39 protein-coding genes (1 of these 39 running past the window's edge) are annotated in these 57,671 nt (G+C 54.6%); 22 read left to right on the top strand and 17 right to left on the bottom strand.

Annotated features, from left to right (window positions below):
• Positions 1-1,859: the 3' portion of a serine/threonine protein kinase gene (locus tag OEV49_11210; GenBank protein MDH3891642.1), read on the top strand. It extends 715 nt beyond the left edge of the window; only the last 1,859 of its 2,574 coding nucleotides appear in the window; the start codon falls outside the window, past its left edge; its stop codon occupies positions 1,857-1,859.
• A 307-nt stretch (positions 1,860-2,166) separates the two neighbouring features.
• Here the strand turns inward: OEV49_11210 and OEV49_11205 are convergent, their stop codons facing one another.
• From OEV49_11205 to OEV49_11190, 4 genes are all read right to left on the bottom strand, one after another.
• Positions 2,167-3,294 carry an N-acetyltransferase gene (locus OEV49_11205; protein MDH3891641.1) on the bottom strand — a complete coding sequence of 376 codons (1,128 nt, stop codon included), beginning with the start codon at positions 3,292-3,294 and terminating at the stop codon, positions 2,167-2,169.
• A 5-nt stretch (positions 3,295-3,299) separates the two neighbouring features.
• Positions 3,300-4,487: a pyridoxal phosphate-dependent aminotransferase family protein gene (locus tag OEV49_11200; GenBank protein ID MDH3891640.1), complete on the bottom strand. Its 1,188-nt coding sequence runs from the start codon at positions 4,485-4,487 to the stop codon at positions 3,300-3,302.
• Positions 4,488-4,728: 241 nt separating this feature from the next.
• Positions 4,729-8,787, bottom strand: coding sequence for a T9SS type A sorting domain-containing protein (locus OEV49_11195; GenBank protein MDH3891639.1), 4,059 nt, complete (start codon positions 8,785-8,787; stop codon positions 4,729-4,731).
• Between the two features lie 755 nt (positions 8,788-9,542).
• On the bottom strand, positions 9,543-10,346 hold the full coding sequence (locus OEV49_11190; protein MDH3891638.1) for a hypothetical protein: 804 nt from the start codon (positions 10,344-10,346) through the stop codon (positions 9,543-9,545).
• A 167-nt stretch (positions 10,347-10,513) separates the two neighbouring features.
• Here OEV49_11190 and OEV49_11185 point away from each other — a divergent pair, with 167 nt between their 5' ends.
• A complete protein-coding gene (locus OEV49_11185) occupies positions 10,514-12,820 on the top strand; it encodes a HAMP domain-containing histidine kinase (protein ID MDH3891637.1) in 2,307 nt (768 codons plus the stop codon).
• Positions 12,821-13,138: 318 nt separating this feature from the next.
• Here the strand turns inward: OEV49_11185 and OEV49_11180 are convergent, their stop codons facing one another.
• The 3 genes from OEV49_11180 to OEV49_11170 all read right to left on the bottom strand — a co-directional run bounded on the left by OEV49_11180 (position 13,139) and on the right by OEV49_11170 (position 18,763).
• Positions 13,139-15,727: a T9SS type A sorting domain-containing protein gene (locus tag OEV49_11180; GenBank protein MDH3891636.1), complete on the bottom strand. Its 2,589-nt coding sequence runs from the start codon at positions 15,725-15,727 to the stop codon at positions 13,139-13,141.
• A 416-nt stretch (positions 15,728-16,143) separates the two neighbouring features.
• Entirely contained in the window at positions 16,144-18,015 is a 1,872-nt protein-coding gene (locus OEV49_11175; GenBank protein MDH3891635.1) for a YCF48-related protein, read from the bottom strand.
• Between the two features lie 433 nt (positions 18,016-18,448).
• Positions 18,449-18,763, bottom strand: a complete 315-nt coding sequence (locus tag OEV49_11170) for an RNA-binding protein (protein MDH3891634.1) — start codon at positions 18,761-18,763, stop codon at positions 18,449-18,451.
• A gap of 805 nt (positions 18,764-19,568) precedes the next feature.
• Here OEV49_11170 and serS point away from each other — a divergent pair.
• From serS to OEV49_11070, 20 genes are all read left to right on the top strand, one after another.
• Entirely contained in the window at positions 19,569-20,834 is a 1,266-nt protein-coding gene (gene serS / locus OEV49_11165) for a serine--tRNA ligase (GenBank protein ID MDH3891633.1), read from the top strand.
• A complete protein-coding gene (locus OEV49_11160) occupies positions 20,834-22,093 on the top strand; it encodes a HAMP domain-containing histidine kinase (GenBank protein MDH3891632.1) in 1,260 nt (419 codons plus the stop codon). The genes serS and OEV49_11160 overlap by 1 nt, the downstream gene beginning before the upstream one ends.
• A gap of 17 nt (positions 22,094-22,110) precedes the next feature.
• A complete protein-coding gene (locus OEV49_11155; protein ID MDH3891631.1) occupies positions 22,111-23,670 on the top strand; it encodes a bifunctional response regulator/alkaline phosphatase family protein in 1,560 nt (519 codons plus the stop codon).
• Between the two features lie 4 nt (positions 23,671-23,674).
• Positions 23,675-24,109, top strand: coding sequence for a tRNA (adenosine(37)-N6)-threonylcarbamoyltransferase complex ATPase subunit type 1 TsaE (tsaE, locus tag OEV49_11150; protein MDH3891630.1), 435 nt, complete (start codon positions 23,675-23,677; stop codon positions 24,107-24,109).
• The gene (tsaB, locus tag OEV49_11145; GenBank protein ID MDH3891629.1) at positions 24,109-24,792 is read left to right on the top strand and encodes a tRNA (adenosine(37)-N6)-threonylcarbamoyltransferase complex dimerization subunit type 1 TsaB; all 684 of its coding nucleotides are present in this window, start codon (positions 24,109-24,111) and stop codon (positions 24,790-24,792) included. Before tsaE ends, tsaB begins: the two co-directional genes overlap by 1 nt.
• A complete protein-coding gene (gene rimI, locus OEV49_11140; GenBank protein ID MDH3891628.1) occupies positions 24,770-25,258 on the top strand; it encodes a ribosomal protein S18-alanine N-acetyltransferase in 489 nt (162 codons plus the stop codon). The genes tsaB and rimI overlap by 23 nt, the downstream gene beginning before the upstream one ends.
• Before the next feature lie 22 nt (positions 25,259-25,280).
• Positions 25,281-26,123, top strand: coding sequence for an acetyl-CoA carboxylase, carboxyltransferase subunit beta (accD, locus tag OEV49_11135; GenBank protein ID MDH3891627.1), 843 nt, complete (start codon positions 25,281-25,283; stop codon positions 26,121-26,123).
• Positions 26,124-26,125: 2 nt separating this feature from the next.
• On the top strand, positions 26,126-27,394 hold the full coding sequence (locus OEV49_11130) for a bifunctional folylpolyglutamate synthase/dihydrofolate synthase (GenBank protein MDH3891626.1): 1,269 nt from the start codon (positions 26,126-26,128) through the stop codon (positions 27,392-27,394).
• 65 nt (positions 27,395-27,459) lie between these two features.
• A complete protein-coding gene (locus OEV49_11125; protein ID MDH3891625.1) occupies positions 27,460-28,809 on the top strand; it encodes an ATP-binding protein in 1,350 nt (449 codons plus the stop codon).
• Positions 28,793-30,931 (top strand): GAF domain-containing protein, encoded by a 2,139-nt coding sequence (locus OEV49_11120; GenBank protein MDH3891624.1) that lies wholly within the window; start codon positions 28,793-28,795, stop codon positions 30,929-30,931. The genes OEV49_11125 and OEV49_11120 overlap by 17 nt, the downstream gene beginning before the upstream one ends.
• 560 nt (positions 30,932-31,491) lie before the next feature.
• The gene (locus OEV49_11115) at positions 31,492-32,964 is read left to right on the top strand and encodes a tetratricopeptide repeat protein (protein MDH3891623.1); all 1,473 of its coding nucleotides are present in this window, start codon (positions 31,492-31,494) and stop codon (positions 32,962-32,964) included.
• A gap of 396 nt (positions 32,965-33,360) precedes the next feature.
• Positions 33,361-34,800, top strand: a complete 1,440-nt coding sequence (locus tag OEV49_11110) for a sigma-54 dependent transcriptional regulator (GenBank protein ID MDH3891622.1) — start codon at positions 33,361-33,363, stop codon at positions 34,798-34,800.
• A gap of 331 nt (positions 34,801-35,131) precedes the next feature.
• The gene (locus tag OEV49_11105; GenBank protein MDH3891621.1) at positions 35,132-35,572 is read left to right on the top strand and encodes a hypothetical protein; all 441 of its coding nucleotides are present in this window, start codon (positions 35,132-35,134) and stop codon (positions 35,570-35,572) included.
• A gap of 241 nt (positions 35,573-35,813) precedes the next feature.
• Positions 35,814-37,925: a M6 family metalloprotease domain-containing protein gene (locus tag OEV49_11100; protein MDH3891620.1), complete on the top strand. Its 2,112-nt coding sequence runs from the start codon at positions 35,814-35,816 to the stop codon at positions 37,923-37,925.
• Between the two features lie 303 nt (positions 37,926-38,228).
• Positions 38,229-38,669, top strand: a complete 441-nt coding sequence (locus tag OEV49_11095; GenBank protein MDH3891619.1) for a transposase — start codon at positions 38,229-38,231, stop codon at positions 38,667-38,669.
• 362 nt (positions 38,670-39,031) lie between these two features.
• Entirely contained in the window at positions 39,032-41,356 is a 2,325-nt protein-coding gene (locus OEV49_11090) for a hypothetical protein (GenBank protein ID MDH3891618.1), read from the top strand.
• 728 nt (positions 41,357-42,084) lie between these two features.
• Positions 42,085-44,667 carry a T9SS type A sorting domain-containing protein gene (locus OEV49_11085; GenBank protein MDH3891617.1) on the top strand — a complete coding sequence of 861 codons (2,583 nt, stop codon included), beginning with the start codon at positions 42,085-42,087 and terminating at the stop codon, positions 44,665-44,667.
• Positions 44,668-45,265: 598 nt separating this feature from the next.
• Positions 45,266-46,027, top strand: coding sequence for an ABC transporter ATP-binding protein (locus OEV49_11080; GenBank protein MDH3891616.1), 762 nt, complete (start codon positions 45,266-45,268; stop codon positions 46,025-46,027).
• Positions 46,024-48,678 (top strand): Gldg family protein, encoded by a 2,655-nt coding sequence (locus OEV49_11075; protein ID MDH3891615.1) that lies wholly within the window; start codon positions 46,024-46,026, stop codon positions 48,676-48,678. Before OEV49_11080 ends, OEV49_11075 begins: the two co-directional genes overlap by 4 nt.
• 3 nt (positions 48,679-48,681) lie before the next feature.
• A complete protein-coding gene (locus OEV49_11070; protein ID MDH3891614.1) occupies positions 48,682-50,046 on the top strand; it encodes a DUF4340 domain-containing protein in 1,365 nt (454 codons plus the stop codon).
• A gap of 450 nt (positions 50,047-50,496) precedes the next feature.
• Here the strand turns inward: OEV49_11070 and OEV49_11065 are convergent, their stop codons facing one another.
• The 10 genes from OEV49_11065 to pth form a co-directional block, all read right to left on the bottom strand.
• Complete coding sequence (locus tag OEV49_11065; protein MDH3891613.1) at positions 50,497-50,961, bottom strand: hypothetical protein; 465 nt, start codon at positions 50,959-50,961, stop codon at positions 50,497-50,499.
• Positions 50,958-51,479 carry a divalent metal cation transporter gene (locus OEV49_11060; GenBank protein MDH3891612.1) on the bottom strand — a complete coding sequence of 174 codons (522 nt, stop codon included), beginning with the start codon at positions 51,477-51,479 and terminating at the stop codon, positions 50,958-50,960. Before OEV49_11060 ends, OEV49_11065 begins: the two co-directional genes overlap by 4 nt.
• 7 nt (positions 51,480-51,486) lie before the next feature.
• The gene (locus OEV49_11055) at positions 51,487-51,687 is read right to left on the bottom strand and encodes a hypothetical protein (GenBank protein MDH3891611.1); all 201 of its coding nucleotides are present in this window, start codon (positions 51,685-51,687) and stop codon (positions 51,487-51,489) included.
• Positions 51,688-51,771: 84 nt separating this feature from the next.
• Positions 51,772-53,571 carry a penicillin-binding protein activator gene (locus OEV49_11050; GenBank protein MDH3891610.1) on the bottom strand — a complete coding sequence of 600 codons (1,800 nt, stop codon included), beginning with the start codon at positions 53,569-53,571 and terminating at the stop codon, positions 51,772-51,774.
• A complete protein-coding gene (locus tag OEV49_11045) occupies positions 53,571-54,068 on the bottom strand; it encodes a bifunctional nuclease family protein (GenBank protein ID MDH3891609.1) in 498 nt (165 codons plus the stop codon). Before OEV49_11045 ends, OEV49_11050 begins: the two co-directional genes overlap by 1 nt.
• A gap of 2 nt (positions 54,069-54,070) precedes the next feature.
• The gene (rplI, locus tag OEV49_11040) at positions 54,071-54,517 is read right to left on the bottom strand and encodes a 50S ribosomal protein L9 (GenBank protein MDH3891608.1); all 447 of its coding nucleotides are present in this window, start codon (positions 54,515-54,517) and stop codon (positions 54,071-54,073) included.
• A gap of 38 nt (positions 54,518-54,555) precedes the next feature.
• On the bottom strand, positions 54,556-55,611 hold the full coding sequence (locus OEV49_11035; GenBank protein MDH3891607.1) for a YybS family protein: 1,056 nt from the start codon (positions 55,609-55,611) through the stop codon (positions 54,556-54,558).
• Entirely contained in the window at positions 55,595-55,828 is a 234-nt protein-coding gene (gene rpsR, locus OEV49_11030; protein MDH3891606.1) for a 30S ribosomal protein S18, read from the bottom strand. The genes OEV49_11035 and rpsR overlap by 17 nt, the downstream gene beginning before the upstream one ends.
• 198 nt (positions 55,829-56,026) lie before the next feature.
• Positions 56,027-56,824: a 30S ribosomal protein S6 gene (gene rpsF, locus OEV49_11025; protein ID MDH3891605.1), complete on the bottom strand. Its 798-nt coding sequence runs from the start codon at positions 56,822-56,824 to the stop codon at positions 56,027-56,029.
• 66 nt (positions 56,825-56,890) lie between these two features.
• Positions 56,891-57,478, bottom strand: a complete 588-nt coding sequence (pth, locus tag OEV49_11020) for an aminoacyl-tRNA hydrolase (protein ID MDH3891604.1) — start codon at positions 57,476-57,478, stop codon at positions 56,891-56,893.
• Between the last annotated feature and the right edge of the window lie 193 nt (positions 57,479-57,671).

Below are 57,671 nucleotides of genomic sequence, written 5' to 3'. Positions count from 1 at the left end.
ATGCACCAGCGGCTCTCGACGAACACCTCACCGACGTACCGTTTGAGCTCTGGCATCTGTTATCCAAATGTCTGGAGAAAAATCCCGATTTGCGGTATCAGCAGGCCGACGAACTCCTCGCTGATATCGGTAGACTTGACCGGGAGTTAAAGGGGGGAAGCCCTGACTTGCAGACCACCCAGGTATCGACCCAGGCCGCGGGGGGGACAGACTCATTATCAGAACCTGCCGCAAATGTCCCTTCGCTTCCTATGCTACCTTCGCGAAAGGTGCTATATGTGGCTGTTGCAATTGCCGTCGGCGTGGTCGCCGCTTTGAGTTTCTGGCCCAGTCCTCAAACTGTGGCCCTGGACCGCGTACAGATATCGAGCGAGGATGCCGAGCAACTGGCCCAACAGTTCCTGGACGGCCTCGATATCAGTCTCTACGGATATCGCCTTCACACCCAGCCGAGGGTCAATCAGTATCGTCAGCGAATAATACGACAGTCGGACTTGTCGCGATCCGAATGGCTGGATCAGGAAACATGGGAGCCGACCTTCAGGTATCGAACGATCGCGGCCAGTGCCGATCATCAGGATCGCTTCTATATAGTGATCGACGCAACCGGCCGGATCGACTCGGTGTTCCATGTGATGCGACCGGATTTTGTCCCTGACTCGATATCGTCCGACTCGGCGTCAGTTCTGGCTTTGGGTCTGGCCAATCAACTGTTCGGAGCGGAACTGTCCGGACTGACGCTGCTGCCGATTATCGAATCTGATGCCCAGGGGCGACCGAAAAGGGAGTTCCGATGGCGCGCATCAGACACTCTTGCCGGCGGCCTCACTCCGGTAGCATCACTCACTCTGGCCGGTGCCACCTTAGTCAAAGCTGCCAGTTCACTTGAGATTCCACCGATGCTGTCGCGAAGTATGGCTGACGAACAGGAGATTGGAATACTGTTCGCGGTGGGCATCTGTGTTATCGGCTTGTTCTTTACCATTTTCATAGCTGTGCGCAAAAAGTGGTTCAGGGTACCACCTTTACACCTGTATGTCGCCCTGGCGGCCTTGCTTTTGGTAGATCCGCTGGCCGAAACAGGCTTCTTTCGTTATCCGTACTTTGAGAGTGGGATTGGCGAAATGTTGGAGCAGATGGTGGTGGCGTTGCTACTCAGCGCAACCATTGTCGGGCTGGCGGCGTTTCTCTTGATCGGAGTCGCCTACAGTGTCTTGAGGAATACGCGGCCTGACACTTTGTCGGGCGTGATGGAAGCGATGACCCTGAGATTTCCCGGACAAGTCTGGGCGCGATGTGGCGCCATAGGATTAACCATTGGTGCCCTGGCCATCTTTCCACTTTTGCTAAAAGGAATCGTACTGCGACTTTACCAAGTTGATATCTATCCCTTCTATGGAGAAGACCTGCTGGTTACGCTCCTGCCGCGGATTGGGAATCTGGCCTCCCAGGTGGTGGCAATTACTACCGTTATACTCGTCGGGCTCGCTGTAATCGTAGTGCTGAAGCAGTATTTGAAGCTGGGCAACTGGATCTGGGTCGTGTGGATTGTTTTGTGCCTGGCCGCAATTTGGGATCAAGGCTCGGGTCCGCCGGAGGCCGCAAATCTTGTCGGCGTGATCTCGCTCTTGAGCGTGGGAATCATTCTCTGGTGTTTGTTCAGGTACGGAATTCTCGCCGGACTTGTCGCTGATCTTACGGCGGAGACCCTGGAAAGCGGCTACAGGTTGTTGTACACACAAGACAATTACTACCAAATTATGGGCGGTGGGATTCTGGTTTTGTGGCTGGGGCTTCTGATAACCACTCTCTACTTTGTCGATTTCAAACTCCCACGACAAGCGACGGCGGTTGACTGACCCACAACAACTCCATCCTGAGTCACCCAAACCTCATGCTGAGCGGAGTCGAAGCATGAGCGGAATCGAAGCATGCCGTCGGGCATCATTGGTGGTGTTGGGCGACTCCGCCCGACACCTGCTGCACAACCTAAATGTTGCGCTGGGTCCTTCGCGCCGCAGGCGGGTGAGACCCGGCGCTACGCTTAGTAGCCCCAGTAGGTCGGGACCCTTGTGGTCCTGACACGATCAAGCCGTGTTTTTCTTGATTTGGCGGGTCCCGAAGACGGACCCACCCTACTTCTTGCTTTGGTGATTGAGCGTGGGCCTACAAAGGCATCTCAACGATGCGGTAACGTTTGTACAAGTCAGCCCCCATCTGTTCGATAGCGCTACGCATCAACTCGTTGGTCTCGAGTATCCAGGACAGTTCCCCCCAGCGATAGCCACGCTCGATACCACGGTTGAACACGTCCACATAAAGGATCGAATCCAGACCACGCTTGCGGAAATCCGGCACCACACCCATGGTCATCACGCGAACGCCGTCGATTTTATTGCTGATCTTGGTGTGCCAGAGAAGTTTGAAAACACCGCTCGGCATCAACTTCCCCTTTAGATGGATCAACGCCTGGTTGACATCGGGCACGGCCATCAAAAAGGCCACCGGTCGATCCTCGTGCTCGGCGATGAACAACAGTTCCGGTTCGACAATCTGCTTGAGCCCTTTGGCCAGATAGGTGAACTCGTCTTCGTTCATGGGCACAAAACCCCAGTTGTGCTCCCAGGCTTCGTTGTAGATGCGCCGGATGCGCTGCACCTCGTTGGCGAAGTCGTTCATCCTGATATTGCGAAAGGTCACGCCCGAACGTTTCCTGAGTTTTTCGACAATCTTCTGGACGCGGTCGGGAATAGGGTTCTCTTTGGTCAGCTTGTAAGCCAGGAGGTCCATCCCTTTCTTGAGCCCGAATTTCTCCGCCAACCGAGGCAAGTACGGTTTGTTGTAGGTCATCATGATCACCGGCGGCGAGTCGAAGCCTTCGATGAGGAAACCGCACTCATGATTGGTGGAGAAACTGACCGGTCCCCGCATCCTTTCCATTCCTTCGCGCTTCAATTCGATCATGGCTGTCTTCAGCAGGGCCGAGGCAACCTCGAAATCGTCCACGCACTCAAAAAAACCAAAGAACCCGGTTTGCTCTTCATGAACTTCGTTGTGGGTGAAATTAACACAAATGGCGATCCGTCCGGCAAGCTCACCGTCGCGTTCGGCCAGAAACAGTTTGGTTTTGGCAGTTTTATAGAATGGGTTTTTGTCGCGGTCGAAGAATTCGAGTCGTTCCGACTTGAGCGGCGTTACGTAGTTGGGATCACCTTTGTATAGTCGATTTGGCAGGTCGATAAAATCGTTCAGATGGGCCGACGATTCTACTTCTAAGATGTTGACGGTAGCCATGGAGTTTAGGAGATTAGTCCCTTTTCGCGACCGACTTGGGCCACGATTTCAACGACCCGGTCAAGATGCTCGTCGGTGTGCGTGGCTGTGTACGAAGTGCGTATCATCGCCTGCCCCGGCGGCACCGCGGGCGAGACAACCGGGTTGGTGAATACACCGCGATCAAACAGCGCTTTCCAGAACTCGAACGCCTCGATGTCACCGCCGATCACGATTGGCACAATCGGGGTCTCGGTACGACCGACATCAAACCCGAGACCTGCGAACTCCCGCTTCATCCGATGGGCGTTCTTCCAGAGATGTTCGCGCCGCTCCGGTTCGGTTTCGATAATGTCCAGGGCCGCCAGCACGGCCGCTGCGTTGGACGGCGGAATCGAGGCTGAAAATATCAGCGCCCGCGCGGTATGTTTGACCCACTCGATCACGGCCGCATCGGCCACAATGAAACCACCCAGCGAGGCGAACGACTTGGAGAATGTGCCCATGGTGATATCAACTTTGTCAAGCAAACCGAAATGCTCGGCCGTACCGGCGCCGGTCTCACCGAGTACGCCGACCGAATGGGCATCGTCGACCATCACGCGCACATCATAGCGCTGAGATACCTCGACCAGGCGCGGTAGGTCTATGATGTCGCCCTCCATCGAGAAGACACCGTCGACCACCACCAACATACCGCCGCGATGGCCGTTATTGACCACGTTTTTGACGACCCGTTCATAGTCATCGATATCGTTATGGGCGAACTTATATATCTTGCCGTAGGAAAGACGAGTACCATCGACAATACAGGCGTGATCCTGCCGATCAATGAAGACCGCATCACTCTTGCCGACCAGCGTGGAGATAGTACCCAGATTGGTCTGGAATCCGGTTGAGAAGACCAGGGCCGCCTCACGTTGCATGAATTTCGCCAGCCGGTGTTCAAGCTCAATATGCAAATCCAGAGTGCCGTTGAGAAACCGTGAACCGGTGCATCCGGAGCCATACTTGAGAGCGGCGGCGGCGGCGGCTTCTTTTACTTTGGGATGGTTGACCAATCCGAGGTAATTGTTGGATCCGATCATGATGCACTCTTTACCATCGATCACGACCTCATTACCGGGCGCCGATTGGACGGGACGGAAATAGGGGTAGATGCCCAGGTTGCGAATATCCTGTGGCGTTGTGTACTGGAAGCACTTTTCGAACAGGTCGGGGCACTTGACCCCGGTCTTTTCTTCGGGCGGCAAATCGGCTCCTTTCTCCGGGTTCTGCGGACAGCCGATTAAAGCACTTTTGAGTACAATTGTCAAGATTTTAGCCGCCTGCCCGCGGGCCAAAACCAAGTAGTTAAAAGTAACCCGGCGCATCGCGTAACACGCCGGGCTTTGTTAGTACCGACATCGGGCGCAGACACGAACGTCTGCCGCCCACGGAACAGAGTGGTTTAGGTCATTTCAATAACACCATCTTCCTGGTGTCGGTGAAGTCACCGGCGGTCAGTCGATAGAAGTAGACACCGCTGGCGAAGCCTGAGGCATTCCAGTCAAGGCGTTCGAAGCCGGGACCGGAGTGGCCGCTAAACGTCTTCACCATCTGACCCAGGCTGTTGTAGATCACCAGTTCATAGTCCACCGGCTGAGCCAGGGCGAACGATATCGTAGCGACCGGGTTGAACGGATTCGGGTAACTGGGATACAGCGCGAACTCATCCGGCACCAATTTGGTCGTCACCGGAGTGCCGTCATAAGTAGCCATCTCCAAAATCATCACGTTGCCCTCGACACCGCCAAGGAAGTCACCTGAGAAGCGTCGATCTTTCTCCAGACTAAAGACCAGTATGCGAGTAAGATTATTATCCACGTCGTACTGGTACTTCATCTCCATCGACTCAGCCAGCAGTCGCGGCGTGATAGAGTTTTCGACCACGACGTATGCCGCACCCATATCGGTATTCACAGACAACACGCCGTTGACAAGATCGGCGTCGGCTGTTACCGGTGAGAGTTTCGGATAGGGCAGAGCATCGCCGGTGATGATGCGAACGAGGTAAACGAAATCAGCTACTGACAGCGTGATACCGTCGGCGTTGACATCGGTCGCCGCGATATAGGCCTCCACTGGTGGCCCTATAGGCCAGCATCCGCCGCCGATCACGAACCACCTGCCGAACAGCACGGCGTCGGCGACTTCGTTGGGCACACCGTTGAGGTTGATATCGCCGCGAGCATCGATCGAGTCGGCGCAGACGATGTCAACACCGCCGTTGACAAAGCAGGTCAGGCGGAATGGAGACGGTTTATTCGGGTCCGGGTTCAAACAGTAATCCGGAGCACCCACATACGGTATTCTCTCATCTTCCGGGAATTGATCGTCATCGTCTTCATCCCAGATCAATCTGCCGTCGTAGTCGTGAATGAGGCGGTCCAGATACAACACGCCGCCATCCTGGCTTGAAATGGTGTTGTCACCACAATCACCCCAGAAGAACCAGATCGGCACATACTGGCACTCGAAAGTCCGGTCGTTGGTGACCAGGAATGTCATCGTGGCCAATTCGTGCGGATCACTGTCGGGCACACCATAACATGACGGGTGATTGGGTCCGTTGTTGGTCTCGGCCAAACCGAAAATACGGACCATCCCTGATGGACAGGCGTCGCCGCAATTACCGAAGGGTCCGAAGCGATAGGTGAAGTACTCCCATCCGCAGCCGTCCGGCGCGGGATCATAAAAGGGCGGTCCGGGCGTGGCCGATTGCAGACCCAGGGCTGAAGCGTCGTAGGCCACCAGGACATCGAAACCACCCATGGGGAGGTTTAAGCCCACAATCGTAATGGAGACATCTACGAACTGTCCCTGAAACGTGTTGTGTGTCTTCTCGATGGCGAGTTGGGCCATCCAAATAGTCACGGAGAATTCCGCATCGCAGGAATTGCCGCTTGAGTCGGTGCAACGCATCGTCACGTCGTAGGTTCCGTTGCCGGGCGGGGTGTAGCACCACGACTGATTGCCAACGATTTCTCCGGGGCCACCAACGACAGTTATGGTCGAATTGGGATCGCAGTTGTCCGTGCAGGCTACCGGCAGGCAGATTTCCGTGGGGGTGCACAGGAAGATCGTGGCGTCATCGGGCGGGATACAGACCGGAGAGGTAGTGTCAACCACCGTCACCGTGGCCTGGCAGGAACTGGATAACAAGAAATTGTCGCTGACCGTCAGGGTGACCAGGGTTTGACCCAGTGGGTACGGACCGGTGGGGACCTGCACGATCATGATGGGGTCGCCGTCCGGATCGTAGGAGCCGTTGTCAATCGAAGCCCAGGCGAGACAGTCGGCATCGGCGTAGACCGTGACGTCTTGGCAGCTTGCGATAGGCGGCTGATTGACATCCGACACGAATTGGAACTCGCCTCCGGAGGCTTCGGCCAGGTAGCGGAAGAACTTCAGGCCTTCGCTGTCCCGACCGGTGCCACCGTCAAGACCACTCGCGTCGGTGGCAAGTGCGTCCATCGGTGTGCGGCTCTCATCTTCTGGGTCGGTTCCGCTCTTCAGAATCGGCAGGCCGAAGTAACGTGCATAGATAATTCCTTCAGCGATGAGTTCATCGGCCACACACTCCTGATAGTCTCCACAGTTCGAGCCGGGATCACCCGGATCGCATCCATAGTCCCAGTCAATACCGGTTCCTGTACCTGCTATCACGTCAGCCGGGTCATCCGGGAAGTTGATCAGATCGCTGTAACAGGGGCCGGTAACGGTATATTCTGAGCTCCCGATTTCCGAATAATTCTCGTTTCCATCGGTGTAGATATAGAGATTTCCGAATCCCGGCGTGGAGGCGCCGGCCAGAACATCAGCCGCTTCGGAAATGGCATCGGCTAACGGCGTCATATTGCCGGTCCCCAGAGCCTCAACAGCAGTGATATCAGCCAACACGTTGGTCAAATCCGTCCGCCAGGGTTGCCCAGCCACGATCACGTTATCGGTTTCGAAATGACCTACCAGTACCGATACCCCCGGATGATTCTCGTAGATTTCCTCGGCGTCTTGTCGGGCATATTCGATCGCCACTTCAAACCTAGTGCGACCGTCAGCCGTGAGGAGTGACATCGAGCCGGTTCTGTCGATCAGCAGGACCGCTGCCTCAAGGTCATAGCCGTCTCGGCCGTCAAGCAGGTCCGTGCCGGTGGCATCCGGGTCGAGCCACTCTCGCAGACGATTCGCCGAACTGGTGCCGAAGTCCATTGATTGGCTGAATTTCCCATAGTAATCGGGCTGGCTCATTTGTGTACAGGATGCCCAGCCTCCATGAAGCTGACCAACAATCCGACGATTAGGATCAAAGAGCGGTGAACCGGACGACCCGCCCTCCGTGGTACCGTCAGTCCATACTATTCGCCAATGACTGGTTCCTGAACCGGAGGACCCGAGGTAATCGGCGGTAGTGGTGCCGCTGGTGGAAAACGATATCTTCTTAATATCACCTCTGGGGTGATGGATACCGGTGGCCGAGGTCTGGGTTTGGTTGAGAGCATTCCAACCGGCGTAGTACACTCTGTACAAGGGCGGGATCGCCTCGTCGATCTCAACCAATCTGACGTCAGAATTAGCATTGACGGCTCTATTGGTAGAGCCCGACACCGTCATGTAGGTAGGCCCATCCTCGTTGATACAGGTGGGGCTCTGGTAGTTAAACATGAAAATCCAGGTTCCGAAGCCGGTACCACAGTGCTCCGCGGTCAAGAAATACTGTCTGTCGGCGCCAGGTTCATTATTGACCAGCGAACCCGAACACCACCTGGTCCCGCCGGCCAGTTGAATCATTGCTACCGAGCGTTTTTCATTATGCCAAGGGTCACCTTCCGGGCAGTTTACATTGTTGTTGCAGGTGCCCGCATCTCCGTAGTTTCTTAAGAAATCTTTGACCGTGCTCCAATGGAAAATATCCTTGTAGCCGTGTACAACACGCTGGATACTGATAATCCCGGGTTGCTCGACGTCGGCCGGTTCATGGTATTCCAGGATGGTCACGTCCCCTTTGACCGGCCTGGTGGCGAATTGGCGGTATTCTTTGTTGTTTTCCTCAGTAAAGGCGCCTATCACCATACTGCGGTCTTCGTTGTAAACGAACAACCGGGCGCCTTTGGGCAGCCAGAAATCATCGTAGATGAGGTTAATCGAGAAGGCGCCGGGGCATTCGATGCGAAAGCGCCATAATCTGCTGCCGTCGGACAAGTCTTCCCAACTGCCCGAATTATCGAGGTCATAGTGTACATCGTACCCGTAACCGAATCGGAACGGGTAGCCCTGCTCCTCTTGTATGCTATCCTCCACTAAGAGGGCCGGGATATCAATCGGCGGCATTGATACAGGCTGAAGTACAGCCCTGGTGGTAATGCCAAAACTCACGGGAACACCCTTTTCTTCTATCTGAGCGAACGCACTGGGTATCACCCAGATCGCCAGCAGCGATACCGTGAGGATGGTTGAGAGTTTACCGAATCGCATGGTAACCTCCAATGGTTAGTGTTACTGCCCGCGCCGTCGATCCGCTCAGCAAAGAAGTACCTGCGACTGGAGGATCGCGGTCCGACTGTGAGCACGTGCATCTATTCTGTAGAGTTTGTCCGTTGATTTTGGCGAACCATGCCGGTCCCCCGAATCTACCCGTATCCGAGCGTAAGCTCCCGTCGATTTCAGTCGAATACGTCGACGAAGCCCACGCCTCATCAATCGATAGCTCTCTCGTTTGCCTCCTTTGGGTTGGTAGTTCGCTTATCATTTGGAGATTGAACTCCTTTGTTCTGTTCCTCACACGACAGCCGGTGATCGACGATTGACCGCTACGGTCCGACTCGCCCCCCGACCATGCCCGCAACGCGACGGAGTCTGACCAGGACATAGCCGTCGGTTCTGGAACCTCGGCCGATCCGGTCTTTTCTCTGGTGTCCACTGTGCCCTTCATGTCTTAGCCCAATACTCGACCAGTACCGACGCTGCTGTGATTCCGGCACGACAACGTCTATCTCGACTGGTCACCTACAGGTCTGGATTCAGGGATGCCGTTTGATGGCCTGGCGAGTTGTGCTGACGAGATGTCCTGGCGTGATGTTTAAGCGAAGATGGATTCCCAGTTCCGTCCGCACACAGCTTAAGGAACTGGGAGCTGCTTGTCAAGGACTATTTTGTCTTTTTTAGCCGCTTGGAGCGCCTTTACAGGCTATCGGTCAGGCGGCTCGCGGGGGGCCGAACGGCCCCGAAGCTTACTGGCTGGGGATGGTCCAGGTCACAGCCGTGAACGGATCGAATGCGAAGTGATGATACTTGAGACTTCCGTCATCGTTGTAACTCTCAGCCTCAGACCACGATCCGAATTCGATGGTCGTGCCCAAGGGGAAATAGGACCCTAAACCTGAAATCTTGTACCGGACTACTACATGGTCGTAACCCTGTCCGCCAAGTCCTGCTTCACCGTAGAGCTGTTGGTTGTGCAGGTGGACATCGTGGTTCGAAAAATCCCAGTTAGCGTAGACCATACTGTGTTGGCCATAGGTGAAGCCAACAGCAAAGAAAATATCGACTCCCCAGACACCCTCACCATTGGCACCGGTGTCCAGATCGTTGTCGGAGTTGAGTGCGATATTCATCCCCTGGTTGGTGACGTTCTGGTGCTCGATCTCGCCCGATGAATCGATAACCACCGTTTCACTTGGAATGACGCCTGCAAAATCGACGCGCATGTACAAGAAGCCGTTGTCGACGCCGAGGATTATCTGTGTCACGTCAACCGAGGGAAACGGTACCGGTTCCGAATAGGGTGGTCCGTCCTGCCAGGTCGGCAACCCCACTTGATCGTCGGTGCTGTCGGCAAAAGTGTCGGTCAGGATGGCATCGAGATTGGCCGGCCATTCTTCGTCGTAGCTGAAATCGATCGGGCCGCTGCCTGTGCCCGTGTCTTTTTCACAGCCCCAGACAAACATGAGGCTGAGGGCAAAGATAAGAGAAAAAGCACGAATTGCCATTTCCGAATTGGTGTGGGGAATTGTCTTTTGGTAGATCGTCCGCACAGGTGATACTCCCTTTTTTGTAGTTATCGGGAGTTTTACCCAGAGATTGACTGGTGAGCAATGCCCGCTCCTGCAGTTCCCTTCACAGGAGTATTCAGTCCATGATTTCACTTTCCCTGATCCGGCAGGACAACTATATTCGGTCAGACTTTTGGAGGAGGCAGTTGGTGAAACTGGTTGCTTTGGTAATTGTGTCCCTGGTTCTCTCGGCTCCGGCGATCTTCGCGGTGCGGACCGTTGAAAGCGCTCAAGAGGCGTCCCTTCTTCCGTACCAATTCAAAACTCACGGTGTAATCAAGCTCCAATCCGGTACTGGGTCCATAACTCCGATGGCGGTACCCGGCCAGGACCGTCCGGGAGCCTGGGAAGTAGCCAATCATTGGCGCGAGGATACACTCAGTTTCATAGTCTTCTGGCGCGACCTTTTGGCAGGTGGCGCAATCAATCAGGTGAATCGAAGGGTGTGGCACCTTATGGTTCCCATGGGTGGAGATTTTGACGGTGACGGAGAGTATGAAGTCGCGTTTACATATCAACTGGGGGACGGAGTTTGGGTGGAGATGGTTGAAGTCGGTGGTGAGACCGAGTACAAGCATCATCTCTTCACTTTCGTTGATAGCAACTCCAACGGACGCTGGGACGGTGGCTGCAAAATCTCAAAGACTGAGGACTTCAACGACGACGGCGTGGATGAATTCCTGGTGACCGCCTTCTCAGGCTTCGATCTGCTTCCCCGGACATACTACTGTCTGGACTGGCGTGGCGATTCGGTGCTGTGGAAGTATGACATCACCGGTTTGCCGATGGGGCCATTTGTTACCAGGGACGCTTCCGGTCGGATCACGGGAGCGGCGATTGCCGTAATGTCGATGGGGAATGCTGTGTCGACCGATGCCATGGATGATCGACATTCCTATCTTATCGGGCTTGACAAAAACGGGAATGAACGCTGGCACATCGTGCTGGGTGGGATATTCAGTCAGATCGGTCTAATGCCAATGGATATGGACGGGGACGGCGACGAGGAACTACTCACCTACACCTGTTTTGGTGAATCCGACACCGTTGGCCAGGCGGGAAGCCTAATACGACTCTTTTCAACCGACGGGCTTCTGCTGGATTCCCTGAGGTTGCCTGAGGGCCCGGTCGTGCGCCAACTGATCGGTGGCGATCTGGACGCCGACGGCAGTGACGAGATTCTGCTGACCACGACAGGCGGCCAAATCATAGTGTACGATAAGATGCTGACCGAAATAGGTCGATACCAATTTGAGACCGAACCGAGTGTTTGGAAAGTCGGGGGTTTTCTTGACAACGGCAGGAATCAACTGATTGTTTCCACGGCTGACGGCATGACCTTTCTGCTGGATGGGGATTTCCGCCTGCTTGCACAGTACGAGGGTCTGTTTAATTATGATTATTCGCACAGGCTGGACTTCGACCCGGAGTTGGCTGTATCACCTCTGTTGCTGAGAGACCTGATCGAACCTCAATCGTTGGTCGTATACTTTGAGGAGCAACCATTCCTGGCCAGGTTGACGACCTTTATGGTTCGACATCGTTGGACTTTTCTCGCCGTTCTTGGTCTGCTGGCTATAGCCTTGGTGGCGACCAACTATCATCGCAGAAAAGTACGGCGAAACCTGGAGTTGATCTCGCTCCAACGTGATGAACTTGAACAGGCGCGCAATGAGTTGCAGAAGGCCATGGTCGATCTTGTCACCGCTCAGACCCGATTGGTCCAGTCGGAGAAAATGGCCTCGCTGGGAATGTTGGTTGCTGGTATTGCGCATGAAATCAACAATACCCTGGGCGCCATGGCAAGTAACAACAACACGGCCTACCGCGCTGTCGGACGACTGCGTCAACTTCTGGCCGGCGCCGAGGTCGATCCGAAGCGAATGACCGATCTGGACAAGACCTTCGACGTGGCCGAGGCATCCAGCCGAAATGTCGGGGATGGAGCAGACTCGATTGCCGGCATTGTAAAACGACTCAGAAGCTTCGCCCGTTTGGACGAAGCTGAGTTGCAGCGAGTGGATGTACACGACTGTCTGGATGAGACTATCGGTCTGCTGCACGGACAACTGGCGCAGAATATTATCGTCAACAGAGAATATGGTGACCTGCCCCGGATCGCCTGCTATCCCAGTCAACTTAACCAGGTATTCCTCAATCTATTGGCCAATGCCAAAGAAGCCATCAGCGGTCGTGGAGAGATCACGATCCAAACTGCGGTGCGCGATGGAATGGGTGTCATTACGGTTTCCGATACCGGCGAAGGGATTCCCCCCGACCGGCTGGACAAAGTTTTTGATCCCGGCTACACGACCAAAGGTGTCGGGGTGGGAACAGGTCTTGGGCTGGCTATCTGTTATCAGATCATGCGCGACCATCAGGGCGACATTACGGTAGCAAGCGAACCGGGCCAGGGGACGACGTTCACGGTAAGTCTACCCTTGGACCCGGGGTAAACGTTCTACTAACATGCATCGACTGCGCTCATACTTCGACTCCGCTCGTGCCTCGACTCCGCTCGGCATGACAGGGTGGGCAGTCATTGCGAGGAGGGAAGGCAGTGACCGACGCGGCAATCTCCTTCCTCTGTCATGCCGGACTTGATCCGGCATCCATCTTTTCTTGCAGCATTTCGCGCGCCGTCACCTCGTGCTGAGCGGAGTCGAAGGGTGACCGAACGAGCCTGCCTAGCAGGTGCAGTCAGGCGACTCGCCTGACTGCACCGGACGTGGAGATTTCGTGTTGGGCTACCTCGCCCAACCGCCCCACAGAAGTTATTTCAACAACACCATCTTCCTGGTGTCGGTGAAATCACCGGCTGTCAATCGATAGAAGTAGACACCGCTGGCGTAGCCAGAGGCGTTCCAGTCGATGCGTTCAAGACCGGGACCGGAGTGGCCGCTGAACGTCTTCACCGTCTGACCAAGAGAGTTGTAGATCACAAGGTCATAGTCAACCGAAGTCGCCAAGGCGAACGGTATCGTCGTGACCGGGTTGAACGGGTTCGGGTAACTGGGATACAGTGCGAACTCATCCGGCACCAGTTTGGATGTCACCGGACTGCCTTCGTAGGTGGTCATCTCCAGAGTCATCACGCTGCCGTCGATACCGCCGAGGAAGTCACCTGCGAATCGTCGATCTTTCTCCATGCTGTAGACAAGGATGCGAGTCAGATCATGGTCGGCGTCGTAATGGTATTTCATCTCCATCGACTCAGCCAGCAACACAGGCGTCACAGAGTTGTCCACCACGACATAAGCAGCACCCATGTCAGCATCCACCGACAGGACACCGTTGACAAGATCGGCCGTGGCCGTTATCGGGGTGAGTTTAGGATACGGCAGGGCATCACCGGTGATTATACGAATCTGGTAGACCAGATCGGCCACCGACAGAGCGATCCCATCGGCGTTGACGTCGGAGGCCGCGATCTGACCTTCGACGTTGACGTTAAAGACCGAAATACCGTGTACGAAGTAATTGCTGAACAGCACGGCGTCGGCAACTTCGTTGACCACACCGTTGAGGTTGACATCACCGCGATCATCGATCGAGTCGGCACAGACGATATCGATCCCGCCGTTATAGAAGTCAATCAATGGCAGCGGCGTCGGTTTATCGGGATCTCCACCTTCGAAGCACTCCGACTGAACACCGAAATAGGTCGGAAAACCAAAGCTGGGATCGGTGATATCCGTGCCCTCGAATTCGTAGACATGATCGGAAACGAACATCAGTTCACCGTCCACCGACGACACCGAGTTATCACCGCAGTCGGTCCAGAAGAACTTGATCGGCACATACTGACACTCGAATGTGCGATCATTGGTCACCAGGAATCTCATGTTGGCCAGCTCATGCGGGTCGGTATCCGGAGGTCCGAAGCAGATGGGGTGGTTGGGGCCGTTGTTGGTCTCTGCCAAGGCAAAAATGCGCACCAGACCGGATGGACAGGCATCGCCGCAGTTGCCGTCGGCGCCGTGTCGATATGTGAAGTACTCCCAACCGCAATCTTCCAGCAGTTGACCCGGTGTCACCTCGGGAGTCGCCAAGGCAGAGGCATCATAAGCGATCAGGAAATCGAATCCCCCCATTAGGAGCTGTGAGTTGGCAATAGTAATGGAGACTTGTTCATATTGCCCCTGCAGCGTGGCATGGGTTTTTTCGATTGCAATCGCCGGGGTGTTGTCTATCTCATAGACGCGCTGCAGTGGAAAAGTACCGCTAATGCTGTTTCCGTCGCCGCCGTCCTTGCCAGGGATATCGGTCAGCAACCAGGCCACAAAGTCGCCGCTGCAATCCCAACAATCCAAGGCCGTGTACCATTGGCGACGTCCATCTCGAACCTCGATGCGATCAGTGCACACCACTTGCATAGTGGTTGAATTGGTATAGTACAAATCGACATCGTAATTGTCACCAAGACACCCCGCCCAGCCCCACGTCTCATAAAGACAAGGTCTCGGCGGACCGAAAAGATATTTCTTCATTATGGACTGAGTGACACCACCTTCGACCACGGAACTGATGAGGTCCAGCTTCACAAAGTGGCCATCGGTTGAAATGTTACGCCCGGTACCACAATCGAGATGATCAGGATCGCCCGGATAATCTCCGGCCCACAATCTGGGGCTTATGGACTGAGCAATCCCACCTCGGATCGCGGCCTCATCCCCACCGATAAGCCCCTGGTTCTCGGATCCTACGTGAGCGGTCCATGTGAAACGGATCGCGAAAGAGTAGGGTTGATCGTGATTGATATGGAAAACTGCAGGACCATCATTTATATCCTGACACACGTCTGAGCCATGGTTACTGTCGTTGTCAATATCCTCAAACGAGCCCAAATCCAGTGTCCCGGCGCCGGAGGGCCCGGTGTATGAACCGTTGACAGCGCCGAGTTCGGCCCAGGCCCACGCGCCGCCGTCATTATTGACGACCATGCTCATCAGGCGGCTGGTTTCTATATAGAGATCGTAGGCGTCGCCCGGTGTCGTGATGACATCGAACTGGACGGTATAGTCTACGAGCCAAGAGGCATCGTGGTCGCCGCCACTGGCGCTCACGTCTATCGCTAGGATACTCTTGTGATGCACGTTGGCACCGCAGTTCCCGGGTGTCATGGACACGGTGTGTGAAGTTGCCTTCTCCCACCTCCACCCGGCGTGCGTTTCTGTGTCATTGTCCGTATTATCAGTTACTGTCACGGTGCCGAGAGTAGCTGCACCCCCGGACACGGCAAGAAAAGTCAGTGTGAACAGCGACCACATGAGACCAGCGAGTACCAGCCCAGTGCGTCCACCGCCAATTCCACCGTAATGTGCGGAATGACCGCTCTCAAGTTGTCCATTATCTTGATTCATGATAGTGTTACTCCCTTTGCTCCAAGACCGCCACGCCTTGGTAAACCTGCTGAACTTGCCGATTCGAAGCACATATCGGTGCAGCCCTGACGGTCCGTACCGCTATCGAATCGGGACCTCGGTGAACGACGTCTTAAAAGACGATTCCCATAAGATACCTCCTCTCGGGGACCTACTCGGCCAGCACCGCGATTGCATCCCGGCGCCGGCGGTCCACCATAACGGTTGTCCACCTGCGTGGATGTTCTCAGCCATAATCTGTATGCTTGGTAATCAGGAACCTAGCTAGATGTGCGATCCAATGATGCTGGATTCCTAACCCTCGTCCACCAGGAATCTAGTGAAAGCGGATTCCCGTGTCAAGGATTATCTGGTCCTTTTTGCCCGGTTGGTGCGGCTTTACGGACTAACAAGGCCTACCGCGCGTACCAACGGCCACCCAGGCTGGTTTTCAGTATCGTGCCGTTCTCGCCGACGATCCAGCCGTTGTAAGCATTGATGAAGGTAATACAGGAAAGGTTTCGATTCATCCCGCCTCCCTGAATGGTCCAATAAGCACCGCCGTTGAAGGTGTACAGGATCAATCCGTCCATACCTGTTACCCATCCGGTGCGCTCATCGATAAACAGCACATCGGCCAGATCGTGTGTCGTCCCGGTGGTCTGCTTCACCCAGGTAACTCCACCGTCCAGCGTGCGATAGACACTACCGTCGTCACCCGCCACCCATCCGACGTTATCGTCTATGAACGTTACAGCCCTCAGTGTGACGTCATGATCGATCACGCCGGTGGTGTCGAGTCCGTCTGAGCTCCAATGCGCACCCTTGTCCACCGTTCGCACGATCAGCCCTTTACGGCCAACCGCCCAGCCGGTGTAGAACCAGACGAACTCGATATCATATAGCTCCCAAAGCGTAGAATCTTGTTTCTGCCAGGTATGACCGCCATCGGCGGTATGGTAGATAATGCCGCGGTGCGTATCATGCTCGGCCGTTCCGACAATCCAACCATCGGTAGAATCGGCGAATACCAATCCCCGGAATGTGACACTGTCGAACCTGGGCTGGGGCTGCCAGTTTTGCCCGCCGTCAACGGTACCGACAACCAGACCGTCATAAGGGAACAGCCCCACGCTACCGACCAGCCAGCCGGTGTCTTTGTTGATAAAGTGAGCATCGTAGAACCATGAATTCTTGCGCAGCGATTGATAGTCCCAACTGTGGCCGCCGTCGACCGTGCGAAGGATACTGCCGCCATACCCGACCGCCCAGCCGTTGTCATCATCTACAAAAACAACTTCCTCAAGTGTGGCCAGAGGAAATGTCCCGGACGAATTGTCCAGCCAGCCGCCTGAGTTGGCGGCGCGAAGCAGCGTGTAGGCGCCTACGATCCAGCCGGAACCAGAGTTGACAGACAACCCGTACAGGTCTCGGTTGGTGGGGCTGGGTTGGACTTGCCAATTGTGTTCGCTGTCGGAAGAGGAGAGAATCGTGCCGCCTCGCCCCACCGCCCACACGTCGGCTTGGTCGGAAACAGCCACATCGACTAAATCCTCACCGACCGGGCTTTCCAGGAGCGACCAACCAGCGCCGCCGTCGGCTGTGTATACTATAGCGCCGCCTGAACCTACCGCCCAGCCTTTGTCACCGGAAAAACAGACCGACAACAAATGCTGCTTGGTACCGCTGGATACTTCCTCCCAGGTAGCACCGCCGTCGTTGGTACCAAGGATAGTCCCATCGGTGCCGACCACCGTGCCGCGCCGACTGTCAACAAAGGCGATGCCACGAAGATTATACTCCACTGACCCGGATACCTGGCGCCAACTGCGGCCGCCGTCGGAGGTTGTTATGATCGTTCCGGTATCTCCGACCACCCAGACATGATGGGCATCAACATAGGCCACGGCGTTGTAGTTGTGGTCTGGTACCCCGACGAAGCAGGGGAGCCATACCCGGCCGCCGGTGATCGTGCGCAGTACCGATCCTTTTTGCCCGACCACCCAGGCTGTGTCGCCATCAAAGGCGGCCACGCCGCGCAAGTCGTGGACCGTACCCGAACTCTGGTAGCTCCAATTGGCGCCGACATCCTCAGAATGCAGGATGGCCCCTTCACCGCCGACGATCCAACCGACATTCTTGTCGGCCAGAGCCACGGCATAGAGTTGATTGCCCTCAAAGGTCGCGTGTTGCGGCTGCCAGCCCGGCTGGGCCAGTTGATCGGTGCCGACCGTACTGCGCTCACATCCGAGCACCGCCAAGCAGGCCAACACTACTGGCCATCGCATCCGGCACCACCGGTTTGATCCGCCCCATAGGTTATAACGCCTGGTTCCCTGCGTCATAGTTCGTTTCCTCCGTCCGACCTGTCCGTTCCTCCTATAAGACGAATATAGCACCTGACTTGTGCATTGGGAAGCGCAATTCCGGCTTATTCAAAGGCAAGCGCACCGCTGGGGAGTGTTGATAAAGTCCGTGGTTTGTTGTGTCGGGTCCTGAACGCGCCGAAGGCGTAGTGGTGACCCGACACCTAACTCAATGTGACACAGTGGCGGCGGGTCACACGAATTCGCTTGCGTCGGCCGCGGCGGACAGAACCCACCGCAACAGGCTACAGAGGCTTTTTCAACAAGCCCTTTCGCGCACAAAAAAAGAGGCCGGCATCTTGCCGACCTCTTTCATTTTTTGACAACTGCTGTATATCAGCAGCGAAACCACTGTTTACCAGCGTCCGCCGCCACCACCGCCGCCGCCACGGCCACCGCCGCCACGACCGCCACGGTCGCGGTTTTCGGTGCGCGGGCGTGCTTCGTTAATGTTCAGCGCCCGGCCGTTCAAATCCTGGCCGTTCAGACCGGCAATAGCGGCCTGAGCTTCGTCCTGCCCGGACATTTCCACAAAAGCGAATCCTCTGGATTCTCCGGTGTACTTGTCCTTGATAATATTGACGCTTGAGACTTCGCCATAGCCTTCAAACGCCTGGCGTAGTTGATCTTCCGTCGCATCAAACGACAGATTTCCGATGTAGATATTCATTTCTACACTCCACTTGTGCTCATCCCAACAACAAACCTCACCCTACGGGGAAAACGTCAGTCGGAATAAACCCGTTAATGCGCACAATTGCGCGTCGGTCCCGATAATCAGCTAATTCATAGTTTTGTTGAGAAAAACAAATCATAGAAAAAAACAACGACGGAAACCATTCTTGACTATTAAGTATATCGGACCGATTTGGTGATGTCAACACCTTATTTGAGCTTTTTTCGCATTCGATATTGGCTTGTTAAGGCGGTGCAGACCATCGCATTCGGGGGTTTTGGGGACAAATACTGTGATTATGGCTCATGCTTCGACCGCGTTCATACCTCGACTCCGCTCGGCATGACATGGCTTGAACCTTGTGCCCACTGAGTCTTCAGACTCGGTGGGTTTTGGCGACTGTTCCGCAGGGTCCTGCACGCCGGAGGCGGGTGTGACCCTGCGGTCAGAGTGGCAGAACCAGAAGCGGTTCTGCTCTACGGGTCAATCGCCCATACCTCGACATCTCCATCCACAAGACAAAGCCTAAGAATCCCGCGCCGCGCGGGATGTCGAAACCCGCCTACGGCGGTCCTGCGGACCAGGGGTTTCGACCTACGGTTGCTCCGCTCGGCATGACATGACGGGTGGCTGGTCATTGCGAGGAGGGAACGCAGTGACCGACGCGGCAATCTCGCGCTTCGCGGTGATAAATCACCGCGTAGCGCCAAAAGACCCACTTGTGGGTTTTCTGTTGCGCGGGAGGGAACTTGTGGCTAAATAACGACTAAGAATGTAGGAACCTAACACAGGAACGTTTATGCTCGACATGAGATTCATCCGGGAAAACCCGGACACAGTCAAACAAGGGCTGACCAAAAAATACGACAAGAGTGATATCGACCAGATAGTCAAGCTGGATGAAGACCGACGCGAAATCATTCGCCAGGTCGAACAGCTAAAAAGCCAACGCAACACAGCCTCTGCCGAAATCGCCAAGAAGAAAAAAGCGGGCGAACCGGCCGACGATGCTATCGCCGCCATGCGCAAAGTAGGCGAAGAGATCGCCGCGTTCGATGGCAAACTGCGCGAACTGGAACAGGAACTGCAAACCAAACTAAGCTGGGTGCCCAATCTGCCCCACGATGATGTCCCCGTAGGCAAAGATGAAACATCCAACAAGTTCGTGCGCGATTGGGGCGAGAAACCGGCACAAGATTTCGATGTCCTGCCACATTGGGAGATCGGCGAGAAACTGGGAATCATCGACTTCCAGGCAGCGGCGCGGCTGTCCGGATCGATGTTTTATCTGCTCAAGGGGATGGGTGCGCGGTTGGAGCGAGCGCTGTACAATTATATGCTCGACATGCATCTGGCCGACGGCTATGTCGAGTGTGCCACGCCCATTCTGGTCACCGCCGACACTATGTTCGGCACCGGTCAGTTGCCCAAGCTGGCCGATGACATGTACAAAATGGACGAGGACGATCTCTACCTGATCCCGACGGCTGAAGTGTCTTTGACCAATATCTATAAAGGTCAGATCATCGACCATACCCAACTTCCGATCCATCTGGTCGGTTACACCCCCTGTTTCCGGCGCGAAGCAGGCGCCGCCGGCAAGGATACACGCGGCATGACTCGGGTCCATCAGTTCGGCAAGGTGGAGCTGGTTCATATATGTCGACCCGAGAACTCTCTTGAGGAGTTTGACAAATTGCTCGGCCAGGCGGAGAAAGTGCTGCAAGGTCTTAAGATTCCATATCGTGTGATGGTGCTGGCCAGCGGCGATTTGTCGTTCGCCTCGGCCCGGACTTATGATCTGGAACTGTACAGCGCAGGCGTTGATAAGTACATCGAAATCTCTTCGGTATCGACGTTCGATGACTTTCAGGCGCGTCGGATGAATGCGCGGTTCCGCGATGAAGAACGCAAGGTGCAATTCGTCCACACCCTCAACGGATCGGGACAGGCGCTGGCCCGGCTGTACGCCGCCATACTTGAGAACTATCAGAACTCAGACGGCACTATCACCATCCCGGAGGTTCTCAGGCCGTACATGGGTGGAGCGGACAAGATAGGCTGATGGCAAGCAAGTCAAAAATCTCTCGCCGCATCGACGCCCTTTACATCGGCAAATCGACTTTCCTGAAAGTCTTTTTGCTGGGTGGGGTGGCGGTGGTATCGGCGATTTTTATCTGGTACACATTTGATGTCATCGGTCAGCTTCAGACCGACACCCGCACGCAGGCGGAGAAGTATGTCCGTCTCTGGCAGTTGGCCGCCAACTCGCCGACTTCGGGTGAAGAGTTGCCGTTTGTTTTTGAAGAGATTATCTTAAAAGCTACTCTCCCCATAATAGTCCTCGATGCCAACCGCACGCCGATTCAATGGCGCAATATTCCAGACCTTGATCTGACCGACACCACCACAGTCACCAGAGCGCAGTTGAAAAAGATCGCCGACCGAATGACCGCTCAGGGGAACCAGTTCCCACTGCACTTTGGCCAGGGTTATGTCAATTACTTCTGCTATGGCGACCCGCCGGTGATCGATCAGTTGCGCATGATGCCGTTTGTGGAGATAGGCATTGTGGTAGCTTTCATGTTGGTCGGGATCATCGGATTTCAGAACATCCGCAAAAGCGAAGAGCGGCATATCTGGGTCGGTATGGCCAAAGAGACGGCGCATCAGTTGGGGACACCGATTACTTCAATGATGGGCTGGCTGGAGGTGATGCGCTCGGAGTGTGGTGTCGACACCAGCAGTGTTGATAGTTCTTTGCTTGGCGACACTATCGAGAACATCTCAGCCGATGTCGACCGTTTGCAAAAAGTGGCCAACCGGTTCGGACAGATCGGCTCGGCTCCGGACCTGGTGCTAAACGACCTAAACAAACTGGCCGAGGACACCCTTGAGTACTACCGACGTCGCCTGCCCTACGAAGGTGAGGGCGTAAAGCTGGTCTTGAACGCCGGCGACCTGCCGTCGATCAACTTCAATGCCGAACTGCTCGGATGGGTCCTTGAGAACCTGGTCAAGAACGCCTTACAGGCGGTCGAGGCTCGCAGCGGTCGAGTGGAATTGACCACACGGCTGACCACCAGTGGTGATGAAGTAGTCATTGAGGTCACCGATAACGGCGCCGGCATTGCGCCACCGGCGGCACGAAAAATCTTCAGAGCCGGATTCACCACCAAGAAAAGGGGGTGGGGCTTGGGACTGACATTGGTGAAGCGGATCGTGGAAGAATACCACGGCGGCAAAATATCTTTGACAAAATCCAAGCCGGGCGAAACTACTTTTGAGATTTGCCTGCCGCTCAACAGCGAAACCAAAACCTGAGAACTACTGGAACGACTATGAACAAACCGACCGCCGGCCGCAAGATTCTATGGGTAGACGATGAGATCGATTCTCTCAAAGCACACATCCTCTTTCTGGAAAAGAAAGGGTTCGCCATGGCCACCGCCATGTCCGGTGACGACGCCATTGCCATGGTGCAAAAAGATACCTACGATCTCGTGCTTCTCGATGAAATGATGCCGGTGCGGGACGGCTTGAGCACGCTTGAAGAAATCAAAGAGCTTCAGCCGCATCTGCCGGTGGTGATGGTAACCAAGTCCGAAGAAGAGTCTTTGATGGACGACGCAATCGGTTCCAAGATCGACGACTATCTCGTCAAACCTGTCAACCCCTCACAAATCCTGTTGGTGATCAAACGACTGCTGGAATCGAAAAAGATCATCACCGGGTCATCGATGAAACGATACATCTCCGAGATCAATCGGTTCAACGAGAAACTGTACGGCGCATTGGAACCCGAAGACTGGCACGAGGCGGCCCGGATACAGGCCTCGTGGAACCTCGAATTGGACGACAATCCGGACACCGGCCTTGAGCAGATGCTTGATGGTTCCCGCAAGGAGTGGAACCTGGAGTTTACCAAGTATCTGGACAAACAGTATCTCAACTGGCTCAAGGACGACAAGCGCCCGGTGCTTTCTCCCGACGTGGTCGGTAAATACGTTGTGCCCGAGGCCAAAAGCGGCCGCAAGGTTTTGTTTGTTGTCGTCGATTGCATGCGTCTGGACCAGTGGATGCTGGTGGAGCCGATGCTGGCCGAGTTCTACAATATACAACGTGAGTCGTACTTTTCGATTTTACCCAGCGCTACCCCTTTTGCCCGCAATGCTCTTTTTGCGGGTCTGTTTCCGGATGACATTCACCGCGCCCATCCGGACAATTATTCCTCGCAGGACGAGGGTTCACTTAATCGCAATGAAGAACGCTTCTTCCATGACAACCTGGCTCGCCACGGTCTGCGCTTCGAGCCCAAGATGCGTTATCACAAAGTGTATGACAACTCTCAGGGAGAAGCTCTGGCCAAACGGATAGCTGATTTCTACGACAGTTCGATGGTAACTTTTGTGTTCAACTTTCTGGACATCCTGGCCCACGGTAGGTCCAACAACATGATTCTGAAGGAGATTGCCGGCGATGATGCCGCCTTTCGTTCTTTGATGAAGAGCTGGTTCACCCACTCGCCGCTGTTTACCATACTGAAGGCTTTCGCGGCGCGCGATTTTACCGTGATAGTGACCTCCGACCATGGTTCCATACTCTGCCAGCGAGGCACCATCGCGCACGGCAAGCGATCGACCTCGACCAACCTTCGCTACAAGTACGGCGACAACCTCAACTCCGACCCGAAGGATTCTATACTCATCAAGAAACCGGCGCAATACCGTCTTCCCATGATGACCTTAGCTACCACCTACATTATCGCCAAGGAAGATTTCTACTTCGTTTATCCCAACAACTACAACGAGATGGTGCGTCAGTTTATGAACTCCTTCCAGCACGGCGGTGTTTCACTTGAAGAGATGGTCGTGCCCCTGGCCGTCATGACACCGAGGTAAGCCGTTGACATTTGAGATAAAAATCGTGTCGCACGGTGAGACTGAGACACAGGCGCTCGCCTCCAAACTGGTCCCGCTATTGAGACCCGGAGATCTCCTGGTGCTCAAGGGGGAATTGGGCGCCGGCAAAACGGTGTTCGTGCGCGGTCTGGCCGAGGCATTGGGGCTGGATACAGAAACTGTCAATTCACCTTCATATACGGTCGTCAACGAATACCCGGGTGAACGTCCGCTTTTTCATTTCGATCTCTATAGAGTGCAGGACCCGTCGGAACTATACGAAATCGGTTGGGACGATTATCTCGGGCGTCGGGGTCTGATCGTCGTTGAGTGGGGTGACAAGGCTGCCGAATGTTTGCCCCCGGCCTATTACCTGGTGGACTTTCAGATTATTGATGAAAAGACACGGCAGATAAACCTAACTCACGTGAAATCATAATGGCCGCAACCTACCGACATATCCTGGCCATCGACACTTCGACATCACAGATGAACCTGGCCCTGAAGTTCGGCGATGATCGTTTTGTGAAACTGAGCGAAAACGTCGGAACCTCACACGGACAAGTGTTGATGCGCAAAGTCCAGGACCTGCTGAACAGCGCCTCAGCGAAGAGCGATCAGATTGATGCTATAGTGGTCTGTATCGGTCCCGGTTCGTTTACCGGCTTGAGGATATCCCTGGCGGCGGCCAAAGGAATGGCTGAGGCCCTGGGTATCCCGGTGGTCGGTGTGTCGCTCTTTGATATAGCTTGTCACAAACTGCGCGAGGTTTCAAGTGACGTTTGCGTGGTCGTGCCGTTTAAGGCCGATGAGAGTTTTGTTGGACTGTTCAGCCGGGGGCGCGTTGATCCCGAACAGGTCCGCTCCGTCCGAGTGGAACAGTTCGAGCAGTTTGTGGCCGGGCGCTCAGTTACCACCATTGGCTTTGAGCTGCCGGATCACTTGAATCCTATGTCGGATGCCTCGGTGCCATGGTGTCTTGAGTTTGATGCCTCGGATATTCTTGAGATCGGCATGAGCCGGCTTGAGGCCAGCGACCTTGATGACCTGAGCAGCCTGGAACCTCTGTACATCCAGAAGTCCCAAGCCGAGATTCGCTATGAGCAACGCCGAAAAGACTGACAACCCGGTGGTAACGATCAGGCCCATGGTTGAAGAAGACCTGCCGCTGGTCGGCCGCATGGAGCAACAATTGTTCTCCGATCCCTGGTCGATAAGTGCCTTTGCCGAAGCCCTGACCGAACCTTCATGGGGCGCTCTGGTTGCCGAAATCGACGGCCTGGTGGTGGCTTATGCGTGCTACTTGATTATCGACGTCGAAGCGCACCTGACCAACATTGCTGTGGCCGAAGGGTATCGCAGAAAATCGGTTGCCAAACATATCCTTGACCGTATTTTACGGATCGTGACTGAGGCAAAATGTGAATGCCTTCTGTTGGAAGTGCGGCCCAGTAATGTCGAAGCCGTAGCTTTTTACAGAAAGCACGATTTTCATCAGTTGTACAGGCGTCCCAACTACTACCAAAACCCGGTAGAGGATGCACAGGTGATGGTGTACTATCTTGGTAACAAGCACCAGCGCGACTGATGCGCAAAAGCGTGACTGTACTATGGAATGGTTTAAGAAATCAAAATCCGGCATTGAGTCCAAAGAAAAGAAGAACATCCCGGAAGGGTTATGGACCAAGTGCACCTCGTGCGGCGAGATTGTCTACAGTAAAAAAATGGAGCAACTGTTGTGGGTCTGTCCCAACTGTAGCTTTCACTTTCGGATTTCCAGCCGCAAGTATATCGGTCTTTTGCTCGATGGCGGCAAACTCGAAGAATACGATAAGGACCTGACCTCAAAAGACCCGCTCAAGTTCAAAGACTCCAAGAAATATCCCGACCGCATCAAGGCGGCGCAACAGAAGTCGGGTGCGGTGGAGGGAGTCACGGCCGGTATGGCCGGCATCGAAAAAATCCCGGTGTCGTTTGCAATCATGGATTTTTCGTTTATCGGCGGGTCGATGGGCTCGGTAGTCGGAGAGAAAATCGGTCGAGCGATCGAGCGGGCTATCGAACAAGAAGTACCGCTGATTATCGTCTCATGCTCCGGTGGCGCTCGGATGCAGGAGGGTATCCTTTCGCTGATGCAGATGGCCAAAACGTCGGCGCTGTTGGCCATCCTGTCGGAGAAGTGTATCCCTTACATCTCCATTCTGACCAATCCGACCACGGCCGGAGTCATGGCCTCGTATGCCTCACTCGGCGACGTGATTATCGCAGAACCAAAGGCCCTGCTCGGTTTCGCCGGACCGCGGGTGATTCAGCAGACGATCGGCCAGGACCTTCCGGAGGGATTTCAATCCTCTGAGTTCTTTCTCGAAAAAGGATTCCTCGACAAAATCGTCCCCCGCCAGGACCTGCGCAACACCGTGGTCAAACTCCTTCGCGCAATGTGGAGAAAATAGCGTTGGAACATAGCTATGTTTCAGCCGAAAGATTCATTCTCTCTCGGGAGTTTTTCGGCATGAAGCTGGGGCTTGAGAACATCGCGCAGTTCCTTGAAGATATCGGCTCACCGCAGCATGCCTACCCGACTATCCATCTGGCCGGAACCAACGGCAAAGGTTCCACGGCGGCTATGATAGCCGGCATCCTTGGCACCAGTGGTTACAGAACCGGACTGTTCACCTCCCCGCACCTGGTCACTCTTCGCGAGAGAATGCGGGTGGATGGTCGTATGATTCCACGACGTTCAGTAACGGCTTTTATCGACCGCCACCGACGCGAACTGGCCCGCCGCAAGTTGTCGTTTTTCGAGCTGATCACAGCCATGGCCTTAGATTATTTCAAACGGGCCCGGGTCGACCTGGCCGTGATCGAGACCGGACTGGGCGGTCGGCTCGACGCCACCAATGTTTTGGCGCCGATCCTGACAATAACTACCGATATCAGCCGCGACCACACCGAAATCCTCGGCACTTCGCTCAGAAAGATCGCCTACGAAAAAGCCGGAATCATTAAGCCCTCCGCTGCTCACCTGATCAGCCTCTTGCCGGACATTGCTCGCCTGGAGATTCAACGGCGCTGCAAAGAACTGGGCGCACCGATGCACCGTTTGACCAGTTCGGATTTCAAGACCCACCCGTCAGAGCTAAGTTTCGATTTTCAAGCCAACGGATGGCGCCTGACAAAACTGTCCACCGCGCTGGCCGGTCACCATCAGCTTACCAACGCCGCGCTGGCCCTGAAAGCGCTGAGCATAATCGACAAACTCGGCATCTCCATTCCTGTTGAGGCCATGCGAAAGGGTCTGAGACAGGTCCAATGGCCGGGCCGGTTTCAAGTACTCAAACGCCGTGGCCAACCGACCGTTGTTTTAGATGTCTGTCACAATGCAGCCGGCGTCGCAGCCTTTGTAAAGACTTTCGGGGCTCGCTTCAAAGGGCGAAAAGCGCACATAATAACCGGCTTTGTCCAGCGCAAACCCCATCGGGAGATGTTCCGCCTGCTGAATCAGATCGCCCTTGAGTTCCACCTGGTACCCCTAAAGACCAGACGCCGGGCTGATCTTGATGAGTTGACCAGTGGAGTGGACTTTTCCGGTGTACCGGTCTATCAGTCCGGCAGTCTTGTTTCGGCGTTCCAGCGCCTTGTGAAAAGGTGCCGGCCTGACGATACTATAGTTGTTGCCGGCTCCCATTATCTGGTCGGGGAGTACCTTGAGAAACTCAAATAGCCATGTGCGCCGACATTAACAAGAAAAAGGACAGCTCATCTTCTGTGCCCAAGGCGAACCAAGCTGTGAAGAACGACCCTTCTTCCACAGCTCGTGAGGTTCTGAAGCTTGAGGAGTTCGCCGAAAAAGTCGCTTCCCTGACCGGGACCAACCGGCAGCTGAAGCGAAAGATTTTTGACCTTTATACTGTATTTGAGATCAGTCGCAATTTCAATTCCGTCCTTGATTACGACACGCTGCTGGACACCTTCATCCTGACGGCCCTGGCCCAGGTAGGCGCATCCAGGGCGGCTATCTATCTGCCGGCGGAGGAAGACCCCACCCGACTGGTCCAGGCCAAGGCCAGGGGCGCCAACTATTCAGCCAACCAGCATCGCTCGTTCACCGCCGGTTCTTCGCTGTTGTCCTATCTTGCCAGTCTCAACCGTCCGTTGCCCACAGGCGAACTGATCGACAAAACAGCTCAGCAGGATGAAAAGCTCATTTTGGAAGGATTCCATCCCGGGCTGGTTGTTCCGCTGCTATATCAATCGAAACTGACCGGAGTTTTCGTCATTTCCGACAAGATTTCCGACCGCATGTTTGAGATGGACGACATTGAGTTTTTGTCCGTGCTCGGCAGCCAGATATCGGTGGCAATTGAAAACGCACGCCTTTATGCGGCCGAAAAGATGGCCACCCGTCAGTTACGAGAAGCCCAGGAACAGCTGGTGCAGACGGAGCGCGTTGCGGCTCTGGGCGAAATGTCGGCCAAAGTTGCGCATGAAATTAATAACCCGCTCGGCATTATCAAGAACTATCTGCAATTGATCAGGCGGGCAGAGTCGTACAATGTCGAAGCAACCTCGTATGTCGATGTAGTCAGCGAGGAGATCGACCGGATTGCGGGCATCGTCAGACAACTTCTTGATTTCCATCGCCCGCGCGGACTAAAATATGTGCCGGTCGATGTCTGTCGCCTAATCGAAAAGGTCCTGCAACTGATGGACAGAAAACTCACTTCGAGCAACATTGAAGTAGTGAGAGACTTAAGCTGCGACTGCCCCGAAGTGAGCGGTGTACCCGAGAATCTCAAACAGGTGTTCTTGAACATCATTATCAACGCCGTTGACATGATGCAGGCGGGCGGGCGTCTGGAGGTCGCCATTCGAACTTCGCCGAAGCATGTCCAAGTCACTTTTTGCGATACCGGACCGGGGATTCAGTCCGAACTGATCCCCAGGATTTTCGAACCGTTTTTCACCACCAAAGAACCCGGCAAGGGGACCGGCCTGGGGCTTTCGGTTTGCTATGGTATAATTAAAAGGCATCGTGGGTCGATAACCTATAGGAACACAGACGTCGGTGGCTGTTTCCAGATCGACCTGCCGGCCGCCGGCGATGACAACCAGGATCAGAATGCAAAAGACTGCTGAAAGAATAATCTTGGTCGACGACGAGAAGCGCATGTGCGACTCGTTGACAAAGCTGCTTACCGGCGACGGTTACGAAGTTGACGCATATCAGGAATCCCCGGCTGCGGCTGAGGCGATCCGCAAACACAAAACCGATCTGGTAATCACCGACATCAAAATGCCCAAACTTGACGGCATCGGCTTACTCAGCATCGTCAAGGAAGTCGACGAGGAAATCCCGGTCATCCTTATGACCGGTTATGCAGCTCTGGACTCGGCGGTCGAGGCGGTGGCTCGCGGCGCCTACGACTACCTGATGAAGCCGATCGAGTTCGCCAAGCTCCAGTTGGCGGTCAGGCGTGCTCTCGAACGACGGAGTTCAATCCTCGACAGACGGAGCCTCCTGGAACGGCTGAAAATCTCCACCATGCTCCAGGAGCGGCGTATCAACGAACTCAACGCGCTCTATGAAGCAGGCAAATCGATCGGTTCAACGGCCAACCTCCAGGAGTTGCTCAGACAAATTGTCGTCCTGGCCTCGTCGGTTACCGAAGCCAAAGTGGGATCGATCATGTTACTTGAGGAGAACGGCGAGACGATGACCATAGAAGCGGCCATCGGGCTGGAGCCTTCGGTGGTGGCCAAGACCCGGTTGCCGGTGGGTACATCGATTGCCGGACATGTGGCCAAGACCGGCGAGCCGTTGATGATCGAGGATGTAGAGTCGCACCAACAGTTTGGCCGCATCAATCGTGAACGGTACGGTGCGGCGTCGTTGTTGTGCGCGCCGTTGGTAATAAAGGGTCGCGTCATCGGGGTCATCAACATGGCCAACAAAGAGGACGGCGGCGTTTTCGATGAAAACGACCTGAAACTGCTGACCACTTTCGCCGCCCAGGCGGCCGTGGCCGTCGATGATGCCAACCAGTTCGAGAAAAATCGACGACGGCTGGTGGAGTTCGAGCTTTTGCACGAAGTGGCCGGCGAACTACCGCAGATTCAATCGCTCAACCAGTTCCGGTCGATTCTTACCGATAAGCTCAAACGGGTCTTCCCGGCCGACTACGGTCTGTGGTTCGACTGGGATTCGTACAACCGCACGCTGGTGCTGGGCGGCGCGTCCGGCACCGAGAAGATTCCGCTGACCGACTCGGGCGGCATTGACCTGGCCAGGGTCAACCGCGACACCGTCTCATTGACCCAGATGGACCTTGAAACAATGGATCTAAGCAACGTGGCCGAGATTTCTTCGCAAGTGGCCGAAGCCCTGGCCAAAAACGATCACCTCCCTGATCCAAAAGCTGCTTTCATGGCCGTACCGATCATCAAGTACGGCGAACTGGCCCATCTGTTTTGTGTGGGCGCCGAATCCGAGTCGCCATACAGTGTCGAGGATATCTCGCTGGCCAAACTGGTCATCTCACAGGCGGCTTTGTTGTTTGAGCGGGAAAAGTCCCTTTTGAACGCCACCCGGCTGTTGACTATGGGCAACATGATCAGTGAAATCTCGCACGATTTGCGCAAACCGCTGACCTCGATCAAAGGCGGTCTTCAAATCATCAAGAAACGCTGGCCGCAGGTTCAGGAAGCCGAGTTTATGAAGATGGTCGAGGGCGAGATTCATCGCATGAACGAACTGGTCCGCGAGCTGGTCGACTTTTCCAACCCCAACAAGTACGCTACAGAAAAAGTGGACCTGCGCGTGGTGGTCAAGCGGGCCGCCGAATTGGTCGGGCCGGACTTGAAAAAGAGCAAGGTCGGTTTCAATTCGCATTTCGCCAAGGCCAACTGGGAGCAGATTGTCAATCGCAACCAGATCATGGAAGCGTTGTTGAATCTGTTTATGAATGCGATCGATGCCATGCCCGAGGGTGGCACCTTGTCGGTCAAGGGTATGATCGAACAGCCGGAGCATAAGAAGACCGATTATCTTGCGATCAAAATTATCGACACCGGGATAGGTATCCGCAAAGAGAACCTGTCCAAAGTTTTCGACCGCTACTATACCAGTAAAGAGACCGGCACCGGGCTGGGTCTGGCCGTGGTGGAACGGATCATCTCGGCGCACAACGGCACTTTATCGGTTGCTTCGACCGACGGCGACGGCTCTACCTTTACGCTCTATTTCCCGTATCAGACATAAACAGGCTTGCCTGCCCATGAATGGGTGCCCCACAGCTTGCTGTGGGAGTTCTTAATGACTGATCGATAGTTCTATTATCCGCATCTCCTTTCGAAGAACACACCCCGTCCTCGCCTTCGGCGGGGCCTCCCCTCTCAAGAGGGGATGAAGAAAATAGCCGTTGCCTTCAGTATTTGGGTGGCCCGGACGTTCGTCCGGGTTTCAGGTCAGGCCGAGTTTTTCGTGCGTGGTGTACATCCTCGTGCGCCACGGGGGAAATGGGTTCGTTTTACGGAAAAACGTTTTTCCGGCCAGCCCCCCTGAGCAAATGGGTTCGTCTGGCGTGTTTTTTGTTCTGGGGAAATAGAATCGATGGTGATTACGAGGCTGGACCGGTTTGGCGGTGTGGGGTGCGGCGGATTGCTTTGTACTGGTATCCATTTCCTGCTCCTTATGGATGGTTGCGTGGGCGCACTTTAGGGGGAGTTGGTGGTGTATTTGCGTGAGTCATGGCGCACAGTGAACTTAGGCATTGTCCCTGTCCTCGCCGTCCGCTATACTGCAGGGTAGGAGGTCGACGTTTGGGATTGATCATATCGATTCTGCTCTTTACGACTGCCGTGGCCGGTTTGGTCATCAAGATAGGTAAACTGCGTAAGTGGCCGGCGCGGCGCGGCATTATTCTGGGAATAGTCGTGGAAGCCATCGGCGTGCTGATAGCCTTCGTGGGCTTCTGGCCATCGGATAAACCCGCTACCCCAGCCGATGTAGACACCATCATATCTGGCAAAGTTGACAGCCTCGGTAACGAGATGACCTGCAAAATGGACAGCCTTGAAGCGCTCATTAAGAAATCGGCAGGTCAAGCAGATCCTGATCCCGAATGCCAAGCCCTCGCCTATGAGCAGGCGGAGTGCCTGGAGGGGATCGTCAAAACGGCGCTCGACAGTGGCAAAGTGGCTATCGGTTTGGAAGAGTATCATGAGGCGCTAACTCATCTCGGCTATGCACTCACAGCGGCAGGCGAAGACCTGAGCCAGCGATTTGAGGTGTTTTTCTACAAGGGGGTTGCGTTCTCCAAGCTAGGGGAGAACACGCTCGCGCTCAACTGCTTCGACAGTTGCGTCACATACAGTCCACAGTCACATGTTGCCTGGACCAACCGCGGTAGTACGCTCAATAACCTCGGTTTTCACGAAGAAGCCATCGCTAGCGCCGATAGTGCTGTGGCTTACCAACCAGACGACCATAATGCCTGGAACAACCGCGGTGTTGCTCTCGGCAGACTTGATCGTCACGAGGAAGCTATTGCCAGTTTTGACAGTGCATTGGCTTACAAACCAGACATGGTTAAAGCTTGGAGCAATCGCGGCATCCCGTTGGCCGAACTCGGACGCGGCGAGGAAGCAATTGCCAGTTTCGATAGCGCTCTGTTCTATGAGCGTGACGATCATGGAGCGTGGTACAACCGGGGTATCGCGCTGGGCAAACTCGATCGTTACATAGAAGCTATTGCCAGTTATGACAGTGCACTGGCCTACAAACACAACCGCAGCGATGCCTGGTACAGCCGTGGCCGTGCTCTCGGTGCCCTTGACCTTTACGAAGAAGCGGTCGCCAGTTACGATAATGCCCTATCCCTTGAACCTAGTCTCGATAAGGCTTGGTTCGCCCGGGGTCGTGACCTGAACGAACTGGAACGTTACGAGGAAGCAATCGCCAGTTACGACAGCGCTCTGGCTTACCAGCCTGACTTTCGTGAAGCCTGGCGCAGCCGCGGTCACGGTCTGGTCATGCTCGATCGTCACGAGGAAGCGATTGCCAGTTTCGATAGCGCATTGGCTTCCGATCCTGAACAAGACAAAGCCTGGACGGGCCGAGCCACTTCTCTAGCCATTCTTCTTCGGTTTGAGGAGGCGCTCAACAGTTGTGACAGCTCCCTGAAATACGCTCCGGGCGATTCATTAACCATCGAGCTGCGGCGGCTGATCATGGAGTTTATTAACGAGTTGGTTGGGTCTCAGACGCCGCCACCCTTCGACTCCACACAATAATCCTACCTGTTACTCGCAAAGCACCGCTACGGTACTCTTGCGGAAGGGGTCTGTTGCAGGTCGGTGATTCCTCAAAAAAGCGGGAAAAGACAATATGCAAACTTGAAAAGGGCCAAAACGAACCCATTTCCAATGCGCCGGACGGTCCAACCTCATGCTGAGCGGGGTCGAAGCATGGCTAATGTCGAAACCTCGCTTCGCGACCCCTTCGGGGCAGGGGTTTCGACCTACCTGAAAAACTGGATTCTGGCCTTCGCCAGAATGACAAAGAGGGGTCACACGCTGTTCATTCCGGCCATTTGCAGAGTTTTGCGGGAAATAAGCAAGAAAAACGTAAATGGGACTTGATTAAGAGCCGCTTTTGCCGATAATTCAGGCAGATAGCGACTTTATACTATGGCCAAGAGTAAAGAAAAAATCAAAATACTCGTCATCGACGACGACCCCAAAGTCTCCTGGATACTGCAAGAAGGACTCTCCAAGCGGTTTGAGTTTATCTCGGCCCGCGACGGTATCGAAGGTATCCAGATGGTCTCAACCGAGACGCCCGACTTGATCTTGCTGGATATCAAAATGCCCGGAATGAGCGGGCTGGAAGTACTCGAACGGCTCAACAAAGCCGACAGCCGCCCCGAAGTAATTATGGTATCCGGCCACGGTGATACGCAGTACGTAGTCGATTCGGTCAAGCTCGGTGCCGCTGAATTTATCAATAAGCCGTTCGATGTTCAGGAAATCGAGATTCATATCAATGGTGTCCTGGAGCGCAGTCGTCTGAAAACCGAAGTACGCGAACTCAAAACCGAGCTTCAGTCCAGAGACGACGCCTACTCAGGCTTTGTGGGCGATTCCGGCGCGATGCTGAAAGTAAAATCGGTGATCGAGCAAGTCTCCGATTCGGAGTTGACCGTGCTGATCCGCGGCGAGTCCGGTACCGGCAAGGAAATAGCCGCCCGTTCGTTGCATCAGCTATCCCGGCGGGCCGACCGTCCGTTTATCAAGGTCAACTGCGCCGCGATACCCCGCGATCTTTTGGAGGCGGAGCTGTTTGGCTACGAGAAGGGAGCCTTTACCGGCGCCCATAAGACCAAACAGGGTCGTTTTGAAGTGGCCGATAAGGGCACTATTTTCCTCGACGAAATCGGTGACATGTCGATGGAGTTACAGTCGAAGCTGTTGCAGGTGCTGGAACAGCAAGAATTCGTGCGGGTCGGCGGGATCAGTAATATCCATGTCGATGTCCGAATCATCTGCGCCACCAACCGCGATCTCGAGGTAGCTATCAAAGAACGGGGATTCCGCGATGATCTGTTCTACCGTCTTAATGAGATCACGCTGTTTCTGCCGCCTCTGAGAGTGCGACCGGAGGATATACCGCTTCTGGTCAATCATTTCCTGGATAAGTACACCGCCTTGTACAAAAAAGAGATCACGCATCTGTCTTCGGAGACCATCAATCAGTTGACGTCTTTCGGCTGGCCGGGCAATGTACGCCAGTTGGAAAACATGATCAAACAGGTGGTGGTCCGCGAAGATGAGTCAATCGTCACCGATCTGATAGCAGCCACTGCCCATCAGACAATCGGCTCACCCGGTTCGGAAACAGCTGTGCCGTCCCTGGTGCCCGAGATGGCCGGTGTTTCGTCTTCGGCCGATCAGGGATACTCGCTCAAACACAGGATTGGGAAAATCATTGCCGACGAAGAGAAGAAGCTGATCGGCGAAGTGCTTACCAAAACCAACTGGAACCGCCGAAGAGCCGCGGAAATGCTGGAGATCAGCTACCGCTCGCTCCTTTACAAAATCAAAGATTACAATCTCAACGCCACCAAGTAGATTCTTCCTAAGGTTGCCACAGTATTTGAGACTTTTCGGTCAAGGCCGATCCTGGCTTGTCCATAGTCGTGCCATGTCAAAAAGTGTGCAATTTTTGTGCATTTGAATGCGCCTCGCGGAAAGTGAGGGTCCATATTTGGCGCAGCCCTGTTGACAAAGTTTGTACCCGGATTGCTTGTATTGCATTGGCTAACAAGGGCAAAAGGGTCCTTCCGGTCATGGTTGAAATAGGTTATCCACAGATTAGCGTCGATAGTCGATAGCGGAATGAATCTTGCTGTACAAGGATTGAACAGTAGTTTGTCGCAGAAGACAGACGGCGGATAGAATTATGAACATGACAACAGCAGCCGATGTAAAGCCGTTTGTGGAACGTGTTGGAAGAGAACTTCAACGCGCTGAGCGCTACAGGATATTCGTTTCCCTGATAGTACTTGATCTCAATTCGATCGAGGCCGATTCTGGTGGAGGCGAGATTGCCGATCTGGCTAAGCTGGTCGATTTGGTCACCGGCAATACCCGTTCGGTCGATTATACGGCTTTAGTCGAAACCGGGAAAGTGGCTGTTTTGCTGCCGGAAACGCCGCGCCAGGGGGCCGAAGTAGCCGGCCGTCGTGTGGCCGAGATAATCCGCAGCAGTTTTCAGTCGGTTAGCTCAGATTCCGGCGATCATGTCATCCCTTTGGAGATGGCGTCGTTTCCGGATGCTGCCGGAGCGCGTACCGTTCAGCAAATGCTCAGTGACATCGCGCCCTTGGAGACCAACAACTAAAGACCCCTGTTTTTTATACCTCCCATTTCCAAAGCGGCCGCCCTGCCCCTCGGGCGGCCGCTTTTTCTCTACAAAACCCAACTGGTCCGCATCATCCCTGTTCCTGGCCGATTACACCTTGCCGTGTGGAGCTTTTACGGTATATTTACAGCAAGTTACATCCGTTGCGATCCGTCACCAAGCCGCCCAGTACAAACCTTGCGGCAGGATGGCGGCCGAAGACAAACCAGGAGGTCCCACCGTGAAATTCGTCAAAGCCATCTCTCTGTCACTTCTTTGCACCGGTCTGCTGGTCGCTTCCTCAAGCGCCGAGAAAATCCGTCCGGCGCTGATTCATGATCTACCACCGAGCGAATTCGCCAAGACCCTCGGCGGTGACCCAACCTCGCTGCTGAGCAGAACTGAGCGTCAGGAAATCGAATCATTCCGTTTCGATGGCGATACGGTCAAAGTGGTGGCAATACTGGTCGACTGGGATGACCGCCCGGCAACCTACTCGAAAGAGACTATGGATACCCTTCTGTTCTCGCGCAACGAGTGGGCGTCCGGATCGATGGCGGACTTTTTCGATGAGGTCTCATACGGCACACAGGCGGTCGACGGTGATTGCTACGGCTGGGTGAACGGTGGGTCTTACAGCGGTGGCAATTTCAATCTCTACGAGTTCGTCACCGACATAATATACTCGCTGGACACTGCGATCGACTATTCGCAGTATGACGGCAACAATGACGGTTATGTCGACGCGGTTGTCATCGTCCGGTCCGGCACCGGTCAGGAAGACAGTCATGACCCGACGGACATCTGGTCTTTTGCCACCGGCTACAGTGCACAGAATGCGCCGGGGCCTTTCGACGGGGGCATGTATGTTACCAGGTGGAATACATCGCCTGAGTTGCAGCCATTGAGGGACACCACCTTTCCGATTTTCTACTCAGGCGAAGACAGCCTCAACGCCATCAGGGTCTTTGCTCATGAACTGACACATAACATGGGACTGCCGGACCTTTATGATTACGACGCCAAGCTGGACCTGAGTACTTATACCACTCCGAATGATGCCAATGACCACCCCATGGTCAACTATTGCATCATGGCCTACGGGGGATACCAGAAGATGCATCGCGGCAAAACGGTGCCGCATCTCAGCGGTTGGTGCAAAGCCAAGCTGGGCTACAACGAACCGATTGTACTCGAAGGTGTCGATACGACGATAATCATGAACGACATAGAGACCCATCAAAACAACTCGCTGTTCAAACTTCCGATTGATGTTGCAGAAGGTGAGTACTTTCTGCTTGAGTATCGCAACGCTCAATCGACAGCCCAGTTTGACCATTTCGATGGCGATTATTCTGTCTGGCTCTGGCCCGACCTGTCGTTCGGGGCCGACACTCTGAACAGCGGGCTGATCATTACCCATGTTCACGACTCAGTTCACTGGTATATGACCAACGATGGCTGGCCGGACTTCCCTAACTACATGGTAGCTCTGGAAGACGCAGGGTACAATCCATCGATGGACTACACCAACAACCCCGGCGGCGTACTGAGTGACAGCGCCGACTGGTGGTATCCCTACGAAACCAGGATCGGCGCTCCTTTTACGAACGAAGTACCTGGTAAGTCTATTTTTGGACCCGGGACGACGCCGTCGAGCGACGGTTACTCCGGACCCACCGGCATCATAGTCGAGGTGCTGAGTCGCGACGGAGATCAACTGGCTGTTCATGTTTACAACCCGCTCTTTTTCGACGCCGACGATGACGGCGTGTCTGATCTCGATGACAACTGTCCCAACACCGCCAATCCCGATCAGCTTGATGCCGACGGCGATGATGTCGGCGATCTGTGTGACAACTGTCCGCTGCTGGCCAACGCTGATCAGAGCGATCTGGATGCGGACAACGTCGGTGACAGTTGCGACAATTGCGTCAATGATGGTAACCCGGCTCAGGAAGACCACGATAGCGATGATGTCGGTGATTACTGCGACAACTGTGTCGAGACCCACAATCCCGATCAGCAGAACTCCGACAGTGACTTCCTGGGCGATTTGTGCGACAACTGTCCCGACTCTACCAATCTGAACCAGGCCGATCAAGACAATGACGGTATCGGCGATGTGTGCGATGCGCTGTGCTGCCAGCTGAGAGGTAACGTCGACAATGTCGGTGGAATCGATATCGCCGATTTGGTCTATCTCGTTGACTTTATGTTCAACGACGGACCGGTGCCGCCGTGTACGGGTGAGGCCGACATGGACGGTAGTGGTGAGATTGATATCGCTGATTTGGTGTATGTCGTCGACTTTATGTTCAACGATGGACCGGCGCCGGTGGCCTGTTTGTAGCAGGCAATCCTGTTTTTTGCGCTTCGCGGTGATACATCACGTTGCGATGAATCGCTCTCTGGTTGGGTAGGTCGAAACCACTGGTCCGAAGGACCGCCCTGAGCGCAGTCGAAGGGCAGGATTCGACTCCGCTCAGCGTGAGGTTGATCACCATCGAAGCTATCTTGAAACCCGGACGAACGTCCGGGCCACCCGCAATGTTCTGTTGGGTCCTGATTTTGGCTTGCCAAAATTGTGACCCGACAGCTTATTCGACCTATGGGATTACGCTTCAAAGAACAGGGTCATGGTTCGTGTTTTTTTGTGACCACATCTTTCTTTCGCCACGAACGCTACGGAGACATTCCGGGTGTTTACGAAGCTATTGCCGAATCATTGAAGTTCTACATGGAAAAGTACAGCGCTCTCCTGCCGGGCTATGTATTCATGCCAACTCACATACACCTTCTAATTGTTATAGATGGCAAACATCTTTCGGCCTTCATGCGTGACTTCAAGAAGTATTTGGCCCAGCACGGACTCAACATCGGCGCCCCTGGAAAGTCCTCGATTTGGGAAACCGGTTACGATCGACAAGCAATAGAATCTGAGATAGTCTTCCGAACAAAACTGGAATACATACATAACAACCCAGGGAAGGCCGGTCTTTGTGTTCAGGCGGAGCGTTGGGAGTGGTCAAGTGCTTCGTCATACTTGACTGATAAGAGGGGGCCGATTCCCATTTGGAAAGATTGGCTCTTCTGAGCCGCAGGGTCTCATCCGCCAAGGCGGAAAGGACCCTGCGGAACGATGAACAATATGGAATGATTGCTTATGTTCTACCCAACCAACGGATATGCCAATCTTGAAACCCGGACGAACGTCCGGGCCACCCAGCCATCTGTGTCTTCGGTCGGGTGGCCGTCTCAAAACTTGTTTGGGACGGGGAAACAACAGAAACACCCCCAAAGAGGCTTTGAGGGTGCCACCCAATGAAGTCAACGACTGTCACCCGTTCCGACCGATCAAATCTCTTTGAAAGAACGGTTTAACCCGTATATTTGGTATGTACACAAAGGCAGAAGGTACACACCGCAAACGTACTTGCACATACGAGGAACAACACGATGAAACCGGCAACCACTCTAATTGCCCTCGGCATTATGGCGCTAGCTGTATCGGCGGCGGCTCAGCCACCGATCCCGTTAAATTATAGAATCAGCTCTTTCGCCCCGGAACTTCAGAACGAAGAGCAGATATGGACCTGTCCGACCGATTCAACGGTCATCATTGCAGTCTGGCGCGATTTCAGACTGGGCTATCGCCAGGTTGGGATCGGTCGTTCGTGGTTAGCCAACGATTTTTGGATTGACTCGCTGATCCATCCAAGCATGCAAGTGTTGTCCAGACAGTCGGACCCCTGCCTGACGGTCGACAATGACGGCAACTTCTATCTCTGTGTGCTGGATTACGAGCCGAGTGCGACGACTATCTGGGATTCATCATATATCTCGGTGTTGAGATCGACCGACAAAGGAGTAAGCTGGACCGGTCCGGTCACACTGGTTGACACAGTGGGACCGTACTTCGAGGATAAGCAGTTCACCGTTGTCGACCGCACCAACGGTCCCCATTCGGGCAACTACTATGTCGCCTGGGCCCGTTTCCCCAATCCGACGCGCATGATGTTCGTCCGCTCCACCGACGGTGCTCAGACTTTCGAAGACACGGTCATTGTGGGTCCTACTCAGGACGGGTCGGCCTGCGGCTGGGGGGAACTCGACGCCGGTCAGTTTGCCTGTCCGGCAGTGGGTAGCGACGGATCGGTATATGTCATGTGGATTGGCGGCGACCTTGATACAACTACCTGCGACTATTTCACGGCGTTGAAGATGGCCAAGTCGACCGATGGCGGCGTCAGTTTCGCCGACCCCGAAGTGATCCGTCATACTGTCGGCAATTGGGGGACGGTGGACGGTGGCGTTAATGTATACAACCAACCGGTAGTTGCCACCGATGTTTGGGGTGGGACGCACGATGGCAATATCTATGTAGCCTACGCCAATATGGATCCGGATAACTGGGAGTTTCAGGACTACAATATCGAAATGGTCCGTTCGACCACCGGCGGTGCGACCTGGTCCGACCCTGTCTACATAAACGATGACTATATCGGAGTCGGCGCGCCCTACGACCAGTTCCATCCCTGGTTGATCTGCAACGAGGAAGGTACTCTGGTTTGTCTCTGGTACGATCAGCGCACCGACGTCATAAATCACTTTCAATTCGACGCTTTTGCAGCCTACTCATTCGACGGCGGTGCCACCTTTACGACCAACCACCGCATCTCCGAGATATCAATTGATCCCGGCAGCTTGAAACTCTCCGGACGCACGACTCCGGCGCCTGATGATCCCCGGATGGAGATCACCGGCAAACGATCCCCTCAAGCCGGGCTGATCGCCGAGTATATCGGCGTGACCGCATTCAATGATCATATCAACGCCACCTGGACCGACACGCGTCATGGCAACCAGGATGTCTACGGCGCCAACTGGACGATCCCGTTCATGAAACCGAGACTACTGTCCCCGGCCGACGGCGCATCGGTCGCCGATTCCGCCTTCACTTTTAAGTGGTCCACCAGTTGGAAGCAGTACGATGATTATTACCGCCTGGAGTTTTCAGAAGACAGTCTTTTCACGAGTTATCTTTTCGTGGCCGGCACGGCCAGTAACCAGGTTCCCAACTACGGTCCGCCGCTGGTACCGGGTGAAGATTACTTCTGGCGAGTGAAAGCTTTCCGCACCTCAGTCGGAGATTCATCAGACTACTCTGAAATCTACTCCTTCTACTACACCGCACCCACCTGTTTTGCCACCGGCGATGTCAATGACGACGGCGCCATACTTTCGGTCAGCGATCTGACCTACCTGATTGACTACGTTGAGGGGACCGGCCCGGCGCCACCGGTGCCTTACTCCGCCGACATGAACGGCGATTGTCAGATCGATCACGAAGATGTTCAGATGTATGAAGATTACTTCGTATTCGGAATGAGTGTGTTTGTAAACGGCTTCCCTGTTCCCAGTTGTTGTGAGGTAAGCACAGCGCGTGGCGCATGCTGTACTGCCGAAGACTGTTTCAACCTAACACCCGGCAACTGTGGTGAACTGGTTGGCGCAGTGTACCAGGGTGATTTCAACTACTGTTACCTCGACCCCTGTGGGGGGTGCATTGGGCTTCGTGGCAATGTTGATGGCGACGTTGGAGACAGTATTGATATCTCCGATTTGGTCTATATGGTCGATTGGATGTTCAACGGTGGACCGGCTCCGCTCAATGACGAGGAAGCCGACCTCAACGGTGACGATGTTATCGACATTGCCGACCTGGTCTATTTGGTCGACTATATGTTCACCGGCGGTCCGGCGCCGCTGGCCTGTCCCTAGGTGATAAATCACCCTTATGCGCTTCGCGGCGATAAATCGCTTTCTAGCTTGCAACCTCACCCTGAGCGGAGTCGAAGGGTGATAAATCACTTTTTTGCCGCTTCGCGGCCTCCTCATGTCATGCTGAGCGCAGTCGAAGCATGAGTCAAACCAACATCATTCTGAGCGGAGTCGAAGGGCGAGGTTTCGACAGGCAGGCCTGTTTTTTCTTTGACCACCAATACAAAGCCATAGAACCACGCGAAGCGTGTGATGTCGAAACCACAGGGGTTTCGACCTACTGCTCCTGTCAGAAGTAACGTAGGGCGGAACCCTCTTGGCGGTTCCGCCAGGACGCATCAGGCGGCAGATGTGGACGTCTGCCGCCCACGAACGCGAGAACGATTATGGGTGGCCGTCTCAAACCTTGTTTGGGACGGGGAACAACATCCAAGCCTGTCATGCCGGACTTTGATCCGGCATCCAGTTCTATATTCGAAGACTGGATTCTAGCCTCCGCCAGAATGACATTCCGGGTGGCCGTCTCAAACCTTGTTTGGGACGGTGGACACGAGAATCACGCGAAGCGCGTGATGTCGAAACCAAAGGGGTGTCGACCTACTGTTGGAGCACTTGCGGGTTGCTTTTGAGCACGGGATCGGTATATTGTTAATAGGTTCGCAGGTGAGGACTTTCTTCTAACCACAGAAGGAAGATATGTGCAACACTAACAAGACGAGGACAGGACGATGATGAAGTTACTGCTCAACCTGACGGTGGTGCTGGTGCTGGCTTTGCCGGTTACTTCACTGGCACAGGCCAAATCGGCGTGTGGGGACGTCAATGACGACGGCACGTTTAATATTACTGATCTGACATACATGATAGACTGGCTGTACTTTAATGGACCGCCACCGCCTGATCCATCGGCCGCCGACATGGATCTCTGCCCAGGGGTCGATCTTGGAGATATCGATTATTACCTGAACTTCTTGTTTTTCGGTGGGCCTGCACCCTGTGTGGGACCGACGGATTGTACACCGTACCCCGCTGGAATGGTCACACTGAGTCATGTCGGAGGAGAAGTCAGTCCCGGAGTGATTTCGACCGGTATACCGATCGTCTTCTACATTCGGTTCATCAACACTACCGACTCAATCATTACGGCGGTTAACAACGGTTTCCGAATTTACTCGCCGGACGGTGCGACCTGGCCGACAACTACCGTGGACACTTTGAATAATCCGACTTTTGATCTAATCAAGCGGGTGGAGCCGTATGGTCCTGGAGGGGATGGTGACGATCTGTTCGGATATATCGGAATGTCACTATCGGGGGGTATGGAGGTTGCAGAGGACGCAATGGCTTTTAGTGCGACCATCGGACCTTTTGATGCCGCCGATGAAGGTAAGACGATTTGTATCGACTCTAGTTTCTTCGGGAATGGCGGTGCCTGGATGTGGTCGGTCAAGGGGAAGATGCGATTTGCCCCAATCTGGGCGGGTCCCCATTGTTTCACAATTGCCCAGCCGCCACCCGGTGAAGCTTCAGTTTCACTCGATCATGTCTCCGGTTATAGTCCATCAAACAATGGCCTGTGGTCGGATGTGCCGCTAACTTATCATCTTCGAATGACCAACATGACCGGGTATGCCGTTCAAGGATTCACCAACGGATTCAGGCTTTATTCGCCCGATGGCGCTACCTGGCAACCGGCTGTGGGCGACACTACCGCCCTTGGCTGGTGGGACAGATTTGAGCTGCACTTTGAAACCACCCACCACAGTTGCGACGGATTCGGAGCCGACACGGTCGGTTTTGGCGGTGTACGAATGGTCGGGCCGGGCCTGGAGGATGGTTTCGACAATGTATCGCTGTTAATCCACACCGAAGTCGATGGCGCCCAGGAAGGCAAGGTTCTCTGTTTAGACTCGGCCTTCTATCCGCCCAGCGGGTATTGGTTATGGGCGCTTGAGTCCACAGCCGGGGTTATACCTGCCTGGGATGGACCTCACTGTTTCGAGATTTTGGGTGTGCTGCCCAGCTCAGGCGATTCACTGGTAGTACCATCAGTAACGGTCGAAACGGGGAACATGGTTCAGCCCGTTCATGTCAAACTCACGCAGCCGATCAAGGGTGCCTCGATCCCGTTGAAAATCCCTGTTGGTGTTGCCGTTGATTCGCTGTCGAGAGTCGGTCTCCAAACTGAGAACTGGGACTACACTTTCAGTTCAGTTGAACCTGATTCCGGTTTTCTCTATATGGCTTTGGCCAACTCGATGGGGGCATCAATCCCGACCGGGGAACACGCCTTATTCAACATCCACTTCAAGTCGCTGAACGCCGAGTGTGACGTGCCTAGTTTGGTCCATTGGGACACAGCATTGTCCCATGATCCGGTCAGGAATTTGCTGTTTGCCGATGTCGACGGCCTGGACGTTGAAGCTGGATTCGACCGCGAGCGAGATGTAACCGAAGTGCCGCCATACACTCCCGGAGACATGGACGGCAGCGGTACCGTGGACATTGGCGATCTCGTTTACATGGTCGACTTCATGTTCAATGGTGGTCCTCCGCCGGCAATAATGAACTCCATGGATGTCAACGGTTCCTGCACCGGGCCGAACATCGCCGATTTGGTGTACTTCGTCGACTACTTCTTCCAGGGCGGTGCCGCGCCGGTGTGCGGATGCCTCGGCGAGGGCGGCCCGAAGATAGCCATCAATGAAACTATCACTATGGCTGCTGTCTACGAAAACGGTAGCACAGCAATCGTTCTCGAAGCGCCTGAGGTACTTCGAGGCTTGGAAGTCCGGCTGGTTGGCGAGACTGTCGCAGAGCCGGTCAATCTGATGGGTGACCGCCTGGATTTACTGTATGGATTCGTAGACGACCGTCTGCGGATCGGACTGCTTGATCTCGATGGCAGTGAGAGCATCGAAGCCGGCATTCGAAAGATCGTTGAGATTCCGGGTAGATGGGAGATCGGATCGGCGCTGGTGGCTGCCGACGGGCGGCGGGCTCAAGGTGTGCTGATAAAGAACGCTTTCAAGGGCGCCGTGACACCATCCACATACACTCTGCACCAGAACTACCCGAACCCGTTCAACCCGGACACGCAGATAGACTTCAGCCTGCCGGTTGGCGGACTGGTGAAACTGGCTGTCTACAACGTCATGGGTCAGAAAGTAGCCGAGTTGGTCAACGGTCATCTCGAAGCGGGCGCTCACTCTGCCGTTTTCGACGGTAGTAACACAGCCAGCGGAGTGTATTTTTACAGGTTGGAAACGACAGGGTACTCCCAAACGCGGAAAATGATGTTGCTGAAGTAACCCCGCGATTCATTACTTGTGTAGGTCGTCCGCCGCGGCGGATTAGCGGTTCCGACAAATGAGAACGGCAGAGCCAGAAGCGGTTCTGCCCTACGGATGCGATTAGTAAGCCACTCCTTTTAAGGAGTGGCTTTTTTTTGTGGTCGTCGGGAAGTTCAAATTGCAGGTGCAGTCAGGCGACTCGCCTGACTGCCAGAGGGCAGTATTGTAGGTCAGGTCCTTTACGCACCTGACGGTGACCAAGAGTCAGGAGCACAGGGGTCCTGACCTACCGAATGTGTCGGGCGGGGTCGCCCAACACCACTGTACAATCTGTGTCCGGAGCACAGGGCTTCTGACCTACTGCTAAAAGGTCTGCGCCTTACCTGCTCCGAGTAGCTTTTTTTGTGGTTGTCTGGAACTTCAATTCGACAAACGAATATAAATAAATTTGAGGCGACTGAAGCGCCCGACAGCAGTGCAACGGTCCAATTCTGGCTATTGACAGGCAACCCGAACGGGTATATTTTGGACCCTGTTTTGAAAAAAAAGAGCCAGATCTGGAACACACTTATCAGGTTTCATTGGTGATGGTGCTGAAAAAACACGAGGTAAGACTATGAACGAAGCATCCACCCCGGCCATGATTGAAGCCGTGGGCCTAAGCAAATACTACGGCGCCTTCGTGGCTATCGAGGATATCAACTTTTCAATCGCCAGCGGGCAGATAGTCGCATTCCTGGGACCCAACGGCGCTGGAAAGTCGACCACTATGCGCATTCTGAGCGGGTTTTTGGCACCCAGCGAAGGAACGGCGTCGATTGCCGGACTTGACGTCGGCTCACAGCGGCTTGAGGCTTCACGACGGCTGGGGTATCTTCCGGAGAACGGTCCTCTTTATGATGAGATGACGCCGGTGGAGTTGCTCAAGTTTTTTGGCTCGGCCCGGGGTATGGCCAACCAAGCTCTCAGCGACCGAATTGAGGCGGTAACCGAATCATGCGCTATCAGCGAAGTGCTGGAGAAGCCGATAGGCAAGCTCTCGCGCGGTTACCGTCAGCGTGTCGGGCTGGCCCAGGCCCTTCTGCACGATCCGGAGGTCCTCATTATGGACGAACCGACGGCTGGGTTGGACCCCAACCAGATTCGCGATTTTCGCACCAATATTTCCAAGTTGGCGCAGTCCAAAACCGTCCTGATTTCAACGCATATCCTTCAGGAGGTGGAAGCAATCGCCGACCGCGTACTGTTCATTCACGAGGGTCGGCTTCTGTTCGACGGCGGCTACCACGAACTGCGCCGCGACGAATCGCTGGAAGAGGCGTTCTACAAGTTGACCAACTACGGTCGTCCGGCGGCCAAGGAAGCGGGGACGGTATGAGCATCAACAAAGAGATGATCCTGACTCTGGCCAAACGGGACCTCAGATCCTACTTTGCCAGCCCGACCGGCTATGTGTTCGTAACGCTGTTCATACTTCTGAGCGCCGCGGCAGCCTTCTGGCAGCAGCGTTTCTTTGCCGACAATCTGGCCAACCTGGACCAGTTGAACAGTCTTTTCCCCCTGTTGCTGGTTTTGTTTGTCCCGGCCCTGACCATGGGCGTTTGGGCCGATGAACGCCGGGCCGGCACCGATGAACTACTGTTGACGCTGCCGGCCACCGATCTGGAAATCGTACTCGGCAAATATATGGCCGTACTTGGGATATATACAGCTTCACTACTTCTGTCGGTCAGCCACATTTTTGTCCTCTTTTGGCTGGGTAGCCCCGACATCGGGTTGATGTTCGCCAATTACTTTGGCTATTGGCTTATCGGTGCGGCGCTCTTGTCGGTCGGCATGTTGGCATCGATGTTGACGGCCAACGGGACGGTCGGATTTGTCCTGGGTGCTGTCTTTTGTTCTGCTTTCGTGTTTGTAAACTCCTCCCAGTGGGTGGTAAGCGATGCTCTTCAGGAATGGTTGGCGCCGATCGGCGTATTTGCATACTTCGCCGACTTTGCCATCGGTGTCATAAGTTTCTCGGGGCTTTTGTATTTTATCTCAGTCGCCTCAGCAGTGCTGTATATCAACGTCATCTTGCTCGGACGCCGGCACTGGCCGGCCGAAGCGGGAGGCTACCGGTTCTGGATACATCATCTGGCCCGCGCCGTGGCGTTGGTGGTGGCTCTGATAAGTCTTAACGCCGTGGTCGGACGGGCCGAGTTCCGCCTTGATTCCACCGCGGAACAGTTGCACTCCCTGTCCGATGAAAGTGAAGAGCTTATCAGTCAGATTCCGGATGACCGGCCCATTTTGGTGCAGGCCTTCATCAGCCCCGAGGTGCCTCGTCTGATGGTGCAGACCCGGGCCAACTTGGTTGGGAAGCTCAAGGAGATCTCTGCGCTCGGTGGTCAGAACGTGCAGGTTATAATTCATGATACCGAGCCCTTCACCGACGAGGCCCGCGATGCGCGTGAAAAATTCGGCATCATGCCGCGCGATGTTATGGGTGTCGGCGGAGCCGCTGAGAAAGTGTTCATGGGGGTGGCTTTCGCCTCGGGTGTCAATGAAATGGTGATTCCGTTTTTTGATCGCGGCTTGCCGGTGGAATATGAACTGATTCGGAGCATTCGCGTTGCGGTCAACACGCAACGCAAAAAGATAGGTATCCTGGCCACGGCGGTAAAACTGTCCGGCGGCTTCGATTATCAGACCATGAACTCCCAACCGCCCTGGTCGGTGGTGGCCGAGTTGAACAAGCAATACGAGATCGCACAGATTTCGGCCGCCGAACCTATCACCGAACCGATGGATGGGCTTTTGGTAGCGCTACCATCGTCCTTGACCCAGCCTGAGATGGACAACCTCAAAGCATACATCCTGGCCGGAAACCCGACGCTATTGTTGGTTGATCCGTTGCCGGTTGTCAACATCGGCCTGTCTCCGGCTGTTCCGGCCGGCGGCAACACCAACCCGTTCCAGCAACAACAACAGCCGCAGGAACCCAAAGGAAACATCAACCAGTTTATGACCGAACTCGGGGTCGGTTTCAATCCGATGCAGGTAACCTGGGATACCTACAACCCGCATCCGGACCTGGTGCAATTGCAACCGGAGATCATCTTCGTGGGCGAAGGCAACCAGACCGTTGATGCCTTCAGCAGTATGAATCGGGCCAGCGCCGGATTGCAGGAGATGGTGGTGCTTTACCCCGGCAGTCTCAACAAGGCGGCCGGTAGTACCCTTGAGTTTGAGCCACTCTTGCGCACCGGACGGGTATCGGGTTCGCTCAACTTTCAACAGTTGGTGCAACGCAGTTTCTTCGGCATGACCCTTAATCGGAACCCCCGTCGCGTGCAGAGTGGTGAGGTTTATACGCTGGCCGCAAATGTTCGCGGCAACTCAACCTCGCCCGGCCAGGACCAATCGAAACTTAACACGGTCAATCTCACCGTGATTGCCGACCTGGATTTCATCAGCGAACAGTTCTTCCAGATTCGTCAGCGTGGCATGCAGAATCTCAATTTCGACAACGTCACATTCGTTCTCAATTGCATGGATATGCTGGTAAGTGACGAATCGTTTATCGATCTGCGCAAGAAGCGGGTCAAACATCGTACCCTTGAAACGGTCGAAGCCCAGACGCGCGGCTTTGTCGAACAGAGGATGACGGAAGAAAGAGAGGCTGAGTCTCAGGCGCAACAGGCGTTGGCCGATGCCCAACAACGATTAAACGAAAAAGTGGCCGAAGTACAGAACCGGCCCGACCTCGATCAGCAGACCAAGCAAATAATGGCTCAGAACCTGCAGGAGGTCGAGAACCGTCGTTTCGAGGCGATGAAAACCAACATCGAAACACGCAAAGAAGCGACCGTGCAGGCATCGAAAGAAAAGATGGAAACGGCAGTGCGTGGTATCCAGACCCGGATCAAAAGTCTGGCCGTGTTGCTGCCGCCGATTCCGGTCTTTGCTATGGGCGTCATGATTTTTGTCAGGAGGCGCAAACGAGAGTACGAAGGGGCCATTGCCGCCAGAAGGTTGAGGAGTTAAGCCATGCACGAAACCAAGAAAACAGCTTACTATATCGGCACCGCCGTCGTGCTTTTGCTTTTGGCCATGGTTACGGCACCGGACAAAATCACGTCCGAAGCCTTTCTGGATCAGGGTGAGGAGTTCTTCCCGGACTTTGTTGATCCCAATGAAGCCACCACGCTCGAAGTGATCGACTACGACCAAACCACTGCTTCGGCCAAACCGTTCAAAGTGACGTTCGATGGTGGACGCTGGACCATTCCTTCGCACCACGATTACCCGGCCGACGGCAAGGACCGTCTGGCCAAGACAGCCGCCGGCGTGATCGGTATCAAAAAGGACGACTTCCGATCGAGTACGGTCGCTGACCACGAGGCTTTGGGCGTGATCGACCCAATGGATGAAGCGGCCAGCCTGACCGGTAGAGGACAGCGGGTGACCCTCAAGGGCTCGGGCAATCAGATGTTGGCCGACTTCATCGTCGGTAGCCCGGTGGGCGGGCGCGAAGGATTGCGCTTTGTCCGAGTACCGGATCAAAACCGGGTCTATGCAGCCAGGGTCGATATTGATTTGTCTACCCGCTTTGAAGACTGGATCGAGACCAATCTGCTTGATGTGCAGAAATTCAAACTCCGGAAGGTCCTGGTCAAAGACTACCGAATCAACGAACGTACACGAAGCGTCGACCGTCGCGATGAACTGGTTCTCTCCAAAGAGGGCGAGACCTGGAAAGCCAACAAGATGCCGTCAGGAAAGGTGGTCGACTCCACCAAGATGCAGGAGTTGCTGACAGCTTTAGAAGACTTGAGAATAGTCGGGGTGCGCCCCAAACCGGAAGGTGTTTCCCAATCATTGAACGAACTGGCCGAGGGAACGAAAATCTCTCAGGCCGATGCTTACTCGCTCCAGAGCAAAGGGTATTTCTTTTCGCGCGACGGCCAACTTTTGTCCAACGAAGGGGAATTGCAGGCTTTGACCAAAGAGGGTGTCAAGTACATCCTTCGGTTCGGTGAGATCGCCTATGGTTCCGGCGATGCGCTGACAGCCGGCGGCGTTGAACAACAGGAGGCATCCGGTCCGGCGGAGAATCGTTACCTGTTCGTCACCGCCGAGTTTGATCAGTCGATGCTGGGCAAAAAACCGACCCCGCCAACCGACAAGTCGTATCAAGGTAAACCGGATTCCACCTGGACCGAAGAGGACCGGGCCAACCGTTTGGCGCAGGATGCCTATGTCAAGTGGGAACGCGACCTGGCCGATGGTCAGAAGCGAGCGGACGAACTCAACGCACGTTTTGCCAAGTGGTACTATGTGATTTCTGCCGACAGCTACGGCAAAATCCGCCGCACCCGCGCCGACATGGTGGTAAAGCCGACAGAATCGTAGGGTGATAAATCACTTTTTTGCGCTTCGCGCCTCGCAAAGTTTGGCGGGTCCATCTTCGCCTGCGCGCCGCGGCGTGAACCCGCCGCTTTGACCGGGCAGACGTGACGTGGCGCACAGGGGTGTGCACTACGCACAAAACGTCCGGACACCGGGCTGTCATTCCTGCGAAGGCGGGAATCCATCTTTTCTTAGTAGAGCGGCATCTCTGTCATGCCGCCGAGTGGCCGTCTCAAACCTTGTCTGGGACGGAGAAGACAAGAGCCACCCCCAAACCGGGTTTGAGGGTGCCACCCAGCAGAAGAACGTCTGGGCAATCCTGACGTGGCGCACGAGGACGTACACCACGCACAAAACGTCCGGACACCGGGCTGTCATTCCCGCGCCATCTGAAGATCACGCGGGCACAAATCATCGAAACACGGACTGAAGTCCGGGCCACCCAGTCGTGACTTAACTTGTGGCTGTGTCGGAATTCTTTTCAGGAGGATCAAGAACGTCGTCGGGTACAATGGTCTTAGGTACGAAGACACCCAGATAACGCTGGTACCATCTCCAGTTCTTCCGCTCGGCTTTCATGAACTTCTTGATGCGCTTCTCTCGAGCCTGGGCGACTACGTCGTGAGCCTCAATTTTCAACAACAGGATTTCGATCGTTTCGCGTTTCTCCAAAGCACATCGGAGAGTGTCGTAATCCTTGATACTAAACACCGACTGAATGATCGGCTCGAAGAAGACCATCGCCTGTGAACCGATAAAATTTAGCGGCTTTACCGATTCAAGCGCCAGTATAGCCGGGACCGTCATCTTCCATGCGACAACTTTTTGGGCCAGCTTCTCCAGTACGGCATCCTCCTCGGCGGGCAATGCCGGCTTTTCCGGATCGGGCAGTTGCCGGTTGGACTTAAAGAAACTCATGTCTGCTGTTCACCTGCGGAAGTTTTCGACTGCGGTGGTTTTCCGATATGGTCGCGCACAAAGGCTATAACTTCGTCCCGATTGCCCGAGAACATCAGATAAAGCCCCCGGAAGTTTTCAAGCCTTGAGGGTTCGGCAAACGGCGAGAGCAGAAGGCCGTTCTTGTCGGGATAGAAACTGCGATACTGCGACCATGGTTTACTGATCGTTGTAGTGGTCGTTTTGACGGTTACATTTTCGGCGGTTAGTCGATAGCTTGTTGGAAAGTAGAACTTGGCCAGAGAGCCGAGCATAACCACCAGGGCCAACACCGTGAAGACTCTGGAATCGGTGCTGTAGAATACAGCCATGGCCACTATGATAATGAACAACGACACCGCGAAGGATACCGACAGTCGACGTTTGACCGGGTGGCAACGCCACTGAAGTGAGTCGCCCTGCTCGTTTGGTGTGAGCTGGGTCGACGCTGATGCGCCACACTTCTGAGAATTATCAGCGTTCGGTTGGGGGTCGGCCATGACACTCCTACTCGGCCTGTCGGTACCGTTCTTTCTTGACCTTCTCCATGATGTCAATAAGTTCCTTGGGCTCAAACAGTTTTTTCTCAATCAGGAGTCTGACCAGCGCTTCCTGGGCGAGGTTGTTGGACAGGGCAAGTTCTTCATAAGATACCTCGCGTTCCTTACCGTCGATCACCATTCTCAAAGCGACTTTCTTGTCATCCATAGTCGTACCCTTTGGTCATTAACGTGGGTCCTTTAATGTGCGTTGAATATAATCTATCTGAGATAAAAAGCAATGCTTGCCGCATCACTCGATGGGTGGTTCGTCGGCGACAGTTGTGGGCGGTGTTAGCGGTTGGGCAACGCCTGAACTGATGCGATAGAGTGGCATATTTGTATTCTCGCGCTGATCCGACCAGGTGATCCGCCCGGAAGCGCCGACAAAGTCGCGGGTTGCAGCCAATCGCTTTACAAGTTTGTCCCTGTCTCCCGCAGACTCGGCTATCGTCAATGAGATCAGCCTGAGAGCATCATATCCAAGGGCTGCCAGGCGGGGTGGCTGCATGCCGTACCGAGTATCATAGGCGGCGGCAAACTGAGTGTATTCCTCGGAGTTAAAGGCCGATAGGAACGGCGACGGCAGGACAGCGCCACGAGTGACATCGTCGCCAAGCCTGAGAATGGCATCGTCGGCCCAGCCGTCACTACCGAGGTAGGCGCCTTCGATTTTGTAAAAGTGTATTTGCGGCAATAACTGCCTCAGTTGTTGTGGTGAGCCGGGCAGGTAGAGGCAGTCGATTTGTACAGGGATACCGTCGGGGTCGAGAGTGTCACCGTACTCGTTGGTGAAAAAAATGGAATCCGGATGACGGTCCCACAGCATCGCTTTGACATCACGCAAATACGGTCCGAAATCTTTGTCGCGTGATCGATAGTACTCTACCGCCACCACCTCTCCTCCCAGAGTCTCAAACCTCCGGGCAAACGCGCGTGACATTCGCAAGTGATCGGCGGCGGTCGATGTCACGATGACCGCTGAGTCGGCTTTGAGGCTGTCGACTGCGTACTGAGCCATTATCAGCCCTTGTAACTCGATATTCGGAGACAACTGAAAAGTGTTCTTTGACAAACGAGCCAACCCCGCCTGGGTGGCGGCCGGGATCACCAAAGGCAGCTCACGACAAGCCAAGGTGGCCGAGGTTACAGCAGCGGCATCCGAGGTCAGAGGACCGATAGCAGCCGGGATGGACCTGTCCTGAGACAATTCGGCGGCCAGCCGCGCTGCCTCCATGGGGTCACCTTTGGTATCGTGGGGCACCAATTCAATGAGCAGGCCGGACTCCCGACGGAACCGTTCGGCCGCAATCACCGCGCCATTGTAAATCTCCTGACCATATCCTGAAAGTTCACCGGAGAACGGCAACATCATCGGTATCGACAAGGTCTCGTTGGATGGTGACGAGTTTTGTACCCGACGCTGATACCGATCCATCTGCTCACCACATGCCGTTAGCAGCCTTTCGGCTGCCGCTCGGTTGCTTGATTGAGCCAAATAGGGTGCCGTGGATCGAACGATAGGGCATCGTTTGTGTTCCGGGATGTTCTCCAGAAAGGTGGGATCAAGTGTGACCGCAGAGGCATTGGCCAAGGCAGCCTCTATGGATCTGCGCACCAGGTCATCCAGCCGATTGTCTTGTGACAGTCGGTAGGCATCGAGATAATTCTGCACCGCTTCGGCGCCCTGCCCCTGACGGTATTGGCAGTTGGCCAGAAAGAAGTGAGCATAAGGGGTCTCGGCTGAACCTGCGAAGCGGTTTAAGAAAAAACTGAAACCGGCCGCGGCTTTTGCAAACTCACCGAGATAGAAGTCACACTTGGACCTGTGCAGGACGAACAGATCAAGATTCTTACTGTCCGGGAACCGCCCCTCAAGTTGCTGGAAGACTTTTGAAGCTCCGAAATAGTCGGACTCTCTCATCAGCCGCCGACCCTTGGTGTACTCGGCCACCACTTCCTTTTGGTCCTCGATCCCGGCGGCGCAGAGAGCGATCGAGTAAGCGACCAGTAAAGTGAGACCAATGAGGGCCGGCCACAGCTTTTTCTGCATCAGAGTTGATATTTCCCGAAATCTTCTGGGTTGATCCGTTTCAGACGTTCTCGTAAGGACTCCGGATCGGTCGGCATCGGCGGCGGCTCGGATGTTTGGTCGTCTGCTGAGAGACTGAACAGTTCCTCATTGACGTAGATCTTCGCCTTGGTTTTCAATGCCAGGGCGATTGAGTCTGAAGGTCGTGCATCGATCTGGTGAGTGTGATCGTTGCAGGTCAGATGGATGCGGGCGAAGAATGTCTGATCCTTCAACTCGGTGACTTCCACCCGATCCACATTGGCCTCCACAGCGCCGATTACGGTTTTCAGTAAATCGTAAGTCATCGGGCGTTTCGAGCTGATGCCGGACAGTTCCATAGCGATTCCCCAGGCCTCGGCATGACCGATCCAAATCGGTAAAACCTTGTCCAGCCCAAGGGGTGAGAGGATGACCACGGGCGAGTTGGTGGTCATATCCATGGCCAGACCCTCAACGGTCGCTTCGATCAGGTTCATACTCAGGTTTTCTTTACTACCCAGAGTTTCAACTCGGCCGTGACATCTTTTTCGATCTTGATCGGTACGGTGTAGACACCCAGCACCTTGATCGGCTCGTCCAGCTTGACCGTATGTTTGGGTACGGTGATACCTTCGGTGGACAGCAATTCAACAATGTCGTGAACGGTGACCGATCCGAACACCTTGTCCTCTTCACCGACCAGCACTTCGGCCGACAACTCCAGCTTCTCTATCTTCTCCTTGACAACTTCGGCTTCACGACGGAGCTTGCGTTCGCGGAGTTCTTTCTGCTTGGTGACCTCGCCGATTGATCTAAGGTTCCCTTTGCTGGCCACAATAGCCAGATTACGGGGAATCAGGTAGTTCCGACCGTAGCCGTCTTTTACCTCGACAGTCTGACCGGCCTGGCCGATATCAGCGACATCCTCTCTCAATATTACTTTCATCGTTGGACCTTCCTATAAAACCACAAATACTCTCTTGTTTACACCGCCTCAGTAGCCTGAGGTTCCTTTTTCCGCCAATCGGCGAAACCATCGACAAACCCCAACAGGATCAGGGTTCCAAACAGAGCCGCCGCCGCCAGAAAGCTCCAGAACTGCGTCACGAACAGCAGCAGGTAGAAGCTGATTCTCAACAGAGGCGACAGACTCAACTTGTTCATATAATACTCGATCAAAGCCAGCCCGGCAATAGAATAGTAGACAGCCAGAATGGCCAGGACATTGTCTGAAACCAACTGGACCGTCTCACTACCCATCAGGCGCGCTAATATGGCCACAGCCAGAACCGGGGTAACAGCAAACGGCACCCGCCAGTTACTGAATGGTATCCACAAGCGTCTCTCTGGATAACGTCGTCCCATTACGTAACTGAAAGCCAGAAACCCGAAACTGAACTGCAAGAGCGCTCCCAACAAAGTCAACGCCGGAACAACTCTGGTCAGTGCCGTAAACATCTTGGCACTTTGATTCAGGGCGTCCTGGGCAGTCTCGGCACTGGCGCCAAGTGAACTGTACAGAGACTCCAGCTCGGTCAGAATCGTCGGCAGATCTTCAGTCATCTTCGCCATGACAGGTCCCCATAGACTGGAGAACTGGGCCGTGAAAAAAACGACGACGGCAAATCCGGCCAACAGATAAACCCGGCCGATCGGCTTTTCGTCGGCCATCATACGACCGGCAATCACGCCGCCAAACAACATCATGCTGCATCCCGTCAGAAGTGGCCAGATATTGGCCAACCCTGAGACCAGAAAACCCAGAATGAAGGCAGTAACGGCGCTGCCCCAAAGCATATTGGTTCGCCGGTCGAAAGCCAACTCAGCTATCCCGTAGAATAGATACATGGTGGCAAAGTAGGCCACGACAGAGATCAGCAGCGTCAGCAGAAAAGGCACCTGAACGACAGATTCCGAATGTGTCAGGATTACGACAATCGGGAAGAGAACAGCCGTCAGAACATGGGTGCTCCGTCGGCTGTTTTCTACCGTTTCCTGCGGGGCCACCGTTGGGGCCGCTTTCTCACCTATAAGATTCACTCTCAAAGGCCAGTATTGCCAGAATACGCGCTCTTTTGACCGCAACGGTCAGTTTTCGCTGGTGGCGGGCGCAGTTTCCGGAGATGCGGCGGGGGATTATCTTCCCGCGTTCGTTCACAAAACGGCGAAGTAATCGCTCGTCCTTATAGTCCACATATTCGATTTTGTTTTCACAATAGCGGCATATCTTCCGTCGTCTCATTCTCATCTCAGCCATATCATTATTCCTTTCAACTTACTTCGTGGGCGACAAGTGGAAACCACATGTGGCCGTCCTCGTCTGCCCTTGCATCGACCGCGCTCACCCTTCGACTGCGCTCAGGGTGACATGGGTTTGGCACCCAGGCCGTACACCACGCACTGGAGCTCAGCCGGAGTCGGCCGTGGAGTTTAACCAGTCGGTTGCAGCGATCCACTACAGTTCCTCGTCCTCACGATACTCTTCGGTAGCGGTCTCTTCGGCGGGGGCAACCGGTGGGGTAGGAATGGGTGGTTCAGGTTTGGGCTCAGCCGCGGCCGGTTCGGGGGTCGGTTCAGGCTCGGTTGCCTTAGTCGGCTCTGCCGTCGGGGCCGGTGTCGGTTCCGGCGTCGGGGCCGGTGTCGGTTCCGGCGTCGGCGCCGGTGGTGCCGGCGGCGGCGTTTCGGCGGCCGTCTCCTTGGCTACAACCGGTTCCGGGGTAGCTGGTTTTTCAACCTTGGTTTCGGTCGCAGATTCGTCGGTTGCCTTCGCCACTGGTTCGGCCGCCGGTTTACTCTCTTGAGGTTCGGTACCAGCAGGTCTGCGGCCGGTTCCTTCCGGTCGACCTCTATCGCGGAATCCGTCGCGTCCGCCTTCGCGGCGGCCATGGGGTCGATCACCGTAGCCACCTCGCGGGCGTCCAAAGGAACGATCATCTTCCATTCGGGGTGCATCTTTGTCGGGGATTTGCCCTTCATACACGATAGTCAGATGCCTTAGGTAGGCCTCGTTCAGTTGCATGTGACGGTCAATACCGGCCACCACTGTCTTTGGCGCTTCGAAGATGAAATTGGCGTAATAGCCCTGAGTCAGCTTTTTGATCGGGTAGGCCATGCGACGCGTGCCCATGAGGTTATCATAGACGATTTTCCCGCCGGATGAGGTGATAATATCCGTCACCGCCTTGACCTGTGCGTCGATGGTGGCATCGTCGGTTTGAGGGTTAATAATGAATGTGGTCTCGTACAGTCTCATCAGGTATCCTCCCTGTGGACGTTGTTTAAGGTTCAAACGGCCTGACTCAGGATAAAGTGAAGAAAGTCAGGCAGGGTTAATATTATATTTTGTCATTGCCTCGTCGAGACAATGGTCTTTGGCAAACAGGACCGCCTCGGTTGCGGCGGTAATCATTTTTTCTTTCGGTTCTATCTCCTCGCGTTCAAAGCGATTCAGCACATACTCGGCTCTGTCAATATTATCGGGCGGGGCGCCGATTCCCAAACGCAATCTGGCAAAGTTTTCACTTTCGAGCGTTTCAATAATCGAGGCCAAACCGTTGTGACCGCCGTCGGAACCGTCGCGCCTAAAACGCAACCGACCCAACGGTAGGTGGACATCATCGACTATCACCAACATCTGCGATTTGGTCAGTTCTTTTCTCTGTAAAAGAGCCTCAATCGCCGCACCGGAGCGGTTCATGTAAAGCCGAGGCAGCATCAACACTGTCTCGTTGTCGCCATGTCTCGCCACCGCCCAGTCGTACTCGGCAGTTGCCGGCTGGAGCACGGCCTTGAGGGCTATGGCGACCTTTCGCACGACCTCAAAGCCGACATTGTGGCGTGTGCCTGAGTAGGCGGCGCCGATATTTCCCAGTCCAACAAAAAGCGAGAGCATAACAACGCTGCCCACGGCAGCCCGCCAGTATAGGAAAATCGCCCCCACCTGTCAAGCGGTTTTGGAGGGTGTTTTGCAGCCCGAATTGCCTCACAATTAATGTTACCGAAGTGCCGGGAATTGTCAGGGTCGAATGATACGTTGACTCATAATTGATGTTACCGAAAGGAGACGCGATTATGGGTGGAGATTCCAAGCAAGATTACCT

This window comes from Candidatus Zixiibacteriota bacterium, from assembly GCA_029860345.1.
Taxonomy (GTDB): Bacteria; Zixibacteria; MSB-5A5; order GN15; family FEB-12; genus JAJRTA01.
The sequence above is the reverse complement of the archived record's forward strand: the minus strand, read 5'-3'. Positions and strand labels throughout refer to the sequence as shown.

Bases quoted from the DNA above. Each gene is read 5' to 3' on its own strand.
- OEV49_11110 (MDH3891622.1), top strand. From the start codon at position 33,361: ATGGCCAAGAGTAAAGAAAAAATCAAAATACTCGTCATCGACGACGAC.
- OEV49_11180 (MDH3891636.1), bottom strand. From the start codon at position 15,727: ATGAATCAAGATAATGGACAACTTGAGAGCGGTCATTCCGCACATTAC.
- OEV49_11045 (MDH3891609.1), bottom strand. From the start codon at position 54,068: ATGAACCTGATCGAAGCGACCGTTGAGGGTCTGGCCATGGATATGACC.
- accD (MDH3891627.1), top strand. From the start codon at position 25,281: ATGGAATGGTTTAAGAAATCAAAATCCGGCATTGAGTCCAAAGAAAAG.
- OEV49_11170 (MDH3891634.1), bottom strand. From the start codon at position 18,763: ATGAATATCTACATCGGAAATCTGTCGTTTGATGCGACGGAAGATCAA.
- OEV49_11050 (MDH3891610.1), bottom strand. From the start codon at position 53,571: ATGCAGAAAAAGCTGTGGCCGGCCCTCATTGGTCTCACTTTACTGGTC.
- OEV49_11065 (MDH3891613.1), bottom strand. From the start codon at position 50,961: ATGAGTTTCTTTAAGTCCAACCGGCAACTGCCCGATCCGGAAAAGCCG.
- OEV49_11120 (MDH3891624.1), top strand. From the start codon at position 28,793: ATGCAAAAGACTGCTGAAAGAATAATCTTGGTCGACGACGAGAAGCGC.
- OEV49_11160 (MDH3891632.1), top strand. From the start codon at position 20,834: ATGGCAAGCAAGTCAAAAATCTCTCGCCGCATCGACGCCCTTTACATC.
- OEV49_11090 (MDH3891618.1), top strand. From the start codon at position 39,032: ATGAAACCGGCAACCACTCTAATTGCCCTCGGCATTATGGCGCTAGCT.
- tsaB (MDH3891629.1), top strand. From the start codon at position 24,109: ATGGCCGCAACCTACCGACATATCCTGGCCATCGACACTTCGACATCA.
- serS (MDH3891633.1), top strand. From the start codon at position 19,569: ATGCTCGACATGAGATTCATCCGGGAAAACCCGGACACAGTCAAACAA.
- OEV49_11085 (MDH3891617.1), top strand. From the start codon at position 42,085: ATGATGAAGTTACTGCTCAACCTGACGGTGGTGCTGGTGCTGGCTTTG.
- OEV49_11070 (MDH3891614.1), top strand. From the start codon at position 48,682: ATGCACGAAACCAAGAAAACAGCTTACTATATCGGCACCGCCGTCGTG.
- OEV49_11195 (MDH3891639.1), bottom strand. From the start codon at position 8,787: ATGCGATTCGGTAAACTCTCAACCATCCTCACGGTATCGCTGCTGGCG.
- OEV49_11080 (MDH3891616.1), top strand. From the start codon at position 45,266: ATGAACGAAGCATCCACCCCGGCCATGATTGAAGCCGTGGGCCTAAGC.
- OEV49_11155 (MDH3891631.1), top strand. From the start codon at position 22,111: ATGAACAAACCGACCGCCGGCCGCAAGATTCTATGGGTAGACGATGAG.
- OEV49_11075 (MDH3891615.1), top strand. From the start codon at position 46,024: ATGAGCATCAACAAAGAGATGATCCTGACTCTGGCCAAACGGGACCTC.
- OEV49_11205 (MDH3891641.1), bottom strand. From the start codon at position 3,294: ATGGCTACCGTCAACATCTTAGAAGTAGAATCGTCGGCCCATCTGAAC.
- OEV49_11105 (MDH3891621.1), top strand. From the start codon at position 35,132: ATGAACATGACAACAGCAGCCGATGTAAAGCCGTTTGTGGAACGTGTT.
- rpsF (MDH3891605.1), bottom strand. From the start codon at position 56,824: ATGAGACTGTACGAGACCACATTCATTATTAACCCTCAAACCGACGAT.
- rimI (MDH3891628.1), top strand. From the start codon at position 24,770: ATGAGCAACGCCGAAAAGACTGACAACCCGGTGGTAACGATCAGGCCC.
- rpsR (MDH3891606.1), bottom strand. From the start codon at position 55,828: ATGGCTGAGATGAGAATGAGACGACGGAAGATATGCCGCTATTGTGAA.
- OEV49_11060 (MDH3891612.1), bottom strand. From the start codon at position 51,479: ATGGCCGACCCCCAACCGAACGCTGATAATTCTCAGAAGTGTGGCGCA.
- OEV49_11055 (MDH3891611.1), bottom strand. From the start codon at position 51,687: ATGGATGACAAGAAAGTCGCTTTGAGAATGGTGATCGACGGTAAGGAA.
- rplI (MDH3891608.1), bottom strand. From the start codon at position 54,517: ATGAAAGTAATATTGAGAGAGGATGTCGCTGATATCGGCCAGGCCGGT.
- OEV49_11175 (MDH3891635.1), bottom strand. From the start codon at position 18,015: ATGCGATGGCCAGTAGTGTTGGCCTGCTTGGCGGTGCTCGGATGTGAG.